The 55,375-nt window shown below is 73.7% G+C and carries 48 protein-coding genes and 1 pseudogene (1 of these 49 cut by a window edge); 22 read left to right on the top strand and 27 right to left on the bottom strand.

Features of this window, described 5'->3' with window-relative positions:
* The 3 genes from ACIGFK_RS38545 to ptsP all read left to right on the top strand — a co-directional run.
* Nucleotides 1-284, top strand: a 284-nt coding sequence (locus ACIGFK_RS38545) for a hypothetical protein (RefSeq protein ID WP_400055565.1), incomplete at its 5' end; no start/stop codon positions are given.
* Between the two features lie 281 nt (nt 285-565).
* The gene (locus tag ACIGFK_RS38550) at nt 566-1,015 is read left to right on the top strand and encodes a PTS glucose transporter subunit IIA (RefSeq protein WP_376660570.1); all 450 of its coding nucleotides are present in this window, start codon (nt 566-568) and stop codon (nt 1,013-1,015) included.
* 74 nt (nt 1,016-1,089) lie between these two features.
* A complete protein-coding gene (gene ptsP / locus ACIGFK_RS38555) occupies nt 1,090-2,760 on the top strand; it encodes a phosphoenolpyruvate--protein phosphotransferase (protein WP_376660571.1) in 1,671 nt (556 codons plus the stop codon).
* 91 nt (nt 2,761-2,851) lie between these two features.
* Here the strand turns inward: ptsP and ACIGFK_RS38560 are convergent, their stop codons facing one another.
* Together ACIGFK_RS38560 and ACIGFK_RS38565 are read right to left on the bottom strand one after the other, a co-directional pair.
* Nucleotides 2,852-3,748, bottom strand: coding sequence for a hypothetical protein (locus ACIGFK_RS38560; RefSeq protein ID WP_376660572.1), 897 nt, complete (start codon nt 3,746-3,748; stop codon nt 2,852-2,854).
* 85 nt (nt 3,749-3,833) lie between these two features.
* Complete coding sequence (locus ACIGFK_RS38565; RefSeq protein WP_376660573.1) at nt 3,834-5,810, bottom strand: acetoacetate--CoA ligase; 1,977 nt, start codon at nt 5,808-5,810, stop codon at nt 3,834-3,836.
* 213 nt (nt 5,811-6,023) lie between these two features.
* Here ACIGFK_RS38565 and ACIGFK_RS38570 point away from each other — a divergent pair, with 213 nt between their 5' ends.
* Together ACIGFK_RS38570 and ACIGFK_RS38575 are read left to right on the top strand one after the other, a co-directional pair.
* Nucleotides 6,024-8,372, top strand: a complete 2,349-nt coding sequence (locus ACIGFK_RS38570; protein ID WP_376660574.1) for a glycoside hydrolase family 31 protein — start codon at nt 6,024-6,026, stop codon at nt 8,370-8,372.
* A 529-nt stretch (nt 8,373-8,901) separates the two neighbouring features.
* Nucleotides 8,902-9,492 carry an HAD family hydrolase gene (locus tag ACIGFK_RS38575; RefSeq protein WP_386472377.1) on the top strand — a complete coding sequence of 197 codons (591 nt, stop codon included), beginning with the start codon at nt 8,902-8,904 and terminating at the stop codon, nt 9,490-9,492.
* 16 nt (nt 9,493-9,508) lie between these two features.
* Here the strand turns inward: ACIGFK_RS38575 and ACIGFK_RS38580 are convergent, their stop codons facing one another.
* Nucleotides 9,509-10,018 carry an NUDIX domain-containing protein gene (locus tag ACIGFK_RS38580; RefSeq protein WP_376660576.1) on the bottom strand — a complete coding sequence of 170 codons (510 nt, stop codon included), beginning with the start codon at nt 10,016-10,018 and terminating at the stop codon, nt 9,509-9,511.
* A gap of 88 nt (nt 10,019-10,106) precedes the next feature.
* On the opposite strand from ACIGFK_RS38580, the gene ACIGFK_RS38585 reads away from it, so the two are divergent.
* Genes ACIGFK_RS38585 through ACIGFK_RS38595 form a run of 3 tightly spaced genes read left to right on the top strand, consistent with a single transcriptional unit; the run spans nt 10,107 to nt 12,169 of the window.
* Nucleotides 10,107-10,445 carry an Mpo1-like protein gene (locus ACIGFK_RS38585; protein ID WP_376660577.1) on the top strand — a complete coding sequence of 113 codons (339 nt, stop codon included), beginning with the start codon at nt 10,107-10,109 and terminating at the stop codon, nt 10,443-10,445.
* Nucleotides 10,446-10,496: 51 nt separating this feature from the next.
* Nucleotides 10,497-10,964: a Zn-ribbon domain-containing OB-fold protein gene (locus tag ACIGFK_RS38590; RefSeq protein WP_376660578.1), complete on the top strand. Its 468-nt coding sequence runs from the start codon at nt 10,497-10,499 to the stop codon at nt 10,962-10,964.
* Nucleotides 10,961-12,169: a lipid-transfer protein gene (locus tag ACIGFK_RS38595; protein WP_376660579.1), complete on the top strand. Its 1,209-nt coding sequence runs from the start codon at nt 10,961-10,963 to the stop codon at nt 12,167-12,169. The genes ACIGFK_RS38590 and ACIGFK_RS38595 overlap by 4 nt, the downstream gene beginning before the upstream one ends.
* A gap of 145 nt (nt 12,170-12,314) precedes the next feature.
* Here ACIGFK_RS38595 and ACIGFK_RS38600 read toward each other — a convergent pair whose 3' ends face one another.
* The 4 genes from ACIGFK_RS38600 to ACIGFK_RS38615 are packed head-to-tail and all read right to left on the bottom strand — an operon-like array spanning nt 12,315 to nt 16,608.
* Nucleotides 12,315-12,947, bottom strand: a complete 633-nt coding sequence (locus ACIGFK_RS38600; protein WP_376660580.1) for an ATP/GTP-binding protein — start codon at nt 12,945-12,947, stop codon at nt 12,315-12,317.
* Nucleotides 12,928-13,416: a DUF742 domain-containing protein gene (locus ACIGFK_RS38605; RefSeq protein WP_376660581.1), complete on the bottom strand. Its 489-nt coding sequence runs from the start codon at nt 13,414-13,416 to the stop codon at nt 12,928-12,930. Before ACIGFK_RS38605 ends, ACIGFK_RS38600 begins: the two co-directional genes overlap by 20 nt.
* A gap of 10 nt (nt 13,417-13,426) precedes the next feature.
* On the bottom strand, nt 13,427-13,864 hold the full coding sequence (locus tag ACIGFK_RS38610; protein WP_365180471.1) for a roadblock/LC7 domain-containing protein: 438 nt from the start codon (nt 13,862-13,864) through the stop codon (nt 13,427-13,429).
* Complete coding sequence (locus tag ACIGFK_RS38615; RefSeq protein ID WP_400055569.1) at nt 13,861-16,608, bottom strand: nitrate- and nitrite sensing domain-containing protein; 2,748 nt, start codon at nt 16,606-16,608, stop codon at nt 13,861-13,863. Before ACIGFK_RS38615 ends, ACIGFK_RS38610 begins: the two co-directional genes overlap by 4 nt.
* Before the next feature lie 342 nt (nt 16,609-16,950).
* Here ACIGFK_RS38615 and ACIGFK_RS38620 point away from each other — a divergent pair.
* Nucleotides 16,951-17,352, top strand: a pseudogene (locus ACIGFK_RS38620) (hypothetical protein); the annotation flags it as partial.
* A gap of 309 nt (nt 17,353-17,661) precedes the next feature.
* Here ACIGFK_RS38620 and ACIGFK_RS38625 read toward each other — a convergent pair.
* Genes ACIGFK_RS38625 through ACIGFK_RS38640 form a run of 4 tightly spaced genes read right to left on the bottom strand, consistent with a single transcriptional unit; the run spans nt 17,662 to nt 24,914 of the window.
* Nucleotides 17,662-22,299: a hypothetical protein gene (locus tag ACIGFK_RS38625; protein ID WP_400055571.1), complete on the bottom strand. Its 4,638-nt coding sequence runs from the start codon at nt 22,297-22,299 to the stop codon at nt 17,662-17,664.
* 55 nt (nt 22,300-22,354) lie between these two features.
* Nucleotides 22,355-23,260 (bottom strand): hypothetical protein, encoded by a 906-nt coding sequence (locus tag ACIGFK_RS38630; RefSeq protein ID WP_400055573.1) that lies wholly within the window; start codon nt 23,258-23,260, stop codon nt 22,355-22,357.
* The gene (locus tag ACIGFK_RS38635) at nt 23,257-23,412 is read right to left on the bottom strand and encodes a hypothetical protein (protein ID WP_376660284.1); all 156 of its coding nucleotides are present in this window, start codon (nt 23,410-23,412) and stop codon (nt 23,257-23,259) included. Before ACIGFK_RS38635 ends, ACIGFK_RS38630 begins: the two co-directional genes overlap by 4 nt.
* The gene (locus ACIGFK_RS38640; RefSeq protein WP_376660285.1) at nt 23,409-24,914 is read right to left on the bottom strand and encodes a hypothetical protein; all 1,506 of its coding nucleotides are present in this window, start codon (nt 24,912-24,914) and stop codon (nt 23,409-23,411) included. Before ACIGFK_RS38640 ends, ACIGFK_RS38635 begins: the two co-directional genes overlap by 4 nt.
* A 135-nt stretch (nt 24,915-25,049) precedes the next feature.
* On the opposite strand from ACIGFK_RS38640, the gene ACIGFK_RS38645 reads away from it, so the two are divergent.
* The 3 genes from ACIGFK_RS38645 to ACIGFK_RS38655 are packed head-to-tail and all read left to right on the top strand — an operon-like array spanning nt 25,050 to nt 27,291.
* Nucleotides 25,050-25,817 (top strand): LamB/YcsF family protein, encoded by a 768-nt coding sequence (locus ACIGFK_RS38645; protein WP_376660294.1) that lies wholly within the window; start codon nt 25,050-25,052, stop codon nt 25,815-25,817.
* Nucleotides 25,814-26,431 (top strand): allophanate hydrolase subunit 1, encoded by a 618-nt coding sequence (locus tag ACIGFK_RS38650; protein ID WP_376660286.1) that lies wholly within the window; start codon nt 25,814-25,816, stop codon nt 26,429-26,431. Before ACIGFK_RS38645 ends, ACIGFK_RS38650 begins: the two co-directional genes overlap by 4 nt.
* Complete coding sequence (locus tag ACIGFK_RS38655; RefSeq protein ID WP_386472391.1) at nt 26,428-27,291, top strand: biotin-dependent carboxyltransferase family protein; 864 nt, start codon at nt 26,428-26,430, stop codon at nt 27,289-27,291. Before ACIGFK_RS38650 ends, ACIGFK_RS38655 begins: the two co-directional genes overlap by 4 nt.
* A gap of 238 nt (nt 27,292-27,529) precedes the next feature.
* Here the strand turns inward: ACIGFK_RS38655 and ACIGFK_RS38660 are convergent, their stop codons facing one another.
* The gene (locus ACIGFK_RS38660) at nt 27,530-28,927 is read right to left on the bottom strand and encodes a HEAT repeat domain-containing protein (protein WP_376660288.1); all 1,398 of its coding nucleotides are present in this window, start codon (nt 28,925-28,927) and stop codon (nt 27,530-27,532) included.
* 319 nt (nt 28,928-29,246) lie between these two features.
* Nucleotides 29,247-29,663 (bottom strand): ankyrin repeat domain-containing protein, encoded by a 417-nt coding sequence (locus ACIGFK_RS38665; RefSeq protein WP_376660289.1) that lies wholly within the window; start codon nt 29,661-29,663, stop codon nt 29,247-29,249.
* Nucleotides 29,664-29,966: 303 nt separating this feature from the next.
* On the opposite strand from ACIGFK_RS38665, the gene ACIGFK_RS38670 reads away from it, so the two are divergent.
* Nucleotides 29,967-30,161, top strand: a complete 195-nt coding sequence (locus tag ACIGFK_RS38670) for a hypothetical protein (RefSeq protein ID WP_136210723.1) — start codon at nt 29,967-29,969, stop codon at nt 30,159-30,161.
* Nucleotides 30,162-30,231: 70 nt separating this feature from the next.
* Nucleotides 30,232-31,860, top strand: coding sequence for a hypothetical protein (locus ACIGFK_RS38675; RefSeq protein ID WP_376660290.1), 1,629 nt, complete (start codon nt 30,232-30,234; stop codon nt 31,858-31,860).
* Between the two features lie 24 nt (nt 31,861-31,884).
* Here the strand turns inward: ACIGFK_RS38675 and ACIGFK_RS38680 are convergent, their stop codons facing one another.
* On the bottom strand, nt 31,885-33,387 hold the full coding sequence (locus ACIGFK_RS38680; protein WP_376660291.1) for a PLP-dependent aminotransferase family protein: 1,503 nt from the start codon (nt 33,385-33,387) through the stop codon (nt 31,885-31,887).
* Between the two features lie 192 nt (nt 33,388-33,579).
* On the opposite strand from ACIGFK_RS38680, the gene ACIGFK_RS38685 reads away from it, so the two are divergent.
* The 3 genes from ACIGFK_RS38685 to ACIGFK_RS38695 all read left to right on the top strand — a co-directional run bounded on the left by ACIGFK_RS38685 (nt 33,580) and on the right by ACIGFK_RS38695 (nt 36,508).
* Complete coding sequence (locus ACIGFK_RS38685) at nt 33,580-34,350, top strand: glycerophosphodiester phosphodiesterase (RefSeq protein ID WP_376660292.1); 771 nt, start codon at nt 33,580-33,582, stop codon at nt 34,348-34,350.
* A 70-nt stretch (nt 34,351-34,420) separates the two neighbouring features.
* The gene (locus tag ACIGFK_RS38690; RefSeq protein ID WP_376660293.1) at nt 34,421-35,821 is read left to right on the top strand and encodes an MFS transporter; all 1,401 of its coding nucleotides are present in this window, start codon (nt 34,421-34,423) and stop codon (nt 35,819-35,821) included.
* Between the two features lie 312 nt (nt 35,822-36,133).
* Nucleotides 36,134-36,508, top strand: a complete 375-nt coding sequence (locus ACIGFK_RS38695) for an RNA polymerase-binding protein RbpA (RefSeq protein ID WP_007262928.1) — start codon at nt 36,134-36,136, stop codon at nt 36,506-36,508.
* A 145-nt stretch (nt 36,509-36,653) separates the two neighbouring features.
* On the opposite strand, the gene fxsA is transcribed toward ACIGFK_RS38695, so the two are convergent.
* The 4 genes from fxsA to ACIGFK_RS38715 form a co-directional block, all read right to left on the bottom strand.
* Complete coding sequence (fxsA, locus tag ACIGFK_RS38700) at nt 36,654-37,250, bottom strand: FxsA family membrane protein (protein WP_376661946.1); 597 nt, start codon at nt 37,248-37,250, stop codon at nt 36,654-36,656.
* A 101-nt stretch (nt 37,251-37,351) separates the two neighbouring features.
* Nucleotides 37,352-38,125: a polyprenol monophosphomannose synthase gene (locus ACIGFK_RS38705; protein WP_376661947.1), complete on the bottom strand. Its 774-nt coding sequence runs from the start codon at nt 38,123-38,125 to the stop codon at nt 37,352-37,354.
* Nucleotides 38,126-38,462: 337 nt separating this feature from the next.
* Nucleotides 38,463-40,091, bottom strand: coding sequence for an amidohydrolase (locus tag ACIGFK_RS38710; protein ID WP_376661948.1), 1,629 nt, complete (start codon nt 40,089-40,091; stop codon nt 38,463-38,465).
* Between the two features lie 117 nt (nt 40,092-40,208).
* On the bottom strand, nt 40,209-40,649 hold the full coding sequence (locus ACIGFK_RS38715) for an Lrp/AsnC family transcriptional regulator (RefSeq protein WP_326593949.1): 441 nt from the start codon (nt 40,647-40,649) through the stop codon (nt 40,209-40,211).
* 217 nt (nt 40,650-40,866) lie between these two features.
* On the opposite strand from ACIGFK_RS38715, the gene ACIGFK_RS38720 reads away from it, so the two are divergent.
* Nucleotides 40,867-41,325: a hypothetical protein gene (locus ACIGFK_RS38720; protein WP_386472404.1), complete on the top strand. Its 459-nt coding sequence runs from the start codon at nt 40,867-40,869 to the stop codon at nt 41,323-41,325.
* A gap of 31 nt (nt 41,326-41,356) precedes the next feature.
* Here ACIGFK_RS38720 and ACIGFK_RS38725 read toward each other — a convergent pair whose 3' ends face one another.
* From ACIGFK_RS38725 to ACIGFK_RS38745, 5 genes are all read right to left on the bottom strand, one after another.
* Nucleotides 41,357-42,448, bottom strand: coding sequence for a phosphotransferase family protein (locus ACIGFK_RS38725; RefSeq protein ID WP_376661950.1), 1,092 nt, complete (start codon nt 42,446-42,448; stop codon nt 41,357-41,359).
* 76 nt (nt 42,449-42,524) lie between these two features.
* Nucleotides 42,525-43,658 (bottom strand): hypothetical protein, encoded by a 1,134-nt coding sequence (locus tag ACIGFK_RS38730; protein ID WP_400055596.1) that lies wholly within the window; start codon nt 43,656-43,658, stop codon nt 42,525-42,527.
* Nucleotides 43,659-45,518: 1,860 nt separating this feature from the next.
* Nucleotides 45,519-45,959, bottom strand: a complete 441-nt coding sequence (locus tag ACIGFK_RS38735; RefSeq protein WP_400055580.1) for a GNAT family N-acetyltransferase — start codon at nt 45,957-45,959, stop codon at nt 45,519-45,521.
* A gap of 6 nt (nt 45,960-45,965) precedes the next feature.
* Nucleotides 45,966-47,138, bottom strand: a complete 1,173-nt coding sequence (locus ACIGFK_RS38740) for an acyl-CoA dehydrogenase (RefSeq protein WP_400055582.1) — start codon at nt 47,136-47,138, stop codon at nt 45,966-45,968.
* Nucleotides 47,139-47,287: 149 nt separating this feature from the next.
* Nucleotides 47,288-47,998: a TetR/AcrR family transcriptional regulator gene (locus ACIGFK_RS38745; RefSeq protein ID WP_400055583.1), complete on the bottom strand. Its 711-nt coding sequence runs from the start codon at nt 47,996-47,998 to the stop codon at nt 47,288-47,290.
* Nucleotides 47,999-48,086: 88 nt separating this feature from the next.
* Here ACIGFK_RS38745 and ACIGFK_RS38750 point away from each other — a divergent pair, with 88 nt between their 5' ends.
* Nucleotides 48,087-48,707: a DUF6230 family protein gene (locus ACIGFK_RS38750; protein ID WP_400055585.1), complete on the top strand. Its 621-nt coding sequence runs from the start codon at nt 48,087-48,089 to the stop codon at nt 48,705-48,707.
* Nucleotides 48,698-49,660 carry a DUF6114 domain-containing protein gene (locus ACIGFK_RS38755; protein WP_400055587.1) on the top strand — a complete coding sequence of 321 codons (963 nt, stop codon included), beginning with the start codon at nt 48,698-48,700 and terminating at the stop codon, nt 49,658-49,660. Before ACIGFK_RS38750 ends, ACIGFK_RS38755 begins: the two co-directional genes overlap by 10 nt.
* A 52-nt stretch (nt 49,661-49,712) precedes the next feature.
* Here ACIGFK_RS38755 and ACIGFK_RS38760 read toward each other — a convergent pair whose 3' ends face one another.
* The 3 genes from ACIGFK_RS38760 to ACIGFK_RS38770 form a co-directional block, all read right to left on the bottom strand.
* On the bottom strand, nt 49,713-49,865 hold the full coding sequence (locus ACIGFK_RS38760) for an SCO1431 family membrane protein (protein ID WP_376662029.1): 153 nt from the start codon (nt 49,863-49,865) through the stop codon (nt 49,713-49,715).
* Nucleotides 49,866-50,037: 172 nt separating this feature from the next.
* Nucleotides 50,038-50,466 carry an SPW repeat protein gene (locus tag ACIGFK_RS38765; protein WP_376662030.1) on the bottom strand — a complete coding sequence of 143 codons (429 nt, stop codon included), beginning with the start codon at nt 50,464-50,466 and terminating at the stop codon, nt 50,038-50,040.
* A gap of 84 nt (nt 50,467-50,550) precedes the next feature.
* On the bottom strand, nt 50,551-51,921 hold the full coding sequence (locus ACIGFK_RS38770; RefSeq protein ID WP_376662031.1) for a peptidase C39 family protein: 1,371 nt from the start codon (nt 51,919-51,921) through the stop codon (nt 50,551-50,553).
* A gap of 121 nt (nt 51,922-52,042) precedes the next feature.
* On the opposite strand from ACIGFK_RS38770, the gene ACIGFK_RS38775 reads away from it, so the two are divergent.
* Both ACIGFK_RS38775 and ACIGFK_RS38780 read left to right on the top strand, forming a co-directional pair.
* Nucleotides 52,043-52,675 carry a uridine kinase gene (locus tag ACIGFK_RS38775; RefSeq protein WP_376662032.1) on the top strand — a complete coding sequence of 211 codons (633 nt, stop codon included), beginning with the start codon at nt 52,043-52,045 and terminating at the stop codon, nt 52,673-52,675.
* A gap of 368 nt (nt 52,676-53,043) precedes the next feature.
* Nucleotides 53,044-54,963, top strand: a complete 1,920-nt coding sequence (locus ACIGFK_RS38780; protein ID WP_376662033.1) for an AAA family ATPase — start codon at nt 53,044-53,046, stop codon at nt 54,961-54,963.
* A 111-nt stretch (nt 54,964-55,074) separates the two neighbouring features.
* Here ACIGFK_RS38780 and ACIGFK_RS38785 read toward each other — a convergent pair whose 3' ends face one another.
* Nucleotides 55,075-55,375: the 3' portion of a hypothetical protein gene (locus ACIGFK_RS38785; RefSeq protein WP_400055590.1), read on the bottom strand. 107 nt of this gene lie beyond the right edge of the window; only the last 301 of its 408 coding nucleotides appear in the window; its start codon lies beyond the right edge, outside the window; it ends in the stop codon at nt 55,075-55,077.

Consider the following 55,375-nt stretch of genomic DNA (forward strand, 5'->3'; position numbering starts at 1 on the left):
TTTTTGGCACGCTGTTGAGTTCTCAAGGAACGGACGCTTCCTTTGTACTCACCCTCAGCAACATCGGCTGGGGCTTTCCTCCGGGCTTTCGTTCTGCTGTCCTGCGTTTCCGACTCTATCAGACTCTTTCGTGTCCGACTTCCTCGGCGCTTTCCAGGTCTTCGCTTTCGCGCTTTCCCTTCCGGCGTTTCCGACTCTATCAGCGATTTTCCGTCCCCCTGACCATTCGTCGTTTGCCCAAAAAGGCATACGGGAATCAGGACAGAGATCGAGATCAGCACTGAAGAGGAGGAGTCCCGTCCACCGGACGTTCGCGAAAAGTTCACACGGAGCGTCCTGGCGGGAGAACCGACAGTACAGGCCCCGTGGTGCCCAAGCAAATCGATTCAGGCGTATGGTCTAGTCCACCGGTCTAGTCCACTAGTCTCCAGGCCCAAGGACCAGTCCGGATCAGGACCAACATCGGGCGAATCCGAACATCCTCTGACATATCCTTCTGAAGAGTACGCCGTTCGCAACACGTAGTGACGGCGACACGAAGAAGCCCCACCCCTGGGAGGCCCCCATGACCAGCGTGACGTCCCCACTTGCCGGGCGCGCCATCGGACTCGCGGCAGTGCCGGATCCGGTGTTCTCCGGCGCCATGGTGGGTCCGGGCACCGCCATCGATCCCGTGCGCGAGCCTTCGGAGGCGGTCTCCCCCGTCGACGGTGTGATCGTCTCCCTGCACCCGCACGCGTACGTGGTCGTCGACGGTGACGGACACGGCGTGCTCACGCACCTCGGGATCGACACCGTTCAGCTCAATGGCGAGGGCTTCGAGCTCCTCGTGAACAAGGGCGACACCGTGACCCGTGGTCAGGCCGTCATCCGTTGGAACCCGCTGGCCGTCGAGGCGGCCGGCAAGTCGCCGATCTGCCCGGTCGTGGCGCTGGAAGCCTCCGTCGAGTCCCTCGCCGACGTGGTCGAGGACGGGGACCTGAAGGCCGGAGACGCGCTCTTCAGCTGGAAGTGACCTGTCCGCCTGCACGGGCGAGTCGGACATCCACCGCGGCGGCTCGGGCCGCCGCTCAATCGGAGACGGGTGAAATGGAGACAACGCTGCGAGGCGTCGGCGTGAGCCACGGTGTGGCGATCGGCGAGGTACGGCACATGGGCACGGCGGTCCTCGAACCGCCGGCCAGGCAGATCACCGCGGATGAGGCGGAGCGTGAGCAGGGGCGCGCCCGCAAGGCGGTGAGTGCCGTGGCGGCCGACCTGATCGCGCGTGGCCAGCTGGCCGGTGGCGAGGCCCAGCACGTGCTCGAGGCCCAGGCGATGATCGCCGAGGACCCCGAGCTGATGGCGGACGTCGACCGGCGGATCGCCGTCGGCAGCACCGCCGAGCGCGGCGTGTACGACGCGTTCGCCGCCTACCGCGACCTGCTCGCCGGGGCCGGCGAGTACATGGCCGGCCGGGTGGCCGACCTGGACGACGTGCGCAACCGCATCGTGGCGCGCCTGCTCGGCGTGCCGATGCCGGGTGTTCCGGACAGTGACGAGCCCTACGTGCTCATCGCGCGGGACCTCGCCCCCGCGGACACGGCTCTGCTGGACCCCGCGCTGGTGCTCGGTTTCGTGACCGAGGAGGGCGGGCCGACCAGCCACAGCGCGATCCTCGCCCGGGCGCTGGGCGTACCGGCGATCGTGGCGCTGCCCGGTGCCGGTGAGATCGCCGAGGGCACGGTCATCGCCGTGGACGGCAGCACCGGCGATCTGTTCGTCGAGCCGAGTGACGAGAAGCGGGCCGAGCTGGAGGCCGCGGCCGCGGAGCGCAAGGCCGCGCTGGCGGCCTCTTCCGGTCCTGGTGCGACGTCCGACGGTCACAAGGTGCCGCTGCTGGCCAATGTCGGTGGTCCCGCGGACGTGCCGGCGGCCGTGGAGGCCGGGGCGGAGGGTGTGGGCCTGTTCCGCACCGAGTTCCTCTTCCTGGACGACAGCAAGAAGGCGCCGTCCGAGGAGAAGCAGGTCGAGTCCTACCGCAAGGTGCTCGAGGCGTTCCCCGAGGGGCGTGTCGTCGTGCGGGTGCTGGACGCGGGCGCCGACAAGCCGCTGGACTTCCTGACTCCGGCGGACGAGCCGAACCCCGCGCTGGGTGTGCGTGGTCTGCGCTCGCTCCTCGACCACCCGGACGTGCTGCGCACGCAGCTCACCGCGCTGGCCAAGGCTGCCGAGGGTCTCCCCGTCTACCTCGAGGTCATGGCCCCGATGGTGGCCGACCGCACCGACGCCAAGGCCTTTGCGGACGCCTGCCGTGAGGCGGGTCTGAAGGCCAAGTTCGGCGCGATGGTGGAGATCCCCTCCGCTGCGCTGCGGGCGCGCTCGATCCTGCAGGAGGTCGAGTTCCTCTCGCTGGGCACGAACGACCTCGCGCAGTACGCCTTTGCCGCGGACCGCCAGGTGGGTGCGGTGTCGCGGCTGCAGGACCCGTGGCAGCCGGCGCTGCTCGACCTGATCGCGATGTCGGCCGAGGCCGCCAAGGCGGAGGGCAAGAGCTGCGGTGTCTGCGGCGAGGCCGCTTCGGACCCGCTGCTGGCCTGTGTGCTGACCGGCCTGGGTGTCACCTCTCTTTCGATGGGTGCCGCTTCGATTCCGTACGTGCGGGCGACGCTCGCCAAGTACACGCTCGCCCAGTGCGAGCGGGCCGCGGCCGCCGCTCGTGCGGCGGACAGCGCCGAGGAGGCCCGCGTGGCCGCGCAGGCGGTGCTCTCCGGCGAGTAGGCCGGATCGGCCGGACGGGTGAGTGAGTGAGTGGTTGAGGGGCCTTCGCCGGTGGTGAGGGCCCCTCGGCGTTTTCCGTTCCCGGTGCGGCCTAGTGGTGGGGGCCCGGTTCGTCCACCTCGTAGCCCGGGCAGTACTCGACGCCCGGTTCGGGGGCGACGGGTTCACCGGTGTCGGCGTCGGTGCAGTACGCGTTGAAGACGGCCGCGGCCGACAGGGCGACGAGGCGGCCGCGGTCGAGCCGCCAGCCGTGGACCCGGTCCCTGTGGCCCTCGGCGGAGCTGCGCAGGACCAGTCCCCCGGGGCCGCCGAGGGCGAGGCCGGCTGCCAGGACGGTCACGAAGTCGAGTCCTTCGCGGCCCTCGATGCGGGGCGTGGACTCCTGGTCGTCGGTGGACTGTGCATGGAGCACCGCGACGAGCTGTTCCGTCTCGGTCGGGACGCTGCAGACGAAGTGGTGGCTGCCGCCCCCGGCACCGGCCATGAGGCGTTTGACCGTGTCCGTGGCGCGGTCGAAGGAGGCGTGGCCGATGTCCTCGCCGCAGTCGGCGCAGGCGCCCACTCCGGCGAGGAGCGTCGTGGCGTACTCCCAGGTGGCCTGCCGGACGGCTTCGTCGACGAGGAGCGGGACGAGTTCGTCGATGGGCTGGCCGGTGTAGGGCAGTCCGGCCCCGTGTCCGGCGAGCTCGGCGGTGAAGCGGGTGCGCGTCTCGGCGGTGTCCGGGTCCAGGCCGTTGTCCTCGCAGTAGCCGGCGTACTCGTCGGGGTCGAAGAGGGCGACGGTGGTGTGGATGCCCTGCGCGGCGAGGGAGCGGAGCAGGGTCTCGACGTGGCGGAGGTAGTCCGCGTAGTCGTCACGGTGGTCGAAGGTGAAGCTGCGGTAGCCGCTCATGGCCGCGAAGTCCCCGGAGTCGGCCAGGAGGCCGACGGTGCTGGGGGCTTCGCGGCGCAGTGCGCGGCGGCGGTGGGTGTCGTTCTTGCGTGGCATGGCTGGCTCCCCCTGAGTGGTGCGATCGATTGCTCACTCAGAGTAATCACGGCCACTGACAGTGGCCGTGATCGTGGGTCCGGGCTCAGCCGCGGGTGCGGGCCAGCTCCTCGTAGAAGTGGAGGAGGTCGAGGTTGTCGACGGAACCCGGATTGACCGCCTTGGCCAGGGGTGCGCCCTGGAGCAGCCGCTTCACGGGGACTTCGATCCGCTTGCCGGTGAGGGTGTGCGGGATGCCCGGGACCTCGATGATCTCGTCGGGGACGTGGCGCGGGGAGAGCTCTTCGCGGATGGTCTGCTTGATCCGGGTGCGGAGGTCGTCGTCGAGGGCGGCGCCCGGGGCGAGGTGGACGAAGAGCGGCATCCAGTAGCCGCCGTTCGGCTCCTCCAGGCCGATGACCAGGGACTCCTTGATCTCGGGGAGGCGCTCGACGGCCTCGTAGATGTCGGCGGAGCCCATCCGGACGCCCTGCCGGTTGAGGGTGGAGTCGGAGCGGCCGTGGATGATCACCGAGCCGTGGTCCGTGATGGTGATCCAGTCACCGTGGCGCCAGACGCCCGGGAACATGTCGAAGTAGCTGTCGCGGTATCGGCTGCCGTCCGGGTCGTTCCAGAACCGGATCGGCATGGACGGCATGGGGTTGGTGACGACGAGCTCGCCGACCTCGCCGAGGACGGGCTTGCCGGCCGGGTCCCAGGCCTGGAGGTCCGTGCCCAGGCAGGCCGCCTGGAGCTCGCCGATGTGGACGGGGAGGGTGGGGACGGCTCCGGCGAAGCAGCTGCAGACGTCGGTGCCGCCGCTGACGGAGGCGATCCACAGGTCCTCGGCCACCTCGTCGTGGAGCCAGCGGAAGCCGTCGGGCGGGAGCGGGGAGCCGGTGGTGGCCACGCACTTCACGGCGGAGAGGTCGAAGTCCCGGCCCGGGTGGACCCCGGCCTTGCGGCAGGCCATCACGTAAGCGGCGGAGGTGCCGTACAGGGTGGCCCCGGTGCGCTCGGCGATCCGCCACTGGGCGCCGGTGTCGGGGTAGCCGGGGCTGCCGTCGTACAGGACGACCGTCGTACCGGTGAGGAGGCCGGAGACGAGGAAGTTCCACATCATCCAGCCGGTCGAGGTGTACCAGAAGAACCGGTCCTCGGGGCCGAGGTCGCAGTGCAGGCCGAGCTGCTTGAGGTGTTCGAGGAGGATGCCGCCCTGCGACTGGACGATCGCCTTGGGGAGGCCGGTCGTACCGGAGGAGTACAGGACCCAGAGCGGGTGGTCGAACGGGACCGCTTCGAAGACGGGCTCGGTGTCGGCGGAGGTCAGGTCCGACCAGGTGAGGGCGCCCTCGGGGGCCGGGGTGCCGAGGAGCGGGATGTGGACGACGGCGCGCAGGGAGGGCAGGTCCGCGCGGAGCTCGGCGACGGTCTCGCGGCGGTCGTGCTGCTTGCCGCCGTAGCGGTAGCCGTCGACGGTGAACAGGACGACCGGCTCGACCTGCTGGAAGCGGTCGAGGACGCTGCGGGCGCCGAAGTCGGGCGCGCAGGAGGTCCAGACTCCGCCGACGGCGGCGGTCGCGAGCAGGGCCACGGTCGCTTCGGGGATGTTGGGGAGGTAGCCGCTGACCCGGTCGCCGGGGCGGACGCCGAGGGCGCGCAGTTCCGCGGCGAGGGAGCCGACCTGGCGGCGGAGCGCGGCCCAGGTGACGGGGACGGGCTCGTGGGTCTCGTCGACGTACAGCAGGGCGGCGTCGTCGGCGCGGGCCGGGTCCTCGCCTGCGCGCAGGGCGTGCTCGGCGTAGTTGAGGGTGGCGCCGGTGAACCAGCGTGCGCCGGGCATGGAGCGGTCCGCGAGCACGGATTCGTACGGGGTGGTGAAGCGGACGTCGAACCACTCGGCGACGGCCTGCCAGAAGGTGTCGAGTCGGTCGACGGACCAGCTGTGCAGGGCGGGGTAGCCGCCGTCGGCGGGGGCCCCGTGGCGCTCGGCGGCCCAGGCCTGGAAGGCGGTGATCCGGGCCGCGGCGATCCGGTCGGGGCCCGGGGCCCAGAGGGGTTCCGGCTGCGTGGCTGAAGTCATGGGGTCGGCTCCCGGTCAAGTCTGCGGCTCGCGCGTGGTGTGCGTTGCGTACGGTGCCTGCGCGCGGGGGTGGGTGCGCGTCGGCCCACAGGGACGATGCCACGTGATCGAGATCCGCACCAGGGCCGTCAGCTGCGGCGCGGCCGTGCCTGCCGGGTGAACGGCAGTTGAACGCAGCCCCCTGGGCCGGGGGCCGGTGGCAGGGTGATCGGCATGAACGGTCGTGATCTGGTGCGCGTGGTGCAGGACATCGGCTCGGAGCGCGGGAGGCGTGCCTGGCTCGCGGCCTGGCGGCGCCGGCGGGCGGACGCGGTGGGCCTGCCGCCCCGGGGCGCGGAGCGGGCGCGGGTGCCCGGGCTGCTGGCGGACACGGAGCCGCTCCCGGGCGGGGGCGTGCTGCGGTTCGCGCGCTCGGAGCTGGTGGTGCGGGTCATGGTCGGCGGTGCGGTGTTCTGGAGCTGGGACGGTGCCGGGCCGACGCCCTCGTACGCGGTCGTGGGCAGCGGGCCGGAGCCCGATCCGAGGGCGGTGCTGGAGCCGGACACCGGGGGTGGCTGGCGGGTGGTGTCGGAGCGGGTGACGGTGGCCGTGTCCCGGCACGGGGCGGTGGAGGTGCGCACTCCGGGCGGAACGGTCCTGCGCCGGGACTCCCCGCCGCGGTGGTGGGAGCCGGTGGACCCCCGGATGGGCGGGGCCAGGTGGGTGCAGCGGAGCGAGGTGCCTGCGGACGCGCGGTTCTTCGGGCTGGGCGGGCGGGCGGCGGGGCCGCGGCTGCGGGACGGGACGTACCGGCTGTGGAACACGGACCCGAAGGGCGGCTTCGGCCCGGGGGTGGACCCGCTGTACCTGACGATGCCGGTGCAGATGGTGGTCGCGGACGCGGGCACGCACCTGGTGTTCCACGACAACTCGTGGGACGGGCGGGTGGTGCTGCGCGAGGGCGAGGAGGGCGCGGGGTCGGGGGTGGACCGTCCCGGGTCGAGCGAGCTGCGCATGGAGGGCGGTCCGCTCAGGTGCTGGGTGCTGGTGGGGCCGCCGGCGCGGGTGGCGCAGGGCTGGTCGGGGCTGACGGGTTCCGCCGCGGTGCCGCCGGAGTGGGCGCTGGGCTATCAGCACGCGCGGTGGGGGTTCGGGAGCACGGCGGAGGTGCGGCGGGTGGTGTCGGGGTACGCGTCGCGCGGGCTGCCGCTGTCGGCGGTGCACCTGGACATCGACCACTACGACGGGCACCGGGTGTTCACGGTGGACGAGGAGCGGTTCCCGGACCTGCCGGGGCTGGCCCGGGAACTGCGGGAGCAGGGGGTGCGGCTCGTGTCGATCGTGGACCCGGCGGTGAAGGCGGGCGACGCGGTGCACGCCGCCGGGCTGTCGGTGGGGCCGGGCGGTGCGTTCGTACGGGACGCGCGGGGGCAGGAGGTGCGCGGTGAGGTGTGGCCGGGCGAGTGCGCGTACCCGGACTTCACGGATCCGGCGGTGCGGGAGTGGTGGGGCGGGATGTACGCGGAACGGCTCGCGCGGGGTTTCGCGGGGTTCTGGCACGACATGAACGAGCCGGTGTCCTTCGCGCCGTTCGGGGACACCACGCTGCCGAGGTCGGCCCGGCACTCGATGGACGGTGCGGGCGGCGACCACCGGGAGGGGCACAACGTGTACGCCCTCGCGATGGCGCGGGCGGGCTGGGAGGGGCTGCTGCGGCTGCGGCCGGAGGAGCGGCCGTTCCTGTTCTCCCGGTCGGGGTGGGCGGGGATGCAGCGGTACGGGGGCACGTGGTCGGGAGATGTCGAGAGCACGTGGGACGGGCTGCGGGCCTCGCTGGCGCTGGTGTTGGGGCTGGGGCTGTGCGGGGTGCCGTACTCGGGGCCGGACGTGGGCGGCTTCGGGGGTTCGCCGTCGCCCGAGTTGTACGTGAGGTGGCTGCAACTGGGGGCGTACCTGCCGCTGTTCCGGACCCACTCGGCGATCTGGGCGGGGCGGCGGGAGCCGTGGGAGTTCGGGGCGGAGGTGGAGGAGCAGGCGCGCGTGCTGATGGCGGAGCGGGACCGGCTGCTGCCGTACTTCGTGACGCTGGCGCACCTCGCACGGCGGACGGGGGCGCCGTACGTGCGGCCGCTGTGGTGGGGGAATCCGGAGGACCGGCGGCTGCGGAACTGCGAGGACGCGTTCCTGCTGGGCGATGCGCTGCTGGTGGCGCCGGTGCTGGAGTGCGGGGCGGACCGGCGGGCGGTGCGGTTGCCGCGGGGGCGGTGGTACGACACGGCGACGGGGGCGGCGCACGAGGGGCCGGGCCAGGTGCTGCTGGACGCGCCGCAGGGGCGGATCCCGGTGCTGGCGCGGGCGGGTGCGGTGGTTCCGGTGCGGTGCGCCTCCGGCGAGGGGGTGCAGCTGGAGGTGTGGGCCCCGGCGCGGGGGCGTACGGGTGGCGGGGTGGTGATCCGCGATCCGGGGCCGGGGTTCGAGCCGGGGGAGGTCGAGCGGTACACCGTGCGGTGGGCCGGCGACGCGGTGGTGGTGGAGGACGAGGCGGGGGCCGTGGTGGAGGGGGCGGTGGTGCGGGGGCTCTAGGCGAGCGGCGGCGTGAACGGGGCGGTGCGGGTTCCGTGCCCGGGCCGGGCGCCGGACCCCGCTGCTCCAGCGGGAGCGGGGCGGTGCGGGGCGGTGCGGTGCGGGGCGGTGCGGTGCGGGCCGTGCGGGCCGTGCGGGTTCCCCTGCCGGGACCCCGCTCCCCGAGCGAGAGCTGGCAGTGCGCGTCGCGCCGGACTCCCCGGCGGACGCCGCTCCCCGAGCGGAAGCGGGTTGGTACGCGTCGCGCCGGACTCCCGGCGGACCCCGCTATTCGACCTGGAGCGGGGCGGTCGGGGCTCCCCGCCGGAGTCCGCTCCCCGGGCGGGATCGGCTTGGTGCGGTCGCGCCGGGCTCCCCGGCGGTACCCGCCCCCCAGAGGGAACGGGTCGGTCCGGTCGTGCCGGGCTTCCCCGGCGGGACCCGCTCGCCGAGGGGAGCGGGTTGGTGCGCTTCGTGCTGGGCTCTCCGGCGGAGTTCGCTGCTTGAAGGCCGGAGGGCTGGAGGTGGGCGGAGGTCGTACGCTCACGTGGTGATCATTTCCCTGCCGCCCGGCGAGTTCGGTGCCTACCTGTTCGACTGCGACGGCACCATCGCCGACTCGATGCCCTTGCACTACCGCGCCTGGAAGGAGGCCCTCGGTGAATGGGACTGCTCGTTCCCCGAGGACCTCTTCTACGCGTGGGGAGGCCGCCCGGTGGCGGACATCATCGCCTCCCTCAACGAGAGCCAGGGGCTGGCCATGCCGGTCGCGGCGGTCGAGCGGCGCAGGGAATCGCTCTACCGGGAGCTCCTCCCGCAGCTCACGGCCGTTCCGGGGGTCCTGCCGCACATCGAGGACGCGTACCGGCGCATACCGACGGCCGTGGTTTCCGGCAGCACCCGCGATTCCGTCACCGCGTCGCTGACCGTGCTCGGCCTCCTCGACAGGTTCGACGTGCTCGTGTGCGCCGGTGACTACGAGAAGGCCAAGCCCGACCCCGAGGCGTTCCTGCGGGCCGCCGAGCACCTCGGGGTCCCCGCGGAGGCGTGCCTCGTCTTCGAGGACACCGACCTGGGGATCCGGGCCGCCACCGCGGCGGGCATGGCTTCCGTACGGGTCCCGCAGCCCGGCCGGGGGTGAGCGGCGGGCCGCCGGCTCAGGCGTACTTGCCCTCGAACCAGGCCGCGACCGCCCGGGTGTGGAGGGGGAAGGCCAGTTGTGCCGGGGTGCGCAGGACGTGCCAGCCCGTGGTCTCGTCCGTCGGCTTCGATTCGGGGAGGTCGGCGGTCGGCCGGGCCTGGAGGAGGCCGAAGAGGAGGAGGTGGCCCGCCGGGGAGCTCATGGCGTCGGCCAGGGCGACCTCGGCGGCGGGGGCCGTGATGCCGGTCTCCTCGCGGAGTTCGCGGACGACCCCTTCGCGCCAGTCCTCGCCGAAGTCGATGAAGCCTCCGGGGAGGGCGATGCCGCCGAGGGCCGGTTCGATGGTGCGGGTGATGACCACCAGGCCGGTGCCGTCCGCGTCCTCGACGGGAAGCAGCGCGATGGCCACCGGGAGCGGGTTGCGGTAGGCGACCGCCCCGCAGGCGTCGCAGGTGCGGGGCCACGTACGCGTGGAGTACGTCGCTCCGCAGGTGGAGCAGTGCGAGTCCCTCAGCTGTGCCGACATGCGGCGATCGTATGCCAAGGGGCCTGCGGACGGCGGCTGTTGTTCCCCGTCGCTGTCGCCCCGGTCCGGCCGTGAGTACCGTGCCCGCATGACTTTCAGCTCGTACGAGGAATTCTGGCCGTACTACGTCGCCATGCACTCCCGCGCCGCCACCCGGTGGGTCCACCTCACCGGAACCCTCACGGGGCTGGCCCTGACCGCCTACGGGGTGGCGCGCGGGCGCAGGCGGTACCTCGCCGCGCTCCCGCTCGTGGGGTACGGGACGGCCTGGCCCGCGCACTTCCTGATCGAGGGGAACAACCCCGCCACCTTCGGCCATCCCGTGTGGTCGCTGCGCGGGGACGCGCAGATGATCCGGATGATGCTGGCGGGCCGGGACGCGGAGCTGGGCGAGATCGCGCGGAAGTGGCTCGCCCAGAACCGGTGACCGGGTCGGCCCTGCCGTGACAGACTTCTGACGATGCGTCAGCTCTGCTGCATGGGAGGGGTCTTGGCACGCACACGCACACCCGTCGTGACCGGGTGGTTCACCGAGGACGCGGCGGGCGGCGGCTTCCGGCTGCTCGGCACCCGCTGCTCGGCCTGCACGGCCGTGTTCTTCCCGCGCGAGGACGCGTACTGCCGCAATCCGCGCTGCCCCGGCGGCGGGGAGCTCGCCGAGGTGCCGCTGTCCGCCCGCGGCCGGGTCTGGTCCTACACGGACGGGCGGTACCGGCCGCCCGCACCGTACGTGTCCGATCCGGAGGCGCCCTGGGAGCCGTACACGCTCGTCGCCGTGGAGCTGGAGGCCGAGGGGATGGTCGTGCTCGGCCAGGCCGCCCCGGGCGTCGGCGTCGCCGATCTGGCGGTCGGGATGGAGGTCGAGGTGGTGGGCGGCGTGCTGAACGAGGACGCCGGAACCACGTGGACCACTTGGCAGTTCAAGCCGGTGGGAGGAGCCGCATGAGCGCCGGTCGCACGAGCGCCGCGGATGTCGCCGTCCTCGGGGCGGGCATGCACCCCTGGGGCAAGTGGGGCCGGAGCTTCGTCGAGTACGGGCGGGCCGCTGCGCGGGCGGCGCTGGCCGACGCCGGGCTGGACTGGACTGACGTGGGCTCGATCGTCGGCGCCGACACCGTGCGCTCCGGCTACCCGGGCTACGTGGCGGGGGCGACCTTCGCCCGGGCGCTGGGCTGGCAGGGTGCGCGCGTGACCAGCGTGTACGCGGCGTGCGCGTCCGGGGCGCAGGCGATCGGGACGGCCCGGTCGCAGATCCTGGCCGGGCTGGCCGACGTGGTCCTCGTGGTGGGTGCGGACGCCGCGCCCAAGGGGTTCTTCGCCCCGGCCGGGGGCGATCGGCCGGACGATCCGGACTGGCTGCGCTTCCGGGTGCTCGGCGCGACGAACCCGGCGTACTTCGCGCTCTACGCCCGCCGCCGGATGGCCGTGTACGGGGACACCGCGGAGGACTTCGCCCAGGTCAAGGTGAAGAACGCGGCGGCCGGTGTGCTCAACCCGAACGCCCGCTACCGGCGCGCCGTCACGGCGGAGGAGGTGGCGGCCTCGGCGATCGTCGCCGATCCGCTGCGGCTGCTCGACATCTGCGCCACCTCCGACGGGGGCGCGGCGCTGGTGCTGAGCAGCATGGAGTTCGCCCGTGCGCGGGGGGTGGCCGACCCGGTACGGATCCGGGCCGTGTCGACGGTGACGCCGACGTATCCGCGGACGGTGCTGGACCTGCCGGACATCGCCACGGATTCGGTGGTGGCGGTGGAGCCGGCAGCCGGATCCTTCCGCTCCTCGATCGCGCGCGCCGCGTACGAGGAGGCGGGGCTCGGGCCCGACGACCTCTCGCTCGCGGAGGTGTACGACCTCTCCACCGCCCTCGAACTGGAGTGGTACGAGGACATCGGGCTCTGCGGGGAGGGCGAGGGCGCCAAGCTCGTACGGGAGGGGGCGACCGCGCTCGGCGGGCGCATCCCGGTGAACGCGAGCGGCGGGCTGGCCTCCTTCGGCGAGGCGGTTCCGGCGCAGGCCATCGCGCAGGTGTGCGAGCTGACGTGGCAGCTGCGCGGGACGGCCGGGGAGCGGCAGGTGCCGGGGGCGCGGGCCGGAATCACCGCGAACCAGGGGCTGTTCGGGCACGGTTCGGCGGTGATCGCCGTCCGGTGACGGGTTCGGGTTGCGCGAACGCTTGACGGTGCCGTGCGGCGGGTTCACACTCGCTCCACAGTCCCGCGCGGCGACCGGGACCGCGAACCCCCCATGAGAGCTGCGGCCCGTACCCCAGTCGGCGGGGGTACGGGCCGCCTCCTTGTCAGGCCCCGGCTTCCACCGTGAGGCTCATGCGCCGGGCACGGGCCAAGGTCATGGCGTGCTCCACGACTCCGACCAGTACGTCCTTCACGGACTCCCGGTCGCGCGCGTCGCACAGCATCACCGGCACCTCGGGGTCGAGGTCGAGTGCCTGCCGCACGGTCACCACGGGGTGCCGGTCGGCGCCGTCGAAGCAGTTGACCGCGACGACGAACGGGATCGCGCGCCGCTCGAAGTAGTCGATCGCGGCGAAGCAGTCGGCGAGCCGGCGGGTGTCCGCGAGGACGATCGCGCCGAGCGAGCCCTGGGCGAGCTCGTCCCAGAGGAACCAGAAGCGGTCCTGGCCGGGAGTGCCGAACAGGTACAGGACGAGGTCCTCGCGGAGCGTGATGCGTCCGAAGTCCATCGCCACGGTCGTGGTGCTCTTGCCCTCCACTCCCCCGGTGTCGTCGATGCCGATGCCCGGCTCGGAGAGCCGTTCCTCGGTCCGCAGGGGTCTGATCTCGCTTACCGCACTGACCAGGGTGGTCTTGCCCACCCCGAAGCCGCCCGCGACCAGGATCTTCAGGGTCAGCGGCTCGACCGGTGACACGGCATGCATGGCACCGGTGCGGCTAGAGCGCCCGAAGGCCATCGATCACCTCACGCAAAATGGATTCATCGGGCAGTTCGGCCGGGGGTACCGGCCTGGTCACGTGGACCAGTTCGTCGGCGACCAGGTCGCCGATCAGGACGCGGACCACGCCGACCGCGAGGTCGACGTCGGCCGCGAGTTCCGCGACCGACTGCGGCCGGTCGCGGCACATTCCGAGGATGTGCGCGTGTTCCGGGGACAGGGTCAGGTCCCAGACCGGATCGTCGGCCGCCGGTTCCGCGACGACGAGCGCGATCAGGTCCAGCCGGTGCTGGCCGGCGTGGCTGGTCCGTCCGCGCGTCATCGCGTACGGGCGGACGACCGGACCCGCGTCGTCGTCGAACCAGTGGTCGTGCTCGCTGGTCGGTGCATCGGCCCGGTCGACCGCGTGGTCGCCCGGGCCGCTGATACCGCTGTCGGCTGTGTCGTGGTCGCGAGGGTGCCGGCGGTCGTGGCCTGGTTCGCTCATGCGGTCCGACTCACCCTCCGGCGGGCAGCCCGGTGCGCGGGGCGGTCGCCAGGTGGTCGCCGACTCGCTTGACCATGAGCGTCATCTCGTACGCGACCTGGCCGACGTCGGAGTCGGCGTCGGCGAGGACCGCGAGGCAGCTGCCGTCGCCGGCGGCCATCACGAAGAGGAAGGCCTCGTCGAGCTCGACCACGGTCTGGCGGACCTTGCCCGAGTCGAAGTGGCGGCCGACGCCCTTGGCGAGGCTGTGGAAGCCGGAGGCCACGGCCGCCAGGTGCTCGCTGTCCTCGCGGGTCAGGTCGTTGGAGCTGCCGGTGGGCAATCCGTCGCCGGAGAGGACCACCGCCTTGCGGATGGAGCCGACTCGGTCGACGAGCTCGTCGAGAAGCCAGTTGAGCGGGCCGGAGCCGCGGCCCCTGGTGTCGTTTCCGGTCTGCGGTGCGGTCATCGACCGTCCCCTTCGTTCTCGATCGCGGGACCGGTGGCGGCGGGGGTGCCGGCGTCGGTCTCGGACTGCTGCTGTACGTGCTGGTTGCGGCCCGCCGTCCAGCCTCGCTGGAGTGCGGACATGCGCGCGCGCACGTCGTCCGCGTCCCGGTGGTCAACCGGTTCGGGGGCGGTGTCCGCGGGCTTCGGTGCCGGGCTGTTCTTGAGCTGTGGCGCCAGGCTGGCCTGGCGGACGCGGCGGGGCAGCCCGCCCGCGACGGTGTCGTCGGCGGCGGGTGCGGGGCCCTGTGCGGGCTTCGCGGCTCCGGACACGGGGCGGGGCTCCACCCGGCGGCCGTGTTCGGCCACCAGGGTCGGGGCGGGGCGGCGGCGCGGCAGCGGCACTGCTCCCGCCCCCTGGGCGCGGCGGCCGTCGGGGCGCACCCCGGCCTCGGCGCGCTGGGTCTCCAGCCGGACCGGACCGGTGGGGGCCAGCGACTCGCGGTCACGGCCGGCTCCCTGGCGGGCTCCGTTCCGCTCGGCGTGCGGCCGGTCGGCCGGGCGCAGGCCCAGCAGGGCGCTGCGCGGGGTGCCTCCCGGCGGGGTCTCGTCGTCGAGGGTGGCCATCGCGGGGCGGCCGCCGACTCCGGTGAGGCCGGCGATCCCGGTGGCGACGCCCCCGTCCATGACGCCGTCGAGGGCATCGGCCCCGTTCAGGTCGAGGGGGGCCTCCAGCTCGACCGGTCCGCGCAGTTCGGCGGTGGCCAGCTGGCGGGCGCCGGGCTGCCCGCGGTCCAGGGCGGCGGGTCCGGGCCGCTCGGAGGCGGCCTTGGCCGGACCGTCCAGGCGCACGCCGGTGCCGTTGGTCTCGGGGGCCTCGGTGAGCAGGGCCGAGGGCAGGAACACCACCGCGGTGGTGCCTCCGTACGGGCTGGGCTGGAGGACGACCTTGACGCCGTGGCGCTCCGCGAGGCGGCTGACGACGAAGAGGCCGAGCCGGTCGGTGTCGGAGAGCTCGAACTCGGGGGTCTCGGCGAGCCGGAGGTTCGCGTCGAGCAGGGCCTCCGGGGTCATGCCGAGGCCGCGGTCGTGGATCTCCAGGGTGAAGCCGTTGGCCACGCGTTCGCCGAGTACCTGGACCGCGGTGTGCGGCGGCGAGAACACGGTGGCGTTCTCGAGGAGTTCGGCGATGAGGTGGGTGACGTCGGCGACGGCCGGGCCGACGATGCCCAGGCGGCTGAGCCGGCGCACCTCGATGCGCTCGTAGTCCTCGACCTCGGCGACGGCGGCCCGTACGACGTCCATCAGCTGGACGGGCTTGCGCCACTGGCGGGAGGGCGCGGCGCCGGAGAGGATCACCAGGCCCTCGGCGTGGCGGCGCATGCGGGTGGTCATGTGGTCGAGGCGGAAGAGGTCGGCGAGTTCTTCGGAGTCCTCGGTGCGGCGCTCCATGGTGTCGAGGAGCGTCAGCTGGCGGTGCAGCAGCACCTGGTTGCGGCGGGCCAGGTTGACGAACACTTCGGAAACCCCGCGACGCAGCTCCGCCTGCTTGACGGCGGCCTCGACCGCGGCGCGCTGGAGGCTGTTGAGGGCCTGGCCGACCTGGCCGACCTCGTCCTTCTCGTACTCCAGGTGCGGCGACTCGGTCTCCACGTCCACGTGCTCGCCGGCGGCGAGGCGGCGCATGACGCTGGGCAGCCGGACGCCGGAGGCCTCGTGGGCGTCCTTGCGCAGGCGGGACAGGTCGCGGATGAGGTCGCGGCCGATGCGGACGGAGAGGATGAGGGACACGATCAGCGCGATGAAGCCGAGGACGCCGGCGAGGGCGGCCTGGATCATGACGTCCATGGCGACGGGCTCGATGCGCTGCTGGTAGCGGTTGCCGGCATCGGTGTTCATGGTCGCGAGGTCGGCGAGCGCCTTGCCCGCGAGCTCGTCCCACTGGGCTGCGGTCGTGCTGCGCGGGCTCTTGCTGGTGCCGGAGCTGATGAACCGTTCCTCGGCGTCGCGCAGGGCCTTGGTGTCCGAGCCCGACCAGAACCGCTCGAACCGCTCCCGGTCGTCGGCGGGAAGGGTCACGAGGTTGAACTCGTAGAGCAGTTTGCGGTTCGCGGCGAGGTCGGAGACCTGGCGGACGTTCGCGCCGTCGGCGCTGCGGGCGACGAGGGCGGAGGCCACGACGGCGTCCTCGCGGGAGAACAGCTCGCGGGCGCGGCTGATGCCGACGAGCGCCCGGCCCTCCTTGTCTACCTCCACGTTGTCCAGGCCGTGAAGGTTCATCAGGAAGTCGTAGCAGGGGTCGATGAGGCGGTTGTAGAGATCGAGCGCCTGCGTGGGGTCCACCGAGTTCTGGTCCACGGAACGGCGCACGGAGCCGATGGTGTGGAAGGCCGCGACGATGTTCTGCAGCTGCCGTCCGCTCTGCTGACTCAACTCGTCCATGACCTTGGGGTCCCGGGCGCTGACGCTGATCTTCTCGACTGCCTCGTCGGTGACGGTGCGGCTCGTGGTGAGCTCGGATATCGCCCCGGCGGCCCGCGGGTCGCCGAGCAGCACGAGGGTCTGCCGGCGTTCCTTCTGTATGACTCGGGCGATGTCCTCGACGGGGTAGCCGACCTTGTCGATGACGTAGGCCACGTCAAGGAGCTGGACGGCTTCACGGCCGGTGATGACCGTGGCGAAGCCCCAGAGGGCAGTCAGGGAGACGAGCGGTACCAGCAGCAACGCCACGATCTTCCGGCGGATGGATTTCCCGCGAAAGCGCATGGCCTCCCCAGCCTCCCCAGCTCAACCCCGTTGATCGGGGTCGGTGTTCCGTCATTTAAACGGCGTGAGCCTACTACTGACGAACCGGCGGTTCGAAGGCGTGTCCGGACGTTTTCGGCCGGACGCCCGGGCAGAGATCACCAGTTGTCCGATACTTCCGGTCAAGTGCGGCCCGATTTGTGGCAGATGACACCTGGTGGGGTCTCGGTTCCCGCGACATGATGGATGGCTGGAATTGTTCGTTCCGCGATCTTCGGGTCGGGCGGATACGTCCGGGATTCGGGAATCTCCGGGCCGCGTCGGACGTCTGTCCCAGTAGGCGGGGTGGGTAGGCATGGCGGTATGGACGACGCCGGCCGCAGGTTGGGGAGTGAGCGGACCGTGAACGGATACGAGGGCGGCGGCGGGGCGGCGGCCCCGGCGCGGCGGGCGGACGGGGCCGAGGCCGGTGGCATGCGGAGCGGGCTGTGGGTGGAGGAGCCCGCCCGGCGGCGCCGGATGCCGGACCCGGTGCGGGCGTCCGCGGTGCGGGCGGTGCTGATCGTGGCGGTGACGCTGACCCTGGCCACGATCACCTTCTACCTCACGCTGGCCGGCTCCTGGCTGGCCTTCCCGATGGCCCTGTGCGCGGTCGCGGGGACGATCGTGGCCACGTGGGGCGTGCTGGACGTGTGGATCACCCGGCAGGCGTGGAACCAGCGCCACGGGGTCCTCTCGGTGCCGAGCAGTGCGGCGCGGGGGGTCTGGGCGGGGGCGCCGCTGGCCGGGGGCTCGCGGGTGCCCGGGCGCGGCGCGGGCTGACGCGGGCGGCGCGGGGCGGCGCGGGCTGGCGCGGGGCGGCGGTGCGGGTGCCGCTGTGCCGATGCGGGCGCGGGTGCCGCTGTGCCGGGCCGGGCGCGGGCGCCGGCCGCGGGTGCCGCTGCGGGGCCGGGCGGGGCGGCGGGTGCCGGGGCCGCCGTGCGGCGCTTCTCCCCGCCCCGCCCTTTCGCCGTTTCCCGGGGCTCCGCCCCGGCCCCCGCTCCTCGAACGCCGGAGGGGCGGGACGTGGACCCGTCAGGACGGGGTGCGGCGGAACATGCGGGTTGCCGTGATCTCGCCGTGGATGGGCTCCGATTCCGGGGACTGCTGGGGCAGGCCCGGGCGGAGGTGCTCCTCCACGCTGATGTACTTCAGGCCCGCCCGCAGGTCCGCGTCGTTGCGGAGCCGGATCACCAGCGGGAACTCCGCCAGGGCCGTGGTGTCGAACAGGCCCGTGGTGTAGAGGAGCTGGACGCCGAGGGCGTCGGAGACCGCCCGCTGGAGCTCCAGCAGGTACGTGGCGTTCGCGCGGCCGATCGGGTTGTCGAGGAACAGCGTGCCCGCGTGGCGGTGCTTGTCGCGGCCGCGGTCGTTGCTGCGCAGCGCCGCCATCGTGCAGTAGAGCGCGATCGCCGCGGTGAGCAGCTGCCCGCCGGAGAACACGTCGCCCATCTGGCCGACGGGGACCCGTTCGGCTCGCAGGACCGCGTCCGGCTTGAGGATCTCCACGGAGATGCCCTTGGGTTCGAGGGCCGCCTGGACTCCCCTCAGCAGCAGGGACATGCCGTCGCGGCGGCCTTCGCCGAAGGAGGCGGTGCTGTTCTTCTTCACGGCCGAGCGCGTGGCCTCGTCGATCACCTCGCCGAGCCGCTCGGTGAGCGTGGCCTGGTCGGGCTCCTCGAAGCGGATCCGCAGGAACTCCTGGCCGGACCATTCGCCGAGGCCCTCGGGCAGCTGGGACAGGCGCTGGGCGGAGCGGAGGGTGGCCAGGGCCGACTCCACCAGGCCGCGCAGGCGGTCGACGATGCTGTCGCGGTTGCGCTCCAGCTGCGCCAGCTCGTCGGTGAGGACGCGGAGCCGGGGCGCGAAGGCCGCGGCCCAGGACGCCGCGTGCTCGGGCAGCGCGGAGGCGGGCAGTTCGCGGATCTGCTGGCGGGCGGGAGTGCGCACCTGCTCGTAGCGGGTGGCGTTGGCGTGCCGGACGAGGATGTCGCTCGCCTCGCGCACCGCGGCCTCGGCGGCCGAGAGGTCGGCCGCGCAGCCGCGCAGGGAGCGGCGGGCCTCGGAGGCCGACTGGCGGGCCTCCTCCAGCGTGCCGGGGTACGGGGCCGGCTCCTGCTCGTCCTCCGGGTGGGCGTGGTCGCGCAGCAGGTCCCGCAGGAGGGCGGCGGTCTCGTCGAAGCCCCCGGCTCCGTCCTCGGCGGTGCGGTGGGCGCGCAGCAGGTCCGCGTGGGCGGCCCGGGCGGACTCCACCGCAGCGCTGTGGGCGGCGTGCTGGGCGGTGGCGGTGCGCAGCAGGGCCACCGCCTGTTCGACGTCCCCGGGGACGAGCTCGTCGGGGAGCTCGGTGTGCGCCTCGCCGTCGGCCGGGGCGTGCCGTTCGGCCTCGCCGCGCAGCCGGCCCAGCTGCTCGCTCGCGGCGGACGCCCGGGACTCCAGCATCTGTACGAGGGCCTCGGCGCGGGCCGCCGCCGCCTGGCGGGAGGGGCCGTCGGCGCCGTCGGTGCCCTCGAGGAGCTGGGCGGCGCGGGTGCGGACCTTGTTGGTGAGGCGGTCGAGCTCGGCGAGGGCGGCGCTCTCGTCGCTCTCGGCGCGGGCCTGTTCGGCCCGCAGGTCGGCGCCGACGCCCACCTTCTCGTAGAGCTGCGAGGCGGCCCGGTAGGCCTCGCGGAGGTCGGGGAGGGGGGCCTTGCGGCTGCCGTCGTCCTCGGGGAGGGGGTCGGGGGCGCCGGCGATCTCGGCGCGTTCGGCCCGCAGGGCGCGGGCGGTGCGGCGGGCGTCGTCGGCGGCGCGCTGGGCGGCGCGGCGGTCCTCGTCCGCGGCGCGGGCGCGGTCCAGGCAGACCTCGGCGCGGGCCTCGGACTCGGCGCCCTCGTCGGCGAGTTCGCGGAGCCTGGTCTGCCAGCCGGCGCGCTCGCGCAGGCGGAACGCCAGGCCCGCGAGGGCGTCGGCTGCGCGGCGGGCGCGCTGGGCGGTGTCCTGGCGCTCGTCGCGGACGCGGGCGGCGTCGGCGGCGGCCTCGTCGGCCTCGGCGCGTACGGTACGGGCCTCCGCCAGCTCGGCGTCGGCCTCCTCGGCGAACACCCGGGCGGCCTCGGCCTGCTGCACGAGCTCGGCGAGCCGGCCGGTCGGGCAGCCGGTGCGCCAGGAGGCGAGGCGGGCGGCGAGTTCACGGTCGCCGGACAGCCGGGCGGCGAGGTCGCGGATCTCGGTGTCGCGGGCGGTGGCGCGGGCGCGCAGCGCCTGGCGCTCCTCGTCGGCGGCGTGCTCGTCGTGCATCGCCGGGTTCGGCGGGACGAGGAAGACGCCGGTGTCGGTGCCGTCGGCGGGCGGTACGGGCGCCAGCAGGGCGGCGGCGGTGCCGACGGCGACGGTGGAGCGGGGCAGCAGCGCCGCGGCGGAGAGGACCTCGCGGGCCCGGCCGTGGGTGTCGGGGTCGGTGATGACGACGCCGTCGACGAGTTCGGGGCGGGCCGCGAGGACGGCGGCGTGGTCGGCCGGGTCCACGGACTGGGCGAGGTAGCGCCAGCCGGGAAGCGCCGGGATGCCGTGCTCGCCGAGGTACTCGACGGTGGCGAGGACGTCGGGGCCCGGCGGCAGCAGGCCCCCGTCGCCGAGGGCTCCGAGGATGCGGGAGTCGTCGGCGGCGGCGGTCCGGAGCTCGAACAGCTGGCGTTCGGCGGCGGCGACGCCGTCGGTCAGCAGGCGGTGGAGGTCCGCCGCGTTCCGGTCGAGGTCCTCGGCCGTCAGCCGTCCGGCGGTGGCGGGGGCGTCCTGGGCCGTGCCGTGCGGGTCGGCGGAGGCGGGCGCAGGGTCCGCGTCCGGGGCCGACGGGAGGCCCAGGAGGGCCGCCAGGCGCGCGGATCCGGCGAGGGAGGCCGCGGCGCGGTGTTCGGCGGCGTGGGCGGCCTCGGCCGCGTCGGCGGCGTCCGCCGCGCGGGCGGCGGTGAGTTCGGCCCGGGATTCCGCGGCGGCGGCCTCCCGTGCGGCTTCGCCGGCGGTCCGGGCGGCTTCGCGCGACTCGTCCCAGGCGGCCACGGCGGTCTTCTCGGCGTCGGCTGCGGCGAGGGCCGCACGGGCCGGGTCTGCGTCGGGGGCCGAGTCGTCGAGCCAGCCCGCGCGGACGGCCTCTGCGGTCTCCTGCTCGACCTCGCCCAGCCGCGAGCGGAGGTGCTCGGCCTCGCTGCGGGCCCGCTGCGCGGCGGTGGCGGCGGCGGTGGCGTCGCGGTGGGCGGCCTCGCCGACGGCCTGGAGCTCCGCGGAGCGCTCCTCCTCCTCGTTCGCGGCCTGCTCGCCCTGTTCGGCGGCGGTGTGCAGGGCGCGTACCAGGTCGGCGGCGGCCGTGGCGCGGGCGGCCAGTGCCGGGGCGGCGTCCCGCTCGGCCTCCAGGATCGCGGCGGCGACCCGGGCGGAGCGGTCGGCGGCGGCGCGGTGGCGCAGGACGCTCTCGGCGGCCTGCCACGCGGAGTGCAGCGTACGGGCTTCGAGGAGTTCGCGGCGCCCGGCGGCGGCCGCCTTGTCGGCGACGGTGAGGGCCAGCGAGGCGTGCCGGTAGGCGAGTTCGGCGGAGACCGCGGCGCTGCGGGCGCGGGCGGACTCGGCGGCGGTGACCTCGTGGGCGGCGCCCGTGACCCGCTGGGCGAGTTCGGCGGCCCGGCCGCGTTCCTCGGCGGCGCGGGCGGAGAGCCGGCGGGCGAGGGTGCGCGTACGGCGTTCGGCGCCGGCGTGGACGTCGCGCAGCCGGGTGCGGGTCTCGGCGGCCTCGACGATGCGGGTGAGGAGGTCCACCGAGCCTGCGGTGAAGTCCCGTTCGGCCATCAGCTCGGCTCGGCGTCCCAGCTTGTTGCCGAAGCCGTGGACGAGGTCGGCGAGGCCGTCGGTGTCGCGGGTGTCGGTGACGGCCCGCAGCAGCAGGTCGGTGAAGTCGGAGTCCTTCTTGACCGCGAAGAGGCCGGCGGCCTCGCCCTCGTCGGCGTTCATCTCGCGCTGGTAGCGGAAGAGTTCGGGGTCGAGGCCGAGCTCGGTGAGGTGCTCGTTCCAGCGGTCGTGGATCTCCTCCCAGGAGACCTCCAGGTGCGGGTACGCCTTGCCGGCCTCGGTGATCGCGTCGCGGAAGCCCTTCATGGTGCGGCGGCGGCCCTGGGCGCCGGAGGCGCCTTCGACGGGCGGGCGTACGGCGGTCGCCTCGGCGACGGGCAGGTTGTCGAGGCTGAGGCCGGGGCCGGGGCGGAAGGAGTACCAGGCCTCGGCGAACTTGCGGGGGTCGTTGGAGACCTGGCGGCCGCGCCATTCGCTGACCTTGCCGACGACCACGCACTCGCCGGTCTGGGTGTGCTGCCACTCCAGGGCCACGTGGCCGCAGTCGTCGGCGAGCAGGAACTTGCGCAGCACGCCGGAGCTGGCGCCGCCGAGGGTGTTGCGGTGGCCGGGGAGCATCACCGAGAAGATCAGCTTGAGCAGGACCGACTTGCCGCCGCCGTTCTCCAGGAACAGCACGCCGGCGGGCGCGGGGCGGCGCGGCGGGCCGGTGGGCTCGTCCTCGAAGAACTCCGCCTGCATCGGCGCCGGGTGGGGCACCGGCTCGCCGACTCCGCGCAGGTCGAGCACGGTGTCGGCGTAGCGCGCGCCGGCGGGCCCGATGGAGTAGAGGCGGATCCGGGACAGCTCGTACATGGCGGCGGACTCTCGTTGCTTCTTGGTGGGTCTCGGTACGTGTGGGGCGGGTGGCTCAGGCGTGGAACGGCAGGCCGGCGTCGGCCGCCAGGTCCAGGTCGTCGCCCTCGGGCGGCGGCAGGAGGGTGGCGGAGCCGTCGGTGACGGGGACCACGCCGAGTTCCAGGAGCTCGGCCATGGCCGTGCTGCCCGCCATGTCGCGGACCTGGAGCTGGTAGCGGGGGGTGGTGCGGTAGGTGCCGCCCGACTCGTCGCCGGTGCGCTGGAGGAAGCCCGAGTCGGTGAGGAAGGCGGCGGCCTTGCCGACGATGCCGGTGGTGGAGCCCGCGAGGCGCCGGGCGTCCTTGGTGGCTCCGGTCGCGCTGCGGCGGGCGTAGACGCGCCAGGCGGCCTCCAGGCCGGGGGCGTCGGAGGCCGGGTCGGTGTTCTCGCCGAGCTCCTCGGCGCGCTCCTCCAGGCGCCGGCAGGTCTGCCGGACGAATGAGTCGACGCCGTTGACGGTGATGCGGCCGATGTAGGCGTCGTCGGCGAGGTCCTCGGGGCGGGGGAAGGCGAGGGCGGCGACGGCGAGGTGGGCGAGGCCGTGCAGGAAGCGGTCGGCGGAGTCGGCGGCGGTGCGGCGGGCGTAGTCGCCCATGCGGACGGCGAAGACGGAGTCCTCGCCCGCGGCGACCGCCATGCCGGCACGGGTGGACACCTCCAGGACGACGAGGCCGAGACCGGTGGCGACGGCGTCGGCGAGGCGGCCGAACGCGGTGTCCTCGCGGTAGCGGCGCAGCAGTTCGGCGTACTCGGCGTCGCGGGCGGGCAGCAGCTTGGGCTGGAGCCCGAAGGCGACGAGGCGGGCCGCGTCGGCGGCGTCCGCCGGGGTGACCGCCGCGGTGGCGGGCGCGGGCGCGACGGGAGCCGACGGCGCGTCGGGCTCGCTCCACGCGGTGTACTCGGCGTGGTGGTCGCTCACTGGTACGTCTCCTCGGCGGTACGGGTGGTGATCGCGGTACGGGTCGTGCCCGGTGCTGCGGGCCGCAGGCGGGGCCCGGTCCCGGTGCACGGTGCGGTACGGGTCCGCGCGTGCGGGGCGACGGGGCGCGCGGCGGGGGCGGCGGTGTTCACGCCGCCTCCGTGCGGTCGGCGGCCATGCCGGCGGCGTCCAGGAGGGCCGTGCCCACGATGAGGTCGGCGCCGCCGAACTCGGGGTCGTCGAGCTGGGTGCCGTCGTCGACGGCGAAGAGCAGCCGCTCCTCGCCCTGGCGGTACGCGGTGCCGACGGCCGGGCTCGCCGCGTGGACGGCCAGCAGCGCCACCAGGTACGGCAGGTCCGGGTCGCTGCGGCGGGCCTCCGCCAGCAGGCCGGACAGCCGGCGCGGCGCGTCGTGCGGGAGGTCCAGGAGCCGCGTCGCCGCGGCGAGCTGCTCCTCGCTGAAGCGGCTGTCGTCCGGGGTGGCGATCAGGTCGGGCTCGGGCATCTCCACGCCGAGGTGCTCCCGCTCGACCGGCGGGGTCAACAGGATGTCGACGAGGTCGGTGACCCGCACCGAGACGGGGGTGCGCAGGCCGGCCCCCGAGGCGAAGAAGGCGTCGGTGACCCGGCGGGCCCCGGCCACCGGCAGCGGCAGGATCGGCGCCACGAGCTGCCCGTACAGGTCGATGCCCGAGCGCGGCGCGGGCGCTGCGAAGGCCTGGCGGTCCTGCTCGGCGCGGAAGAGCGGGCCGGCGTCCAGCAGCCGGGACTGGAGCTGGGTGTGGCGGCGGATGCAGTCCTTGACGATGTCGACGAGTTCGGCGGCCCGCCGCTTGTTGTCGGGCTCCTCCGCCTCGTCGCGCGCCTTGCGGATGTTGGTCAGGATCGCGTTCTCGTGGCGGTAGCGGTCGGCGACGTGGTCGAGGGCCTCCTCGATCATGTCGGGCACGGACTGGAGCCAGTCCACCGCCCGGACGTTGCGCCGCGTCGCGTCCAGCGTGCGGCGCAGGGTCTCCGCGTACTGCACGGTCCGGTAGCGGGCCTGTTCGGCGGCGAGTTGGGCGTCGGCGAGCCGGCCGCGGCTGATCAGCACCTCCAGCTTCACCTCGGCGGCGATCTGCGCGCTGGTGACGTCGGTGTCGAGGGCGCCGACGAGTACGTTGACCGCCTCGTCCGTGGTGCGCAGGTAGACCGCGCCGCCGTGGCCCGGGACCTCTTCGATCAGCTTGAAGTCGTAGTCGCGGCGCACGTAGACGCCGTCCGCGCCGAAGGTGCCGTAGATCGCGCGGAAGCCGCGGTCGACGCTGCCGACGTTGATCAGGTTCTCCAGCACCCAGCGGGCCACCCGCTCGTGCTCGGCGGCCGGGCGGGCCGGGGCCTGGGCGGCGACGCGCGGCAGCAGGCGGGCCACTATCTGCTCGTGGTCGGCGCCCGTGTCGAAGTCCATGTTCAGCGTGACCAGGTCGATCGCGGAGAGCGCCACCTCGGCCATGGCGTAGACCCCGTACTCGCCGGCCAGATTGGCCTTGCGGACGTCGAGGTCGTGCAGCGGGGCGGTGCAGGCGAGGGCGCGCAGCCGCCGGGCCAGGCCCTCGTCGGCGGCCGGGCCCGGGGCCGGGGACGGAAGGGTCTTCGCCGGGGCGGGGAAAGTCACGGACAAAGACTAGGCGCTGACCCTGACAACATCCCAAACGCGGGGGTTCGGCCGGATCGTTCTGATCGTCCGGGGCTGCCCCCGGGCGGGCTGCTCTACCCTCGGCGCATGGCTTCCATGATCGCATCCACTGCCGTGATCGACCTCAACGCCGATCTCGGCGAGGGTTTCGGGCGCTGGACGCTCACCGACGACGAGGCCCTGCTGTCCGTCGTGACGAGCGCCAACGTCGCCTGCGGCTTCCACGCCGGGGACCCGTCCATCATGCGCCAGGTCTGCGAGCTGGCCGCGGCCCGGGGCGTACGGATCGGCGCCCAGGTCTCCTACCGCGACCTGGCGGGCTTCGGCCGGCGCTCCATGGACGTGCCGCCCGGCGAGCTCGCCGACGAGGTGGCCTACCAGATCGGGGCGCTGGAGGTGTTCGCGCGGGCGGCCGGTTCCCGGGTGTCGTACGTGAAGCCGCACGGTGCGCTCTACAACCGCACCGTGCACGACGCCGACCAGGCGGCCGCCGTGGTCGCCGGGGTCCGGCTCGCGGCCGGGGCGGGCGCCACCGGGGGGCTGCCGGTGCTGGGGCTGCCCGGGTCGCTGCTGCTCGCCGCCGCGGAGGAGGCCGGGCTGGCGCCCGTGGCCGAGGCCTTCGCCGACCGCGCCTACACGCCCGCCGGGACGCTGGTGCCGCGCGGCGAGCCGGGCGCGGTGCTGCACGACCCTGACGCGCTGGTGGAGCGGGCCGTGCGGATGGCGGCCGGGGGGACGGTGCGGGCGGCCGACGGCTCGCCGGTGCCGGTCGCGGCCCGCTCCCTGTGCCTGCACGGGGACACCCCGGGGGCCGCCGGTCTGGCCCGCCGGGTCCGGGAGGCGCTGGGCGCGGCCGGGGTGCGGGTGGAGGCCTTCGCGTGAGGAGCCTGGTGGTGGGCGGCGGGGCGCTGCTGATCGAGCTGGATTCGGCGGCGGAGGTCGCCGCGCTCCACGCCGAGCTGCTGCGCCGCCGGGATGCGGGCGAGCTGGGCCCCGTACGGGAGCTGGTGCCCGCGGCCCGGACCGTGCTCCTGGACGGCGTACGGGATCCGGCCGCGCTCGGCGCCCGGATCGCGCGGTGGGAGGTGCCGCCGCTCGCGCCCTCGCAGGGCCCGCTGGTGACGGTGGAGGTGCGGTACGACGGGCCGGACCTGGCGGAGGCGGCCCGGCTGTGGGGGGTGGCCCCCGCGGAGGTGCCGGGCATCGTCGGCGCCACCGAGTTCCGGGTGGCCTTCTGCGGCTTCGCCCCGGGCTTCGGCTACCTGACGGGCCTGCCGGAGCGGTTCCACCTGCCCCGGCGGGACACGCCCCGGCCGTCCGTGCCCGCGGGCTCGCTGGCGCTGGCCGGGGAGTACGCGGGGGTGTACCCGCGCTCCTCCCCCGGCGGCTGGCAGCTGATCGGCTCCACGGAGGCGGTGCTCTGGGACCCGGAGCGGGAGCCGACGGCCCTGTTCGCGCCGGGTGTCCGGGTGCGGTTCACGGAGGCGGCCGGATGAGCGGGCTGCTGGTGATCAGGCCGGGCGCGCTGACCACGGTCCAGGACCGGGGCCGCCCGGCGTACGCGCACCTGGGGGTCCCCCGCTCCGGGGCCCTGGACACGGCGGCGCACGCGCTGGCCAACCGGCTGCTCGGCAACCCGCCCGACGCGGCGGCGCTGGAGACCACCCTGGACGGGGTCGCCCTGCGGGCCCTCGCCGCGACGACGGTGGCGGTCACGGGCGCGCCGTGTTCCGTACGGGTCTCCGGGCGCCCGGTGGCCTGGGGGGCGCCGGTGCGGCTGTCGCCGGGGGCGGAGCTGGAGGTGGGCCGGGCGGAATCCGGGGTGCGCAGCTACGTCGCGGTGCGGGGCGGGCTGGCCGTCGCGCCGGTCCTGGGCAGCCGCTCGACCGACCTGCTGTCGGGTCTGGGCCCGCCCGTGCTGACGGCGGGGACCGTGCTGGCGGTGGGGGCGGCGGCCGCGGAGCCGGTGGCCGGCGCGGACGCCTGGGGGCTGGCGGGGGCCCCGTCGGAGCTGTTGCTGCCGCTGCGGCTCGGGCCGCGGGCCGACTGGTTCACCGAAGCCTCGGTCACCGGGCTGTGGCGGGCGGTGTTCCGGGTGTCGGCGATGTCGAACCGGATCGGGCTGCGCACGGAGGCCGGTTCCCCGCTGGTCCGTGCCCGGGCCGGCGAGCTGCCGAGCGAGGGGATGGTGCTGGGGGCGGTCCAGGTGCCGCCGGACGGCCTGCCCGTGGTGTTCCTGGCCGACCACCCGGTGACGGGCGGCTATCCGGTGGTGGGCGTGGTCCCGCCCGGCCCGGCGCTGGATGCTGCGGCGCAGGCCCGTCCGGGGACCGCCGTGCGGTTCACCCGGGCCTGACGGGACGCAGGGGGCTCCTGCGGTCGACCCGATGGGGTCGTGCACCTGATGGGGTCGTGCACCTGATGGGGCCGTGCACCTGATGGGGCCGTGCGCACTGATGGGCGGGGACCCTGCCGGGGTCCCCGGGCTGTCGGCCGGGACGCAGCCTGCCGAGGGCGTCCCCCACGGGCCGGGCACCGGCCCCCGATTCGTCCACGCACGTCCCCCGTCCGTGGACCGCTGTCCATGGCGTGCGCTACACGGCGGATTCCGGAGTGATCCGGCTGCGGACCGCCGACTGTACGTCCTCTTCCTCGGCCGGGTCCGCCGCCAGGCGGCGCAGCCGGGGGGCCACGCGGGCATCGGCGGTCTCGGCGTGGCGGGCGGCCACCTCGCGGGTGGTCTCCTCGCAGTCCCACAGGCATTCGACGGCGAAGCCCGCCGCGAAGGTGGGGTCCGTGCTGGCCAGGGCCTGGGCGGCGCGGCCGCGCAGGTGCGAGGAGGCGGTCTCGCGGTAGACGTGGCGCAGCACGGGGGCCGCGCAGCCGATCGCGAGCCGGCCGGCGCCGTCCACCAGGGCGAAGAGCCGCTGGGTGTCGGGGCCCGAGCCCCGGACGGTGGAGCGGAGCGCCCCCAGGACGAGTCCGGCGTCCTCGGCGCCGCCGCGGGCGGCGAGGACGGCCGCTGCTGCCGCTCCGAGGGCGTCGGGGCGGTGGACCCAGCGCCGGGCCCGTTCGACGGCCTCGGGGCCGCACATGCGCTCGTAGGCGGCCACGGCGGGTTCGTCCGCGGCGGCTTCGATGAGGTCCAGTACGGCCGGGTTCTCCGGTTCGGCGAGGACCAGGTGGTGCAGGGCGGTGGCACGGGCGGCCTCGCCGCTGTGGCCGGCGGCGGCCGCGAAGACCGCGGGGCGGTCCTCGGGCTGGGCCACGGCGGCCAGGCAGCGGGCGGCGGGCACGTGCAGCGGCGTGCCGCGGCGCAGGCCGTCGGCGGCCCATTCGAAGACCGCCTGGACGCCCCAGCCCGGCCGGGGCCCGCTGGGGGTCATCTGGCGCTGCCAGCGGTCGAAGGAGCCCTGCTGCCGGGCGGCGCGCAGGCGCTCCCCGTACAACGGCGACTCTTCCCACAGGCACCACGGCCTGGGCTCGTAGGCGTCGCGGACCGCGGCGGCCAGCCGCGCCTCGCCCTCCGCCGTGGCGGGGAAGCGGGCCAGGACGGACGCCCCGAGGGAGCGCAGCCCCTCGTCGTCGTCGCGCAGGGCGAGCTCGTCGAGGGCCCAGGCCCAGTTCGCCCCGGAGGCGGCGTAGCGGCGCAGCAGCATCAGCGCGTCGTCGCGGCCGTACGAGGCCAGGTGGCCGAGCACGGACAGGGCGAGGCCGGTCCTGTGGTCCTCTTCGTCGACGAGGTCGTCGGCGCTGAAGAGGTGGCTCTCGATCTCGGCGAGGGGGCCGTCGAGATCCAGGTAGAGCCTGGCGTAGTACAGGGAGCGGTTCTCGACCTGCCAGTCCTGTCGCGGATCGCGGAGCACGCACTGGTTGAGGGCCGCGAGGGCCTCGGCCCTGGGCGCTGCGAGTGCGTGCAGCGTGCCGTCGCCGCGGCCGCGCTGGAGGAGCCCGAGCAGGGTACCGCTCGGCGCTATGACTGGTTCGAACATGGGAATGGCCTCAAATCAAGCTGGGGACGCAACCGGGAATCGTGATTCACAGGGCCGCGTAACAGCATGTGAGGGCGTTCGCCGTCTTGTTCCGCTCGATGTAGACCATTGCCTTCTCACTCTCGTCGGTGCTTCGTGACCATGGCGGCCGGACTCGGCCGGGACACCCTTCGCGTCATGCCGTCCTGCCCGTCCCCCGTGCTCGCGAATCGAATCCGACGCCATGATGACCCAGCCGGTTTGTGCACCGCGACCACATTTACGGCTGCCGTGATCAACCTGTGAGGTCTGTACCGGTCGGCGGGCGGCAAAAAGCGGACTACTTGGCTCCGAAGAGTTCCAGCAGGTCGGCCTTGGCGAACATGCGCGCCGTGTCGACGGCGGAGGGGGTTCCGGCGTTCGGGTCGGCGCCGCCCGCGAGCAAGGCGCGGATGACCGCCTCCTCGCCCTTGAAGACGGCGCCGGCGAGGGGGGTCTGGCCGCGGTCGTTGGCGCGGTCGGCCTCGGCTCCGCGGGCCAGCAGGGTCGTGACCGTCCCCGCGTGGCCGTGGTAGGCGGCCAGCATGACGAGGGTGTCGCCGCGGTCGTTGGTGAGGTTCGCCGGGACGCCCGCGTCGAGGTAGGCGGTGAGCTGTGCGGTCTCACCCTGACGGGCGAGGTCGAAGATCTTGGTGGCCAGTTCGATGACGTCCTCGTCGAGGGCCTCGGGAGAGGTGCCTTCGGTGTGCTCGCTCATCGTGCGTACCGCCTTTCACTCGCTGCTGGCATGAAGCTTCCCCGGGCCGTGCGGGCAGGGGGGTGCACGGCGCTGCGTCCGTACGGGTGAATCGCCAGAGTAGCGCCCGGACCTGCACATGTACGGCCCGGGCCGAGGCAATGATCACCCTCGACCCCCTTTGTGCCGGACGCGCCAGCCGGGATGAGCCGGTCAAGTGAAAAACCCACCGATTCACCCGTATGCACCTTTTGTCGCATTGATACTTCCTGTGAGCCTGGGACAACTGATGGTGACTGTCCCCACCCACCAGGAGAACCTCTCATGGTCTTGTCCATCTCGGGCGTCGTCCTGCTAGGCATCATCGCCTTCCTGTTCTTCAAGAAGGACGGGATGAAGCTGACGCACGCGTTCGTCTGCTCCCTCTTCGGCTTCTTCCTCGCCGGTTCCGCCATCGCCCCGAGCATCACGGCGTCCACGGCGAGCCTCGCGAGCCTGCTCGGCGGGATCAAGCTCTAGCCCGGCCACCGCACCGCGACACCAGCAACACCCGAATCACACGTCACACCCACAACTCCAGGAGACGCCCGTGGCCCGGCGCCCACTTCCCCGCATCCTCAGCAGCGGCACCGCCTCGCTGGCCCGGGGCCGCGACTTCGCTCGCACGGCCGCCGACAGCGCCACGGACGTCCTCCATCCGCTCCTCACCATCGGACGCGGCCTGCGCATCCTGGCCTCGGCCGGGCGGCGCACATGGTCCGGGACCCCCAAGGACAAGCGTGGTCCCGCGCTGTTCCTGGGTGCCGCCTGCGTCCTCGTGGTCGCACTCGTCCCCTACGGCCCGCTCCTCGCCCTGATCACCCTCATGGCGGCGGCGGCCTGGCAGGGGCGCGACCGCAATCCGGTGAAGACCGGGCCCAGCGAGGCCGAGACCGAACGGCTCGGCTCCCTCTACGAAGCCCTCGTGCCGTACTTCTCCATCCCGGAGGACCCGAGTCCGCTCTTCGCCCACGGCGGGGAGTGGGACAAGGCCTTCAGCGGCTACGAGTTCGACGAGGCGGGCCGCGTCACCCGGCTCCACATCCGCTACCCGGCCTACTTCACCGATGGCGAGGCCGCTTCGCGGGCCCGGATCGAGGCACTGCTGCACGCCAAGTCCGGGCGCGGACGGGAGTATCTCTTCGACTGGGACGAGGAGGGCAACCAGCTCGACCTGCGTGTGCTGGCGGCGCTGCCGACGGGCATCGCCGCCCAGCCCTTCGTGACCTCCCCCGGGGAGACCGTGCTCGGCTTCACCGACTCCGGCAGCGTGCAGCGCACCCTGCCCGTCCTGGAGGGCGGCGAACCCAAGGACGTACCGCCCGTGATCTGGCGGACCGGCCCCCGCTCCACCGAGCCCCACCTGCTGGCCGTCGGCCAGCCCGGCAGCGGCACCACCAGCCTGCTGCGCTCCATCGCCCTGCAGGCCCTGCGGCACGGCGGTGACGTACTGATCGTCGACGGCGGCGGCAGCGGCGAGTACGCCTGCCTCTCCGGCCGCAGCGGCGTCCTCGCCGTGGAGTCCGGGCCCACCGGGGCGCTGGCCACCCTGGAATGGGCCGCCCAGGAGACCGAACGACGGCTCGTGGCCACCCACCGGGCCCGGGAGGCGGGCCGCCCCGCGCCCGAGGACACCAGGCGCCCCCTGTGGATCCTGCTGGACCAGCCCAGCGTGCCGGCCCACCTCGCTGCCGCCGAGGGACTCCCCGATCCGCTGGCCCGGCTCCAGGTGCCGCTGCGGCACGGCCGGGCCGCGCACGTCACGGTGGCGGTGGCCGAGCAGTTCGACCACCTGGAACTGCTGAACGACGCCGTCTGGCAGCACACCCGGGCCCGGGTCGTGCTCGGGCACGCCGCGATCCAGCAGATCGCCGACGTGCTGGGCCTGCCGCCGCACACCACGCCCCCCGCGCAGGTGCCGCCGGGGCGCGGGTACGCCCGGCTCGGCGCGGGCCCCGTCCACCGGCTCCAGGTGCCCTCCACCCCGGACCCGTACGACGACGCCACGCACCCGGCGTACCGCCAGGCGGTGCTGGCGCTCCTGCCCGAACGCGGCCCCGAGCAGGACGCCGACGGGGCACGGGTCACGCTGACGAAGGCGGTCCGGGCGCAGCCGCCCGCCCAGGGCCCGGCCGTCGACACCGCGGAGATCCCGGAAGTGGCGGCCGAGGCCCCCTGACCCCGGCCGGGTGCCCGCGGGGGCTCAGGCGACGAACGTGCGCGGGGGTTCGGCACTGCCGCCGGCCGCGCCCGTGCCGACCAGCCGGGCCGCCGCGGCCAGCCGGCCGGCGGCCTCGTCGGCCACCGGTCCGCCCACCGTGAAGGGCAGCCGTACGTAGCCCTCGAAGGCCCCGTCCACACCGAAGCGGGGGCCCGAGGGGACGCGCACGCCGACCCGCTCCCCCACCTCGGCCAGCCGGGACCCGGAGAGCCCGCCCGCGCGGGCCCACAGGGTCAGCCCGCCCTGCGGGATCTCGAACTCCCAGTCGGGCAGCTCCCGGCGGACCGCCGCCACCAGGGCGTCGCGGTTGTCGCGGGCCTGCTCGCGGCGGATGGCGACGGCCTCCTGCCAGCCGCCGGTCCGCATCAGCCAGTTCACCGCGAGCTGCTCCAGCACGGGGGTGCCCAGGTCGGCGTAGGCGCGCGCGGCCACCAGGCTGCGGATGACGTCGGGGGCCGCGCGGACCCAGCCGATCCGCATCCCGGCCCAGAAGGCCTTGCTGGCCGAGCCCACGGTGATCACCGTGGAGCCGGCCGGATCGAAGGAGCAGACCGGGCGGGGCATCTCCAGACCGGGCTCCAGCTTGAGCTCCAGCATCGTCTCGTCCGCGACCAGGACGGTGCCCGCCGCCCGGGCCGCCTCCACCATCGCCCGGCGCTGCTCCTCGGAGGCCAGGGCCCCGGTCGGGTTGTGGAAGTCGGCCACGACGTACGCGAGGCGGGGGGCCGAGTCGCGCAGCACCTGGCGCCAGACGTCCATGTCCCAGCCGGCCAGCCCCTCGGCCATGGCCACGGGCACGAGGCGGGCCCCGGCGGCGCGCATCAGCTGCAGGATGTTCGCGTAGGACGGGGACTCCACGGCGATCCGCTCCCCGCGCCCGGCGAAGAGGCTGCAGATGGCGTCGATGGCGCCCATCGCCCCGGTGGTGACCATGATCTGCTCGGGCATGGTGGGGATGCCCTGCTCGCTGTAGCGGTCGGCGAGCATCCGCCGCAGCGCGGGCAGGCCCGCCGGGTAGTCCCCGTGGGTGTGCGCGTACGGCGGCAGCTCCTCGAGGGCGCCCTGGACGGCCTTGGTCAGCCACGGCTCGGGGGCCGGGAGCGCGGCGCAGCCCAGGTCGATCATGGAGCCGAGGGATTCGGGCGGCAGCGGCTCCAGCCCGCGGGCGGGCAGCGGGTTCCCGGCGGGGACGGAGGTCCAGCTTCCGGCGCCGCGGCGGGACTCCAGGAACCCCTCCCCGCGCAGGGCCTCGTAGGCGGCGGCGACGGTGGTGCGGCTGAGGGAGAGGGAGCCGGCCAGCTCCCGCTCGGCGGGCAGCCGGGCGGCGACCGGAACGCGGCCTTCCAGGACGAGCAGCCGGATCCCGTCGGCGAGGGTGCGGTACGCGGGCAGTTTGCGGGCGCCCGGGACTGCGGGCCGCTCCTGCTGCGAGGTGATGAGACGGGCGAGCTGTGCGGCGCCGACCGCCGAGGTCCATTCGGCCATGCGTCCGGTCCACCTTCGTCGGATTGGCCCCGGCCGGATCCATCACCGGCCAGGATTGGCTTGGGAACTGCGGACCCAGCCTGCCACGTACCAGTCCACCCGCACCAGGGGCGGTCCTCCCCACAACCGGTCTTCGACTGCCCGACCGCTTCCGGTCACCGCGGGGCGGCCCGCGCGGGGGATACTGCGCGCGTGACGCACGTACGCCTTCGCCATCCGTATCTGGACCACCCGGCTCCGATCCCCTTCGCCCACCGGGGAGGCGCCGCGGACGGGCTGGAGAACACCTCCGCCGCCTTCCGCCGGGCCGCCGACGCGGGCTACCGGTACTTCGAGACCGATGTGCACGCCTCCGCCGACGGGAAGCTCGTCGCCTTCCACGACTCCACGCTGGACCGGGTCACCGACGGGACGGGCCGGATCGCCGAGCTGCCCTGGAAGCGGATCCGCGAGGCCCGGGTGGCGGGCGCCGAGCCCCTCGCCCTCTTCGAGGACCTGCTGGAGGAGTTCCCGGACGCCCGCTGGAACATCGACGTCAAGGCCGAGTCGGCCCTGCACCCGCTGGTCAACCTGATCGCGCGGAAGGGCGTCTGGGACCGGGTGTGCGTGGGCTCCTTCTCGGAGAGCCGGGTCGCCCGGGCCCAGAAGATCGCCGGCCCCCGGCTGGCGACCTCCTACGGCGTGCGCGGGGTGGTCGGCCTGCGGCTGCGCTCGTTCGCGATCCCGGCGGCACTGCGGGTGGGAGCGGTGGCGGCGCAGGTTCCGGAGACCCAGGCGGGCATCCGCGTGGTCGACCGGAGGTTCGTACGCACCGCGCACGAACGGGGACTCCAGGTGCACGTGTGGACCGTGAACGAACCGGAACGCATGGAGGCTCTCCTGGACCTGGGAGTCGATGGCATCATGACCGACCGGATCGACATCTTGCGCACGGTGCTGGACCGCCGCGGAGCCTGGGCCTGAGAAGGCCGGGGGGCGCCCGCGCGGGGCCCGGCGGGCCGTGCGGTACGGGGACCAGCGAGGGGGCACCGAAATGAGTGCGCAGACCGAGGACGAAGCGGAGTCCGGGGCCGACGGCGGCAGATCGGGCACCGACGCGACGGCCGACCCGGCCGCGGCGGCCGCACGCAAGCGCGAGCAGCGCGGCTGGTACTTCTACGACTTCGCCGTGTCGGTGTACTCGGCGAGCGTGCTCACGGTGTTCCTCGGGCCCTACCTGACCTCGATCGCCCGGGCCGCGGCCGACGCCGAGGGCTTCGTCCACCCGCTGGGCATCCCGGTGCGGGCCGGGTCCTTCTTCGCGTACGCGGTCTCCGCCTCGGTGATCCTGGCCGTGGTGCTCATGCCGCTGGTGGGCGCGGTCGCCGACCGGAGCGGGCGCAAGAAGCCGATGCTGGCGGTGGCGGCCTACACGGGCGCCGCCGCGACGACCGGGATGTTCTTCCTGGGCGGTGAGCGCTATCTGCTCGGCGGACTGCTGCTGGTCGTGGCGAACGCCTCGCTGTCCATCTCGATGGTGCTGTACAACGCCTACCTGCCGCAGATCTCCACGCCGGACGAGCGCGACACCGTCTCCTCGCGCGGCTGGGCCTTCGGCTACACCGCGGGCTCCGTGATGCTCGTCGTGAACCTGGTGCTCTACATGGGCCACGACTCCTTCGGCCTCACCGAGGGCATGGCGGTACGGATCTGCCTGGCCTCCGCGGGACTGTGGTGGGGGGCCTTCGCGCTGATCCCGCTGCGCCGGCTGCGGGACCGGAAGGTGGTCCGCGAGCCCGGCGAGGGCCCGGCGGTCAGCGGCTGGAAGCAGCTCGTCGCCACCTTGAAGGACATGCGGCGCTACCCGCTGACCCTGTCCTTCCTGCTCGCGTACCTCATCTACAACGACGGCGTGCAGACGGTGATCTCCCAGGCCTCCATCTACGGCTCGGAGGAGCTGGAGCTGGACCAGTCCACCCTGATCGGGGCGGTGCTGCTGGTGCAGGTCCTGGCGGTGGCCGGCGCGCTGGCGATGGGCCGTCTCGCGGTCACGTACGGCGCGAAGCGGACGATCCTGGGCTCGCTGGCCGCATGGGCGCTGACCCTGGCGGCCGGCTACTTCCTTCCGGCCCGGACTCCGGTCTGGTTCTTCGCGCTCGCCGCGATGATCGGGCTGGTGCTGGGCGGCAGCCAGGCGCTGTCGCGCTCGCTCTTCTCGCACCTGGTGCCCGCGGGCAAGGAGGCCGAGTACTTCTCCGCGTACGAGATGAGCGACCGCGGCCTGAGCTGGGTCGGCCCCCTCGTCTTCGGCCTGACGTACCAGCTCACGGGCAGCTACCGGGACGCGATCATCTCGCTGGTGGTCTTCTTCGCACTGGGTTTCGTGCTGCTCGCGAGGGTGCCGGTGCGGCGCGCGGTGGAGGCGGCAGGCAATCCTGTACCCGAACGGATCTGAGAGGTGTCCGTGAGCGCGCCCGGCCCGCATCCACGAACGAATTCCGAACGAATTTAGACGTTGAAGCAAAGGGCCGGTAGTGTACGCCTTTGGCCTGCCAGGCGGACCGTTACTGCGCGCTCAAGAAGCGTGGACGGTGGGTGACATCTGCTGCCAGATGTGACAAAACGGGCATTGGTGGGTACAACAAGGGGCGGCACGACGGGCGACGCATGACCCGGATCGGGAATCAATACCGCCGACCGGACGTTGACCGGATGACGACGACAGCGACACCTGTCCTGTGGGCGACAAGCCCGGGAGGCACGATTCATGAGTGAGCGAGCTCTCCGCGGTACGCGCCTCGTGGTTACCAGCTACGAGACGGACCGCGGCATCGATCTGGCCCCGCGCCAGGCGGTGGAGTACGCATGCCAGAACGGACATCGATTTGAGATGCCGTTCTCGGTTGAGGCAGAAATTCCGCCGGAGTGGGAGTGCAAGGCGTGCGGCGCCATGGCACTCCTGGTGGACGGGGACGGGCCCGAAGAGAAGAAGGGCAAGCCTGCGCGAACGCACTGGGACATGCTCATGGAGCGGCGCACCCGCGAGGAGCTGGAGGAAGTGCTGGCCGAGAGGCTTGCGGTCCTTCGTTCCGGCGCCATGAACATTGCCGTGCATCCGCGGGACAGCCGCAAGTCCGCGTAGTCTGCGGACGCTGCAACAAGGAAAACGCCGAGGGGCCCGCCACACATCGTGTGGCGGGCCCCTCGGCGTTCCACCGGCTCGGCGGCCCCGCCGGTTGCCGGCGGCCCTGCCGGTTTCTGCCCCGCTACCGGTTCTGCCCGGCCGGCTACGGGGCGATCGGCGGCCGGTGGGCGGTGTCCGGGCCCTGGTCCCGGCCGCCGGGCCGGTCCTCCCGTATGACCTCACCCTGGACGATCTTGCCGTCGGGGTAGTGGATGCGGGCCTGCTGGAAGGCGTCGCCGAAGCTGCCGGCCGGGGCGGAGGCCATCTTCCGCTCCAGGGAGCGGGCGGCCCTGCGGGCGATGAAGGAGCGGACGGGCGGCAGCAGGAGGAGCAGGCCCGCCGCGTCCGAGATCAGACCGGGCATCATCAGGAGCAGCCCCGCCGCCATGGTGAGGGCATTGCCCTGACCAGGCTGCTGCGGGGTGGGCTGCTGCCCCTGCTGGGCCTGCTGGAAGGTGCCCGCCAGGTTCTTGAAGGCCCGCCGCCCGGCCCGCTTGATGACCACCGCACCGAGCACGATCCCGGCCGCGAGCAGTGCGGCGACGGCCAGCGCGCCGCCGGCCTGCGCGACCAGGCTGAGCAGCCAGATCTCCAGGATCAGCCAGGCGGCCACAGCGAGGGGGAGGAAGGTACGGGCGGGCGAGCGCCGCCGGGGGGACGTCGAAGTGCCCGTCCGCAGGGATCCAGTGCCGGTCGTCATACCGTCCAGTGTGCCTGGGCCGGTGTAAAAGTGTCCTCAGCCGGAGGTACCGGACAGGCCCTAGGGGGCCCTCCGGACAGGTCGGCGCCCGTGCGGCCCGGTCAGCGCTTCCGCTGTCCCTTGCCGAGGAGCCTGGCCGCCTGGGCCTTGACGCCCCACTGTGTGACGCGCCACAGGGCCTCCACCACGATGTCCTTGCTCATCTTGCTGTCGCCGAACTCGCGCTCGACGAAGGTGATGGGCACCTCCACCACGCGGAAACCCTTCTGCACCGCCCTGCGGGCCAGGTCGACCTGGAAGCAGTAGCCCGCGGAGGCCACCTCGTCGAGGCCCAGCCCCTCGAGGGTCTCGCGCCGGAAGGCCCGGTAGCCGCCCGTCACGTCGCGGATCGGGACGCCCAGCATCAGCCGGGAGTACGTGGAACCGCCCCGGGAGAGGAACTCCCGGCTCTTGGGCCAGTTCACGACGCGGCCGCCCGGCACCCAGCGGGAGCCCAGGACCAGGTCGGCGCCGGTCAGCGCGGTGAGCAGGCGGGGCAGCTCCTCCGGCTGGTGGGAGCCGTCGGCGTCCATCTCGACGATCACGCCGTAGCCCGCTTCCAGGGCCCAGACGAAGCCCGCGAGGTAGGCGGCGCCGAGCCCCTCCTTGCCCTTGCGGTGCAGCACGTGCACGTGGTCGTCGCCGGCCGCGAGCTCGTCGGCGAGCTTGCCGGTGCCGTCGGGGCTGTTGTCGTCCGCGACCAGGATGTGGGCCTCGGGCACCGCCGCGCGGACGCGGCCGACGATCAGCCCGATGTTCTCCGCCTCGTTGTAGGTCGGAATGATCACCAAGGCCGTACCGAGCGGTCCGTAGGTCCGCTGTCCGCCGTCGCTCACTGAGTCCCCTTTTGTGCTCGCGCACGTGTCGTACATCTGGTCGCAGGAGACGACTCTAGAACAGTGATCGGGGCACGCGGTCCTTCGGGCCGGTCGGACTCCCGCTGGCTGCGGGCCGCCGTGACCGTTGTCTACTGGACCGCGCGGCCCCGAACCGGGACCACTCTCCCCCGAGCTCCTTCGGAGCGGGTGGGACCCCCTACCGGCGAAACCTTCCCTCGCCCCCGAGGCGCGGGCGCGCTGGACAGACGGAGCCGTCCGGCACGGACGTCCTTGTGGTGGACCCGGCCGAACCTATCCGGGTCCGACCGCCCGCACCGCACCGAGGCCCGCCTCATCACCCCTGTGGGCGTACGAATACTTCCCGCCCGCCGACCACCGTGGCCAGGCACACGGGCAGCTCCGAGCCGGGGGTCAGGTCGGGCAGCCCGGGGGTCCCGGAGCGCGGGTCGGTGGACCAGCGGGCGACCCGGTCGTCGGGGGCCTGCACGACCAGTTCGGCGGTCTGCCAGACCGCGTAGTCGGCCGGGGCGCCGGGGACCAGCACCCCCGCGTCGTCGCGGCCCAGCGCCCGCCAGCCGCCCCGGGTGTGGGCGGTGAAGGCGGCCCGTACGGAGATCCGGTGCTCGGGCGTCCGGTGGAAGGCGGCCGCGCGCACGGTGCCCCACGGGTCGAGCGGGGTCACCGGGGCGTCCGAGCCGAAGGCCAGCGGGACGCCTGCCTTGAGCATCGCCGCGTACGGGTTCAGGGTGCGGGCGCGCTCGGCCCCGAGGCGGTCGGCGTACATGCCGTCCTCGCCGCCCCAGGCCGCGTCGAAGGCGGGCTGCACGGAGGCGGTCAGACCCAGCTCCGCGAAGGCGGCGATGGTCGCGGGGGTCATCATCTCGGCGTGCTCGACCCGGTGCCTGGCTGCGCGGACGCGGGCCAGGCCGACCTTCTCGGCGGCCGCCCGGACCCCCTCCACCACGGCGGTCACCGCGGCGTCCCCGATGGCGTGGAAACCGGCCTGGAGGCCCGCCTCGGTGCAGGCGGCGACGTGCTCGGCCACCTCGGCGGCATCCAGGTAGCCGGTACCGGTGTGCGGGGCGTCGGCGTACGCGGAGTGCAGGCAGGCGGTGTGCGAACCGAGGGCCCCGTCCACGAAGAGGTCGCCGGCGGCTCCGACCGCCCCGAGCTCCTTCGCCAGGCCGAGGTCCCGGTCGGCCCAGTACCCGAACACGCGCGGCCCGGGCCGCTCGGCCGCCAGGGCGAGCAGGGCCGTGAAGTCCTCGGCGGAGGAGATGTCGGGCCCGCCGCACTCGTGCAGGGAGCCGATGCCGAGGGACGCGGCCCGGTCGAGGGCGGCCGCCTGGGCCTCCGCCCGCTGCGCCGGGGTGACGGCGGCGAGGGCGGCCCGCCGGACGGCGTGGTGGTCGTCGCGGGTCAGCGGCTCGTCACCGGCGGGGCGCACCCCGGGGACGAGGTCGAGCAGGGCGGTGGTGACCACGGCCGAGTGCACGTCGATGCGGCTGAGGTAGAGGGGACGGCCCCCGGCGGCCTCGTCGAGCTCGGCCCGCCGCGGCGCCCGGCGCTCGGGCCAGCGGGCGGCGTCCCAGCCGTGCCCGAGCAGCACCCGGTCCGCGGGGCGGCTCGCGGCGTACGCCCGTACGAGGTCCAGCGCGGCGGCCAGCGACCGGGCGCCGGACAGGTCCAGCCCGGTGAGGGCGAGCCCCGCGGAGGTGGCGTGCACGTGCGCGTCGGTGAAGGCGGGCGTGACGAGCGCGCCGCCGAGGTCGACGACCTCGTCCACGCCCTGGGCGAAGGCATCGGCCGCCCCCTCGGAGCCGACCCAGGCCACACGGCCCTGCTCGACGACCATCGCGGTGGCGAAGGGATCGGCGGGGCTGTGGACCTCGCCCCCGCGCAGGAGGACGGTACGGGGGGATGCTCCGGCGGCGTCGGCGGAGATGGCGGTGCGGTCAGTCATGGGGAACAGTCTCACCCCTCCGCCGGCCCCGGCCGGACGCGGGTGCGGGCACGCCCCCGCGGGGGCGCTCCCCCGCCTGCCGGTAGGGGCGGTCGCGTACCCGGGCCGGGCACGGCACTAGACGCGGGGCGGGCGTGCCTCGTACGGGGTGGAGAGGACCACGGTCGTACGCGTCGAGACGTGGGCGAGGGCGCGCAGGCGGCCCAGCAGGTCCTCCAGCTCCAGCGGGGTCGCCACCCGGACCTTGAGGATGTAGTTCTCGTCGCCCGCGACGCTGTGGCAGGCCTCGATCTCGGGAACGCCGGACAGCCTGTCGGCGATGTCGTCCGGGGCGCTCGGGTCGAACGGCTTGACCGAGATGAAGGCCGTCAGCGGCAGGCCGACGGCCTCGGGGTCGACGACCGCCGCGTAGCCGCGGATCACCCCGCGCTGTTCCAGCCGGCGTACTCGCTGATGGACCGCCGACGTGGACAGTCCCGTGGCCTTGCCCAGATCCGTGTAACTCATCCGCCCGTCCCGCACGAGCAGATCAACGATCTGGCGGTCCAGCTCCTCCATTGCGCTCATAGCCGCTCAACCTAAGGCCCAAGGGCGCTCCTGGCCCAGTGCTGTCCACCCACTGGAGGCATCTGCGGCAGGCATGTGACCAAGGCCACAGGGTCATGCAGGCGTACGGGGTCGTGTCGTGGTTACTCGTGCCGTGCTGCGGGAAGTGCTTGGTGTGGCCGTGGCCGAAGAACCTGCCCGCCCGGCCCACCCAAGGGGGAGTACATCCATGCTGAACACCAAGCGCGCCGGTCGCACCGAACCGGAGCCCCTCGAACAGGCCGACACCGAGGAGGGCGCGTACTCCGAGTACGCCGAATACCCCGACGACGCCGAGGGGTTCGAGATCCGCCACGCGATCTGCCCCGACTGCGGCCAGGCGATCGCCCTCGTCGCGGACGAGGAGTACCTGCCGCAGCACGCGCTCTGCCTGACCCCGTGGAACCCCTTCGGGCTCACGGTGTGCGCGGGCACCGGACGGCCCGCCGCCGACGCGCTGGCCACCGTCGGTGCGTTCCAGTCGCTGGAGGTGCAGGAGCTCGAGTCCGTCGCGCTCCTGGACCTGCCGCAGGGGCTGGACTGGCGGACGCAGCCGTTCTCGCACGTCGGCGGCCCCGGCTCCCGTCCCGTCCGGCTGGTGCACCCCGCGCCGCCCCAGACCCAGCAGCAGCACGCGCAGGCGGCCTGACGGCTTCCTGCGCGCACACCGCGGCGTAGGCCTACCAGTACGTTCCCTGCACCATGGCGGCCAGGCTGGCGTGGTGCAGGATCAGGCTGTCCGGGTTCTCCGGGACCTCGACCTCGCCGAAGTGCGCCTGCCGGTAGGCGATGCGCAGCATCACGATCCCGTGCCGCAGCGCCGCGTAGAGGGTGTGGAACTCCATGTTCTGCGGGGTGTGCCCGGTGAGTTCGGCGTACCGGCGCTCCAGGTCCTCGCGGCGCAGGAAGTCCGGCAGGCCGGGCTGCCCGAAGCTCACGGTGAGGTCCTGGAAGAACCGGTGCAGGTAGACCGTCCAGCCGAGGTCCACCTCGCGCGGGGCGTACGCCGCCATCTCCCAGTCCAGGACGGCCGCCGGCGTGAACCCGTCGTAGACGACGTTGCCGATGCGGGCGTCGCCCCAGTTGAGCACCGCCGGGCCTTCGTCCTGCGGCCAGAGCTCCTCGAGGCGGGCGAACGCCCGCTCGATGAGCGGTGAGGGCGCCAGGCCCTCGACCACCCAGGAGTAGTAGGCCCGTTGGGCGTCGACATGGCGGCGCAGCGGGCTGCCCTCGCCCTCGGGGAGCAGGAACTCGGCCTCCTCGGCGGGGAACTGGTCGTGCAGGCGCGCCAGCAGCGAGATGCTCGCCTCCTGGAGCACGGCGCGCTCGGCGTCGGTCGCGGCGTGCAGCCAGTTGCCCTCGTAGGTGTAGGGCATGACGTCGGGCGGGACCCGTCCCTCGGCCCGCGCCATCACGAAGAACGGCGCCCCGAGCGGTGCCGGGTCCTCCTCCAGCCACTGCACGGACGGCACGGGCAGGTCCGTGTGCCGGGCGACCAGGCCCATCACGCGGTGCTGGCGCGGCATGTCGTACGCCGGGAAGACCGTGTAGGCGGCCGGGTCTGCGGCGAGGCGCAGCGCGCAGGCGCGGAGCGGGGTGTCGGGGTGCTCTATGTCGAAGAGCAGGGTCTCGCTGGACATGCCGTTGGAGCCGGGGACGGAGACGTTGGTGACCTTCGCGCCGGGGAGCCGGGTGTCCAGCCAGGCGGCGAGGCGCCGGCCGAGTTCTTCGGGCTCTCGGGTGGAGGTGCGCGGACGTGGAGCGGTTGCCATGGCGGTGGGCCCCTTCCCTGTTGTGTGCCGTGTTCCGGTGGCGGTGTTCCGTTGCGGCGTTCCGGCTTCTCCGCCGCTACTGCGCGACGGAGGAGTAGTCGGCGAAGCCGCTGGGGTCGTGGCGCCCGAAGCTGCCGTGCTCGAAGATGCCGTAGCCGACCTGCCCGTCGAGGACGAACCGCGCCGAGTGGTCGGTGACCCCGAACGCCGCCATGGGGTGCGCGCTCGGGTCGGAGAGGTCGTGGACGCGCCGGTCGGTCCAGCCCCGGCCCTGCCAACTGCCGTGCTGCCAGTCCGCGGCGGGCGGGTAGCCCGCTCCGACGGCGAGCGGGGAGGAGTTCAGGATCTCCACGGCGAGTTCGAGCGGCTTGCGGGCGGGATCGGTGAGGTGGACCACGGCGCTCTCGGGGTGACGGCTGCCGGGCCGGTAGCGGATCTCGGTCTGCGGCCAGCCGAGTTGGACGTCGTGGCGGCCGCTGCCCTCGGGGTGGACGAGCACCGCCTCGTTCAGGGCCCGGTACCCGTCGGCGTCCTCCTGGACGATGACCATGACGAAGCGGTCCTCGAAGCGGACCGGGATCCAGAGCCAGTGGAAGCCCTCGGGCCGGTACTCCTCGGCGGCGCGACCGCCCTCCTCGCCGGGTATCGGGCGCACGCCCCAACTCCGGTCGCGCGTACCGGTCCACTCCCCCGGCGTGACGGTGAACTCCTCGCCCTTGGCCCGGATGGTTCCCGTCACGTTGCCGGCCTGGACGAACCGGCGGCCTTCCAGGATGAGCCGGTCGCCGCGGCGCTGGGTGTGGTGGGGCTCCCAGACGGCGGGGAACTCGGCGGTCCAGATGAGGTCGTACGAGAGCCCGTCCGGGTCCTCCGGGTCGGCGGCGCAGCGCAGGGTGAGCTGCTTGAGCGGGACGTCGACCGTGATGGAGAGGGGGCCGACGCTGAGGTTCATCCGGTCGTCGGTGAGTGCGTCGGAGGCCCGGACGGCGAGCAGCTCGTCGCCCATGCGGAGGGTGGCGTAGGCATCGATGACCCCGGTGTTGGGGTACACCCCGAGGCCGAGGATCAGGACGGCGCGGCCGGCATGGTCGAAGACGTGGAAGATGCAACGGTCGTAGGCGTTCCGGTCACCGCTGACGACGTGCTTCATCGACAGCGGGGCCTGGTGGATCGGGTACTCGTCCAGTCCGATGGGCCGGTCGGCGGGCATGGCGAACCTCCTGGGCGGGGGTGGGGGCGGCTTGCGGTGGTGGGTGTGGGGACTGCCGCTCAAGCGGATATGACGGTACGTCAGAAAGTGCGATGGGGGCCAGAGTTCTGGCACGCTCTGACATGTCGGCACTGCACGCCGCAGGAGGGACCCGCCGGGCGGCCTCGAGGGCGGCGGGGCGGGGGTGGCGGAGGGCGGGGGTGGCGGAGGGCGGGGGTGGCGGAGGGCGGGGGTGGCGGAGGGCGGGGTCCGAGCCGGCCGGAATCAGAGAAGTCTTGGGGCTTTCCCGTCAGTCCCATAGTCCTTCCGTGTCGAAACGGCCTGTCAAGGGCGCTCCTCCTTCGTCGTCGCGTCGCTTCGCGACGGCCTTCGGCCGCCCTTGACAGGCCGTCCCGCCCCGGAAAGACAAGGACTGCCGGGAAACCCCCAAAAGAACGGGCCGGTCCGCAACTCCAAGGACGGCCGTGTCAGCGATGTCCGACCCCGCCCCCCCTTGTCCTCGGGCCCTCCCAGGCCGCCATCCGCACCGAGCAGGCGGCCACCCACCCCCGAACCTCGACCACAAGACCCTCGGGGCAGATCGGGCGCACCAAATCGCTACGCGCTTCTCCCGTCTCGGCGTCTGCGACCCGTCCGGGGCTGATCTGACGCAACAGATCGCTACGCGCTCCTCCAGGACGGCGTCCGACGGCCGTCCGGGGCCGGTCAAGCCGCCAACGATCGCTACGCGCTTCTCGACGACGGCGACCGACCCCCGCCTGGGGCTGAGAGACGCGAAGTGGGGCCGATCAGCGGCTCAAAGGGGCGAATGCTCGCCCTGGCTGAGGTGTATTCATGTCAGGACGAGACCGTCTCCACAAACCCACCCCCAAATGCCCTTAATTGGGGCATAACGCCAAGCATTCTGGTCGCCCACCGGCTCTGACGTGAGTACAGCTCGACATAGCCGCTGTTTGAGTCCTTTTCTCCTCTCGGCGACTGTCAGACGCGGTCCTGGAGGAGCGCTTGGGGCCTTGGGCGGCCTGTGACCAGCCCCAGGCGGCCGTCGGACGCCGTCAAGGCGAAGCGCGTAGCGATCTGGGGCGTCGGACCAGCCCCAGACGGGTCGCAGACGCCGAGACGGGCGAAGCGCGTAGCGATCTGTTGCGCTTGCCCGGCCCGGGGGGCGGTCTGGGAGGGCCCGAGGGGAGAGTGGGGGCCGGAGCGGGGTCGGGCATCGTCGACACGGCCGTGTTCTGTCCTCGGACCGGCCCGTCCTTTTGGGGGGTTCCCGGCTGTCCTTTGTCTTTCCGGGGCGGGACGGTCGGTCAAGGGTCGCCGAAGGCGATCGCGAAGCGACGCGACGAAGGAGCGCTCTTGACGGACCGGCCCGAACCGGAAGGACGATGGGACAGCCGGGAACCCCCCAAGACCTCTCTGATCCCGCCCGGCTCGGATACCGCTCCCGCCCGCCCCACCCGTACCTCATGAGCAGCTGAGCACGACCCCGCCGCCCCACCCCGCCGCACGCCCCCGCCCCCGCCCCCGGGGACCCCCTCGAACGGATACCCGGGGTGTGGAGGGGATTACCCGTGGGTGCGGTGTCGCGTTGCCCGGGCATGACCACGGTTGAGACTTCCATGCCCCGGGCGGGACGCCGTCGGCGGCCGACACCGCCCGGTTACGAAGAATCGGTTCGGCTCGGGCCTCGCCAGCGGCACCCCGACCCGCCCATCTACAGCGCCCTGATCGCCCGCTGGACCGCGGACGGCCGGACCGTGCCCGGGCGGCGGGATCCGGAGTGGTCGCGCCTCGCGTCCGCCCCGATCTGGCCGAACGGCCCGCTCTTCGGCGGCTGAGGGAGCGGGCCCGGCGCCCGGCTCAGAGCGCGAGCAGGCCGGCCGCCGTCGGGCGGAAGCCGCACTGCCGGTAGAAGGGCTCCAGGTGCGGCTCGTAGTCCACGTGCAGCCACTGCGCCCCGCGCTCCCGCGCCGCCTCGGCAGCGGCCCGTACGAGCCGCACTCCGAGTCCGCGCCGCCGCTCCTGCGGATGCACGGTGGTGTCGAGGACGAAGGCGTGCACGCCGCCGTCCCAGGCCACGTTGACGTAGCCCACCAGCCGGCCCTCACGGCGGGCGGTGACCCAGGCCAGGCTGCGCTCCAGGACCGGGGCGAAGGAGAGCTCCCCGTGCCCCGGCCATGCGGCGGCGAACAGTGCGTTGAGCTCGGCGTCGGCCAGGGCGGCCCTCACCTCGAGCTCGGGCTCGCGCGCGGGCTCCAGCTCGGGCTCCCGCCCCAGCTCGGGCTCCGCGACGTCCCCCACCAGCTCCTACCGCGTCTCCGGACCCGCCAGGTGGCGGGCGATGACCATGCGCTGGATCTGGTTCGTGCCCTCCACGATCTGGAGCACCTTCGCCTCGCGCATCAGCCGCTCGACGGGGAAGTCCGCCGTGTAGCCGTAGCCGCCCAGGATCTGGACCGCGTCCGTGGTGACGGCCATGGCGGCGTCGGTGCAGAAGAGCTTGGCCATCGCCGCCTGCCGGGAGAACGGCTTGCCCGCGTCGCGCAGCCGGGCCGCCGCGAGGTAGAGCGCCCGGCCCGCCTCGATCTTGGTGGCCATGTCGGCCAGCATGAAGCGCAGCCCCTGGAAGTCCGCGATCGGGTGCCCGAACTGCTTGCGGTCCAGGGCGTAGGTCAGGGCCTCGTCGAGCGCCGCCTGCGCGACGCCTATGGCGCAGGCCGCGATGCCGAGGCGTCCGGCGTCCAGGGCCGCCAGGGCGATGGAGAAGCCCTGGCCCTCCTCGCCGATGCGGCGCGCGTCCGGGACTCGTACGCCGTCGAAGTGCAGCTGGGCGGTGGGCGAGCCCTTCATGCCCATCTTCTTCTCCGGCACGGCGGCCGTCAGGCCCTCCGCGTCGCCCGGGACCAGGAAGGCGGTGATGCCCTTGGGACCCTCGACGCCGGTGCGGGCGAGGACGGTGTAGAAGTCGGCGACCCCGCCGTGGGTGATCCAGGCCTTGGTGCCGGTGATGATCCAGTCGTCGCCGTCGCGCACCGCCTTGGTGGTCAGCGAGGCGGCGTCGGAGCCCGCGGCGGGCTCGGAGAGGCAGTACGCGCCGAGCAGGCCGCCGCCGAGCATCGCGGGCAGGTGGGCGCCCTGCTGCTCCTTGGTGCCGTAGCCGGCGAGGCCGTGGCAGGCCAGGGAGTGGACGCTGACGCCGAGGCCGACGGTCAGGCGGGCCGCGGCCAGCTCCTCCAGCACCTGGAGGTAGACCTCGTACGGCTGCTCGCCGCCGCCGTACTCACCGTCGTACGGGAGGCCGAGCAGTCCGGCGTCGGACAGGAGGGTGAAGACCTCCCTGGGGAACCGCCCGGAGTCCTCCTCCTCGGCGGCCTTGGGACGGATCTCCCGCTGCGCGATCTCTCGTACGAGCGCGAGGAGGTCCCGGGACTCCTCGGTGGGCAGCTGACGGTCCACCGGCTGCGGGGCGCGGTCGGTCATGGCGGCGCTCTCCTCCCTCGTCGGGCACGGCGGCGACGCGCAAGGGTGTGGTGCGCGCCACCGGGTCTCGGTGCTCTTACAGCCGGTGCTGCCCCTCCCGGATCACGGAATGGGCTGCTCAGCGGCTGCGGCGGGTTGAGTATGCCTGATCAGGGGCCTCCCGTCACCGGGGCAAGATCATCCGGCTGCCCTCGCGGCCCTTCGGGGGCGGGAGGTGCCGGACACTCCGGGACGAACTCCTCGATCACCGACAGCGTCGCGCGCAGCTGGCGCACCAGCAGTGCCCCGATCTCGGCCCTGCCGGGCCGGGCGGGGGCGTCGGCCGCCGGCCCGCCGCCGCCCGGGCCGCCGATCCACTCCAGGGTGATGCCCTCGACGCCGGAGAGCCACCCGACGAGGGCGAGCCGGGCGATCGGCGGGAGGGTGCGGCGCCCGTACGCGGCTTCGGCGATGGTGGCGACGAGCTCCTCGCGGACGGCGTCGCGGATGGCGAGGACCTCGGCGTCGGACCCGACGCCGCCGGTGACGATGGTGCGGTAGGCGGCGTGGTGGTGTTCGGCGTAGTGCAGGTAGCCGTCGATGGTGCGGCGGACCCGTTCCGCGTTGGGGAGGTCGGTCTCGCCGCCGGCGCGGGCGACGAGCTCGGCGACGGAGTCCTCGACGATGGCCAGGTAGTAGCCGCGCTTGCTCTTGAAGTAGTAGTAGATCAGTCCTTTGGCGACGCCCGCGTGCTTCGCGATGTCGTCCATGGAGAGCGCGTCGTACGAGGTGTCGGCGAACAACTTGCGCCCGGTCGCTATGAGTTCGGCCCTGCGGACCTGCGAACGTTCGGTCGTTCCGCGCTGTTGACTATTATTCAAATTCAGCCCTAGCCTCGAACCGCCACAAGACGCCTGAAGTATGGCAGCACTTCCCCTGCGCACCGGACGACGTACGGGAGGAACGATCATGAACAAGGGCAAGGGCACCGGACCGCTCCGCGAGGGCCGGGTCCACTGGAAGAAGACGGCAGCCGTCGCCGTGCCCGCGGTCGCGGCCGTGGGTGTGATGGGCATGATCATGGCGCAGGGCGCGCTGGCCGCCTCCTTCGCCGTCTCGGGGACCAGCTTCCAGGTCGCCTCGTCGAAGCTCAGCAGCAAGGGCCTGGCCTCCTACGTGCAGACGGACCGCTCCGTCGACGGCAAGGGGCATCCGGTGGCGCTGCTCGGCATCGGCGAGGCCACGCTCGCCGACATCTGCCAGTCCGCCGAGGTCGGCACCCCCGTCGGCAAGGTGGTCTTCAGGCTGACGGCCGGCGGCCCGGCCGGGGAGGTCACGGCCAGCAGTCTGGTGATCGACGGCGAGGACCTGGCCGGCGACGCCACCTTCGGCACGGCGCAGATCGGCCGGGACGCCTCGACCCTCGACCAGGTGGACGGGGTCCAGGGCCCGGCCGGGACGTTCGGCCTGCAGGCCGGGAACATCGAGGTGGCGGGCGTGAAGTCGCACGCCTGGTCGGCGACCGGCGGGAACTTCAGGCTCAAGGGCCTCAGCCTGAGCGTCGGCCTGGACGGCAAGAAGTGCTTCTGAGCCCGCGCCGCGGGTGGCTGGAGCGGCGGCTGCCGCTGCCGGAGCAGCGGCAGCGGCTGCGCACCTGGCGCCGGACCCGGCCGTTCTGGGGCGGGCTGCTGGTGCTGCTGGGCGGGGCCGAGCTGCTGCTGGTCCCGCTCTCCCCGCTGACGATGCTGGTCAGCCTGGGGCTGGGCGGGATCGCGGCCATCGGGATCGGCGTCGCGCTGATCCTGGCGGCGCTGTTCCTGTGGTTCCTGCCGGGGGCCAGGGCGTACGTCTCCCTGCACGCCCTGCTGCTGTCGGTGCTGTCCTTCGTGGCCACCAACCTGGGCGGGTTCCTGGTCGGGATGCTGCTCGGCATCGCGGGCAGCGCACTCGCCTTCGGCTGGACCCCGCTGCCGGACGAGGAGGCGGGCGAGGGGGCCGGCGAGGAGGGTCCGTACGCCGTCGGCCTGGACGGCAGCGGGTCGCGGGCGCTGGCCGCCGCGCTGCCGGTGGTGCTGCTCGCGGCGCTGGCCACGGGGGTCCCGCAGGCGAAGGCCGCCCCGGCGGCGGCCGGGGCGCCGAGGGCGGGGCGCACTCCCCCGACGGTGACGACCTCGCTCTTCGCGCCGCAGGGCTTCGCGGTGGCGGGGACCACCGAGGTGCCCACGGTGGACGGGCCGCTCAAGGTGCTGGTGCTGCGGATGCACGCGGCCTCGCTGCGCGACTACCGGCTGCGCACCCGCGACGGCGGGGACGAGTACGGGCTGGCGGCCGACTCCCTCGACCTGCGGGGCGACGTGACCCTGTACCTCACGAAGTTCAGCGGCTGCATCGAAGGCCTGCTGTGCGTCACCTTCAGCCCCGAGGGGCTGCCGGCGCCACCGGTCATCCCGCCGTTCGCCTTCATGACCCGGGTCACGGCGGAGCAGGCGCTCGTCACCTCCGACGTGATCGTCACCGACGGGCTGCGGCTGGAGGCGTCGTGATCCCGGTGCGGGCGGCCGCGTTGCGGACACGGCGCCGGGAAGGGGCGGCGGACTAGATCCAGCCGACCTGGGTGACGAACATGGCGACGACGACCACGAGGGTCCAGCCGAGGGCGTGCTCCAGCCAGGAGGAGCCGTCCTTGGGGCCTCCGGTGCGGACGAGGCCCCGGGCGCGGGCGGTGGGGGTGGCGGCTTCAGCGGTCATGCCGACCAATGTGCCAGCGTTCGCGGCTTTCGCGGTAGAGACGGCGGTCACGGGAGGCGCAGGTCACACGGGCCTCGCGGCGGGGCGGACGTGCCACCGGGCCCCGGCCTGTCCGGTCGGGGCCCGGCGCGTCCAGCGGTGCGGAGTGCGGTGCCGTCCTGCGGTTTCGCGGTCAGGTGCGGGTCTCGTTGCGGCCGGCCATCCCGGCCATCGCGAGGCCGAGGCAGAGGGCGACGCCACCGGTGATCACGTTGTTGACGATCGTGCGGGTGAAGTCCATCGGACCGGCGATGGCCCACGGGGCGATGATCGTCCACGCTCCGATGACGACCGCCGTCCACGCCATCGCGTGGGTGCGCTCGTACGCGGAGCCGAGACCGCCCATGCACAGGCAGAAGGCCAGGCCGGCGATCAGGTTGTTGACGGCCAGCGGGGTCAGGATGCTGAACCCGGCGATCCACGGCGACGCCGCCAGGTACAGGCCCGTGATCAGGGCAAGCGCCTCGACGGCCTGCGCCGCGGGGGTGCTGGTCACCCGCTCGAACCGGGAGCGCATCTCGGCGAGGTCGGGGTGGTGTTCGATGCTGGGATGGGTGGTCATGGCCGGCCGCCTCCTATTGAGAAGCCTTTATGTGCCATTTACTCCATTATGTTCCGCTTACGTCATCGGCTCAAACGGGAAAATTCACAGCACTCCGACCGTTTGCAGGGCCTTGATCTGCACCGCGTCCGGGACGGCCGGGGCGTAGAGGTAGCAGACGCCTCCGCTGCCCGAAGCGACCTTGCCCGCCGCGTTGTGACGCTTGGTCCGCAGCCAGATGTTCTCGAACTGGCGCCGCTTGTAGATCCGGCGGACGGCGGCGTTGTCGCGGGAGTTGGGGTCGTTGGCGATCACGTCCCCGGCCGCGGTGAAGCCGATGACCGTCATCAGGTGGCCCGCGGTGCCGTATCCGGCGCCCGTGAGCTCGCCGGCGGTGAAGGACTGGGAGGTGATGACCGGGATGCCCGCCCGGACCAGGGTTTCCAGCTCGGTCAGGGAGGAGAGGCGGGTGACCACCCCGGAGAGCTCGCGGTAGGTGGCCGCATAGGCCGCGTTGAAGGGCCAGTTCCCGCAGCCCTTGTAGGCGGCGTCGTAGGTGGAGCGGGCGGCGTGGCAGACCTGCGGGTCGGCGTACTTCGGGTTGACCCAGGTCAGGGCGGCGGCGCTGGCCTTCCGGCCCCAGAACTCGATGATCATCTGGGAGGAGGTGGGGCTGCACCAGGCCTCGCCGCCGTTGTCGTACTCGGGGTACTGGCCGGCGTGGGTCTCCTGCGAGTAGCGCGGGACCTTCAGCTCGTGGGCCTGCCCGGAGGGGGCGGCGGCGGGGACCGTGAAGCGGTCCGGGACGGCGGAGAGCATGGCCCCGGCCAGCCATACCGTGGGCCCGCGGTCGGCCCCGGGCTTGCGGTACAGGGTCAGGCGCAGCCGCCAGCCGGTGATGCGCAGGCCGCTCGCGGGGGCGTCCACGGCCAGGGTGTCGGTCCAGACGGTGGAGCGGCCGTCGGTCTGGCCGTCGACGGAGGTGCGGCGGATGTCGCGGTCGCCGGATGCCCAGCGGGCCATGACGTACCAGGGGGTGGCCGTACCGTCGCCGTAGGTGCCGCGCAGCTCGACCTGGATCCAGGTGCCCGCGGGGGTGCGGGCGTTCCATGAAGCGATGGCCTCGGTGGCGGGCACGGCGGAGCGGTGCACCGGGGAGGTCCAGGCCGCGTACTCCCAGGTGCCCTTCTTCCCGGTGTGCGGGTCGGCGTACTCGGTGCGGCCGACCGCGTTCCCGATCTCCAGTCCGGGCCGGGCTCCGCCGACCGCGGTGGTGCCCTGGTGGGTGCCGGCCAGCCAGTGCGCGTACGAGTGCCAGAAGCAGTTGTCGACGGTGCGGCCCGTGGCCCGCGGGGCGGGCGGGGCCGCCGGGGCGGCGGCCTCGGCACTGCCGCCGGGGACGGTGGCGGCGGTGGCCGCGGTGGCGACCGCGAGTGCGGCGACGAGTACGGCCCTGCGCGGTGTGGGTGCGGGCATCGCGGGCTCCCCCAGGGGTGGGTCGGTACGTGGCTGGGCTTCACCCTTCCAGTTCCCGGCGTCCGGGAGCCGAAGCCACGGGCCGTGTCGGCGGTCTCGGACGAGCGCCTAGGCTGGTCGGGTGGAGCAACACCGGTCACTCGAATCGCTCGCGCGGGAGCTCGCCGCACTGCCGCCCTCCCTCGGGCCGGTGCGGCTGATCGGGATCGACGGCCACGCCGGGTCCGGCAAGAGCACCTTCACGGGCCTGCTCGCGGAGGCGCTGGGGGCTCCGGTGCTGCACCTCGACGACGTGGCCACGCACGAGGAGCTGTTCGGCTGGGAGGAGCGGCTGCGGGCACAGGTGCTGGAGCCGCTGGCCGCCGGCCGGGCCGCGCACTGGGCCCCGTACGACTGGGTGGAGCGACGCTTCGGACCGCAGCGGGTGCTGGAGCCCGCGCCGGTGCTCCTCGTGGAGGGGGTCGGGGCCGGGCGGCGGGCGCTGCGCCCGTATCTGGCGCGGCTGCTGTGGATGGAGACCGCGCGTGCGACGTCCTGGGGGCGCGGGCGGGACAGGGACGGGCGTGAACTCTCCGGTTTCTGGGACGGATGGGAGCGTGCGGAGCTCGCGCACTTCTCGGACGACCCTTCACGCCCCTTCGCCGACACCCTGGTGCGCCAGAGCGGTACGGGATACGAGTGGTCTTCCGGGGCCTCTGCGACCCCGCGAACGGCCGCTTTCGTCACCGAGGGTGACGGACTCCCCCGGGCCTGAGCGGCCCCGGAAATCCGCTCCGGCGGGCCTCTTCCGACCTCCTTGACCTGGGGCCCGCAGCGGCCTTACGTTCTCAAGGCGAGGCCTTCACCGGCCGACGCGGACACGAAGCCCCCGATCGTTCCCCCGTGATCGGGGGCTTCGTTCTGCCCCCGGCCGGGACGCATCGGCGCCGCTCCTTCACCCTGAGTCACCGGGCGCACCGGGGGCGCACTCGCGACCCGGGCCCGTCGCACCCTACGTAAGGTGCGAAACCGCAGGTACGATGCAGCCCTGATTTCAGCGACGCCAGTCGGGGCACCGGCACAACTCGCGCGCTCGAAGCGGGGGTTGCCGCGCACCACGAGGGCAGGCTTGTGGGGGACGTGATGGATTTCGGCACGCCGGGCAGCGCGCACGCCCCGGCCGAACTCGCCTGGCTGCGCGGGGTCGACGCCTGCACCATGGGCGCCTATCCGCAGGCCGAGGAGGAGTTCCGGACGGCCGTACGGCTCGATCCCACGATGGCCGACGCCTGGCTGGGACTGCATGCGCTGCGGGTCGACACCACGAACGCGTTATTGCGCATGTACGCGCACCGGGACCGGTTCGGCGAACAGCGGGCCAGGCACCGGCGGACGCTGAACTCCTGGTACTGGCTGGGATGGTGGGTGCAGCCGGTGCTGGAGAGCCGGCGGGACCTGCTGCTGGCCCACGCCTCGCACTGGCTGGACGGCCGTCACGTGCCGGAGCTCGACCAGGCGCTGGCCGCGCTGCCCCCGGTGGACACCGATCCGCAGGTGCGGTTCCTGCACGCGTGCCGGGCGTACCTGGTCAAGGACTGGGAGCTGCTGGTACGCAACACCGAACCGCTGGTGGACGATCCGCTGCTCGGCATCGAGGCGGGGCTGTTCGGCGGGATGGCGCGGGTCCGGCTGGAGATGTACGGGCAGGCGGAGCCGCTGCTGTCGGCGGCGCTGATGCGGTGCCGCAGCGAGCAGCCGCAGCGCAAGGAGCTGCGGTACTGGCTGGCGCGGGCGCACGAGGGCACCGGGCGCAGCGCGGCCGCGCTGCCGCTGTACCGGGCGGTGCACCGGGTGGATCCCGCCTTCATGGACACCGCGGCCCGTCTGACGGCGATCGAGGACGGCGACGACACGGACGGCATGGCCGACCTGGCGGGCACGGCCGGGTACGCCGCGTACGGCGGCTCCGGCGGGCACGGCCCGTCCCCGGCCGGCGGGGGTTTCGCGAAGGTGGCGCTGGGCGGCGGGCCCGTCCAGGACGTCGCTCCGGACGGGCAGGCCGCCGACCCGGACCCGCTGACCCCGCCGGTGCCGCCCGGGAGCCGGGGGGAGGGTGTCCGGCGCAAGGTGTCGCTCCCCTCGCAGGGCGCGCCCGGCGGGCTTCCCGCGGGGCCGGCGGACCCGGAGGCGCTGGCGCAGGCTCTGGCGGAGCTGGAGCGGATGGTGGGCCTGGAGCCGGTGAAGCGGCAGGTGAAGGCACTCTCCGCGCAGCTGCACATGGCGCGGCTGCGGGCGGGTCAGGGGCTGCCGGTGCAGCCGCCGAAGCGGCACTTCGTCTTCTCCGGCCCGTCGGGCACGGGCAAGACCACGGTGGCCAGGATCCTGGGCCGGGTCTTCTACGCGCTGGGGCTGCTGGGCGGCGACCATCTGGTGGAGGCGCAACGGGCGGACCTGGTGGGCGAGTTCCTCGGGCAGACGGCCGTGAAGGCGAACGAGCTGATCGATTCCGCGATCGGCGGGGTGCTGTTCGTCGACGAGGCGTACTCGCTGTCCAACTCCGGCTACAGCAAGGGCGATGCGTACGGCGACGAGGCCCTCCAGGTGCTGCTGAAGCGGGCCGAGGACAACCGGGACCACCTGGTGGTGATCCTGGCGGGCTATCCGGCGGGGATGGACCGGCTGCTGGCGGCCAATCCGGGGCTGTCCTCCCGGTTCACGACCCGGGTGGACTTCCCGAGCTACCGGCCGCTGGAACTGACCGCGATCGGCGGGGTGCTGGCGGAGGCGAACGGGGACCGCTGGGACGAGGAGGCGCTGGAGGAGCTGCGCAGCATCAGCGGGCACGTGGTCGAGCAGGGCTGGATCGACGAGCTCGGCAACGGGCGGTTCCTGCGGACGCTGTACGAGAAGAGCTGCGCGTACCGCGACCTGCGGCTCGCGGGCTTCTCCGGAGAGCCGTCGCGGGACGACCTGGCGACGCTGCGGCTGCCGGACCTGATGCAGGCGTACGGGGAGGTCCTGTCGGGGCGGGGGCCGCAGGACCGGCCGGAGCCTCCGCTGTAGGGGGCGGGCCGGGTGCCGCTGCGCGGGCTGCTGGGGCGCTGCCCAGACCCCGCGCCTCGAACGCCGGCGGGGCTGGATCCGGCCGATGCCGTCCGTCGGGCGCGGCTGCCGCTACGGCAGGTCCACGGGTGCTCCGGAGAACGCCGCGATGGCGCTGATGACCAGCCAGAGGACGGCCAGGGGGATCACGAACCAGAGGACGGAGAGCGGACGCCCTACGCTGCCGGTGGCCCACACCTCGTCCGCTCGGCTGCCGAGGCTGCCCCGCAGCAGGGCGCCGGCCTCCTCCGCGAACGCCGGATCCGCCTCGACGAGGTTGACGAGCGCCGCGGTGAGCCGGTCGGCCGCTTCCGGTGCGGAGGGCGTGCGCTCGAAATCGGCCAGGAACGCGAGGCCCTGTTCCGTCAGCCGG

This window comes from Streptomyces sp. NPDC085524, from assembly GCF_044541755.1.
In the GTDB taxonomy this organism is placed as follows: domain Bacteria; phylum Actinomycetota; class Actinomycetes; order Streptomycetales; family Streptomycetaceae; genus Streptomyces.

Bases quoted from the DNA above. Each gene is read 5' to 3' on its own strand.
- ACIGFK_RS38550 (WP_376660570.1), top strand. From the start codon at position 566: ATGACCAGCGTGACGTCCCCACTTGCCGGGCGCGCCATCGGACTCGCG.
- ptsP (WP_376660571.1), top strand. From the start codon at position 1,090: ATGGAGACAACGCTGCGAGGCGTCGGCGTGAGCCACGGTGTGGCGATC.
- ACIGFK_RS38560 (WP_376660572.1), bottom strand. From the start codon at position 3,748: ATGCCACGCAAGAACGACACCCACCGCCGCCGCGCACTGCGCCGCGAA.
- ACIGFK_RS38565 (WP_376660573.1), bottom strand. From the start codon at position 5,810: ATGACTTCAGCCACGCAGCCGGAACCCCTCTGGGCCCCGGGCCCCGAC.
- ACIGFK_RS38570 (WP_376660574.1), top strand. From the start codon at position 6,024: ATGAACGGTCGTGATCTGGTGCGCGTGGTGCAGGACATCGGCTCGGAG.
- ACIGFK_RS38580 (WP_376660576.1), bottom strand. From the start codon at position 10,018: ATGTCGGCACAGCTGAGGGACTCGCACTGCTCCACCTGCGGAGCGACG.
- ACIGFK_RS38585 (WP_376660577.1), top strand. From the start codon at position 10,107: ATGACTTTCAGCTCGTACGAGGAATTCTGGCCGTACTACGTCGCCATG.
- ACIGFK_RS38590 (WP_376660578.1), top strand. From the start codon at position 10,497: ATGGGAGGGGTCTTGGCACGCACACGCACACCCGTCGTGACCGGGTGG.
- ACIGFK_RS38595 (WP_376660579.1), top strand. From the start codon at position 10,961: ATGAGCGCCGGTCGCACGAGCGCCGCGGATGTCGCCGTCCTCGGGGCG.
- ACIGFK_RS38600 (WP_376660580.1), bottom strand. From the start codon at position 12,947: ATGGCCTTCGGGCGCTCTAGCCGCACCGGTGCCATGCATGCCGTGTCA.
- ACIGFK_RS38605 (WP_376660581.1), bottom strand. From the start codon at position 13,416: ATGAGCGAACCAGGCCACGACCGCCGGCACCCTCGCGACCACGACACA.
- ACIGFK_RS38610 (WP_365180471.1), bottom strand. From the start codon at position 13,864: ATGACCGCACCGCAGACCGGAAACGACACCAGGGGCCGCGGCTCCGGC.
- ACIGFK_RS38615 (WP_400055569.1), bottom strand. From the start codon at position 16,608: ATGCGCTTTCGCGGGAAATCCATCCGCCGGAAGATCGTGGCGTTGCTG.
- ACIGFK_RS38625 (WP_400055571.1), bottom strand. From the start codon at position 22,299: ATGTACGAGCTGTCCCGGATCCGCCTCTACTCCATCGGGCCCGCCGGC.
- ACIGFK_RS38655 (WP_386472391.1), top strand. From the start codon at position 26,428: ATGAGCGGGCTGCTGGTGATCAGGCCGGGCGCGCTGACCACGGTCCAG.
- ACIGFK_RS38660 (WP_376660288.1), bottom strand. From the start codon at position 28,927: ATGTTCGAACCAGTCATAGCGCCGAGCGGTACCCTGCTCGGGCTCCTC.
- ACIGFK_RS38665 (WP_376660289.1), bottom strand. From the start codon at position 29,663: ATGAGCGAGCACACCGAAGGCACCTCTCCCGAGGCCCTCGACGAGGAC.
- ACIGFK_RS38670 (WP_136210723.1), top strand. From the start codon at position 29,967: ATGGTCTTGTCCATCTCGGGCGTCGTCCTGCTAGGCATCATCGCCTTC.
- ACIGFK_RS38680 (WP_376660291.1), bottom strand. From the start codon at position 33,387: ATGGCCGAATGGACCTCGGCGGTCGGCGCCGCACAGCTCGCCCGTCTC.
- ACIGFK_RS38690 (WP_376660293.1), top strand. From the start codon at position 34,421: ATGAGTGCGCAGACCGAGGACGAAGCGGAGTCCGGGGCCGACGGCGGC.
- ACIGFK_RS38695 (WP_007262928.1), top strand. From the start codon at position 36,134: ATGAGTGAGCGAGCTCTCCGCGGTACGCGCCTCGTGGTTACCAGCTAC.
- fxsA (WP_376661946.1), bottom strand. From the start codon at position 37,250: ATGACGACCGGCACTGGATCCCTGCGGACGGGCACTTCGACGTCCCCC.
- ACIGFK_RS38710 (WP_376661948.1), bottom strand. From the start codon at position 40,091: ATGACTGACCGCACCGCCATCTCCGCCGACGCCGCCGGAGCATCCCCC.
- ACIGFK_RS38715 (WP_326593949.1), bottom strand. From the start codon at position 40,649: ATGGAGGAGCTGGACCGCCAGATCGTTGATCTGCTCGTGCGGGACGGG.
- ACIGFK_RS38720 (WP_386472404.1), top strand. From the start codon at position 40,867: ATGCTGAACACCAAGCGCGCCGGTCGCACCGAACCGGAGCCCCTCGAA.
- ACIGFK_RS38725 (WP_376661950.1), bottom strand. From the start codon at position 42,448: ATGGCAACCGCTCCACGTCCGCGCACCTCCACCCGAGAGCCCGAAGAA.
- ACIGFK_RS38730 (WP_400055596.1), bottom strand. From the start codon at position 43,658: ATGCCCGCCGACCGGCCCATCGGACTGGACGAGTACCCGATCCACCAG.
- ACIGFK_RS38740 (WP_400055582.1), bottom strand. From the start codon at position 47,138: ATGACCGACCGCGCCCCGCAGCCGGTGGACCGTCAGCTGCCCACCGAG.
- ACIGFK_RS38750 (WP_400055585.1), top strand. From the start codon at position 48,087: ATGAACAAGGGCAAGGGCACCGGACCGCTCCGCGAGGGCCGGGTCCAC.
- ACIGFK_RS38760 (WP_376662029.1), bottom strand. From the start codon at position 49,865: ATGACCGCTGAAGCCGCCACCCCCACCGCCCGCGCCCGGGGCCTCGTC.
- ACIGFK_RS38765 (WP_376662030.1), bottom strand. From the start codon at position 50,466: ATGACCACCCATCCCAGCATCGAACACCACCCCGACCTCGCCGAGATG.
- ACIGFK_RS38770 (WP_376662031.1), bottom strand. From the start codon at position 51,921: ATGCCCGCACCCACACCGCGCAGGGCCGTACTCGTCGCCGCACTCGCG.
- ACIGFK_RS38780 (WP_376662033.1), top strand. From the start codon at position 53,044: ATGGATTTCGGCACGCCGGGCAGCGCGCACGCCCCGGCCGAACTCGCC.